This window comes from Nocardiopsis potens DSM 45234, from assembly GCF_000341105.1.
In the GTDB taxonomy this organism is placed as follows: domain Bacteria; phylum Actinomycetota; class Actinomycetes; order Streptosporangiales; family Streptosporangiaceae; genus Nocardiopsis_A; species Nocardiopsis_A potens.
Map to the genome: position 1 here is coordinate 110,443 of NZ_ANBB01000013.1, position 55,158 is coordinate 165,600.

General features: G+C 76.4%; 50 protein-coding genes and 1 pseudogene (1 of these 51 only partly in view). 26 read left to right on the forward strand and 25 right to left on the reverse strand.

What is annotated here, in order from left to right:
• A pseudogene (locus tag D459_RS0104965) lies at positions 1-511 on the reverse strand (RNA-guided endonuclease InsQ/TnpB family protein); its annotated part reaches 687 nt to the left of the window's first position; the annotation flags it as partial.
• A 172-nt stretch (positions 512-683) separates the two neighbouring features.
• On the opposite strand from D459_RS0104965, the gene D459_RS30770 reads away from it, so the two are divergent.
• A complete protein-coding gene (locus tag D459_RS30770) occupies positions 684-1,322 on the forward strand; it encodes a hypothetical protein (protein ID WP_017591897.1) in 639 nt (212 codons plus the stop codon).
• Here the strand turns inward: D459_RS30770 and D459_RS0104975 are convergent, their stop codons facing one another.
• Both D459_RS0104975 and D459_RS0104980 read right to left on the reverse strand, forming a co-directional pair.
• Positions 1,323-2,192, reverse strand: coding sequence for an ATP-grasp domain-containing protein (locus D459_RS0104975; protein ID WP_017591898.1), 870 nt, complete (start codon positions 2,190-2,192; stop codon positions 1,323-1,325).
• Positions 2,189-2,401: an SHOCT domain-containing protein gene (locus D459_RS0104980; protein WP_017591899.1), complete on the reverse strand. Its 213-nt coding sequence runs from the start codon at positions 2,399-2,401 to the stop codon at positions 2,189-2,191. The genes D459_RS0104975 and D459_RS0104980 overlap by 4 nt, the downstream gene beginning before the upstream one ends.
• Positions 2,402-2,579: 178 nt before the next feature.
• Between D459_RS0104980 and D459_RS0104985 the strand changes: the two genes are divergently transcribed.
• Positions 2,580-2,876: a hypothetical protein gene (locus D459_RS0104985; protein ID WP_017591900.1), complete on the forward strand. Its 297-nt coding sequence runs from the start codon at positions 2,580-2,582 to the stop codon at positions 2,874-2,876.
• Between the two features lie 9 nt (positions 2,877-2,885).
• Here D459_RS0104985 and D459_RS0104990 read toward each other — a convergent pair whose 3' ends face one another.
• Positions 2,886-4,103, reverse strand: coding sequence for an alpha/beta hydrolase (locus tag D459_RS0104990; protein ID WP_017591901.1), 1,218 nt, complete (start codon positions 4,101-4,103; stop codon positions 2,886-2,888).
• Between the two features lie 128 nt (positions 4,104-4,231).
• Between D459_RS0104990 and D459_RS0104995 the strand changes: the two genes are divergently transcribed.
• The gene (locus D459_RS0104995; RefSeq protein WP_017591902.1) at positions 4,232-4,699 is read left to right on the forward strand and encodes a hypothetical protein; all 468 of its coding nucleotides are present in this window, start codon (positions 4,232-4,234) and stop codon (positions 4,697-4,699) included.
• Positions 4,700-4,871: 172 nt separating this feature from the next.
• Here D459_RS0104995 and rpsR read toward each other — a convergent pair whose 3' ends face one another.
• The 3 genes from rpsR to D459_RS0105010 all read right to left on the reverse strand — a co-directional run bounded on the left by rpsR (position 4,872) and on the right by D459_RS0105010 (position 7,138).
• Entirely contained in the window at positions 4,872-5,123 is a 252-nt protein-coding gene (gene rpsR, locus D459_RS0105000; RefSeq protein WP_017591903.1) for a 30S ribosomal protein S18, read from the reverse strand.
• A gap of 52 nt (positions 5,124-5,175) precedes the next feature.
• Positions 5,176-6,354: a CobW family GTP-binding protein gene (locus D459_RS0105005; protein ID WP_017591904.1), complete on the reverse strand. Its 1,179-nt coding sequence runs from the start codon at positions 6,352-6,354 to the stop codon at positions 5,176-5,178.
• A 409-nt stretch (positions 6,355-6,763) separates the two neighbouring features.
• The gene (locus D459_RS0105010) at positions 6,764-7,138 is read right to left on the reverse strand and encodes a VOC family protein (protein WP_017591905.1); all 375 of its coding nucleotides are present in this window, start codon (positions 7,136-7,138) and stop codon (positions 6,764-6,766) included.
• A gap of 495 nt (positions 7,139-7,633) precedes the next feature.
• On the opposite strand from D459_RS0105010, the gene D459_RS33490 reads away from it, so the two are divergent.
• Both D459_RS33490 and D459_RS0105025 read left to right on the forward strand, forming a co-directional pair.
• Positions 7,634-9,967, forward strand: a complete 2,334-nt coding sequence (locus D459_RS33490) for a serine/threonine-protein kinase (RefSeq protein ID WP_051065315.1) — start codon at positions 7,634-7,636, stop codon at positions 9,965-9,967.
• A gap of 154 nt (positions 9,968-10,121) precedes the next feature.
• Positions 10,122-10,646: a DUF7144 family membrane protein gene (locus tag D459_RS0105025; protein WP_017591906.1), complete on the forward strand. Its 525-nt coding sequence runs from the start codon at positions 10,122-10,124 to the stop codon at positions 10,644-10,646.
• A 66-nt stretch (positions 10,647-10,712) separates the two neighbouring features.
• Here the strand turns inward: D459_RS0105025 and D459_RS30780 are convergent, their stop codons facing one another.
• Complete coding sequence (locus tag D459_RS30780) at positions 10,713-10,904, reverse strand: hypothetical protein (protein WP_040709248.1); 192 nt, start codon at positions 10,902-10,904, stop codon at positions 10,713-10,715.
• Positions 10,905-10,931: 27 nt separating this feature from the next.
• On the opposite strand from D459_RS30780, the gene D459_RS0105035 reads away from it, so the two are divergent.
• A complete protein-coding gene (locus D459_RS0105035) occupies positions 10,932-11,588 on the forward strand; it encodes a hypothetical protein (protein ID WP_017591908.1) in 657 nt (218 codons plus the stop codon).
• Positions 11,589-11,855: 267 nt separating this feature from the next.
• On the opposite strand, the gene D459_RS0105040 is transcribed toward D459_RS0105035, so the two are convergent.
• Together D459_RS0105040 and phsA are read right to left on the reverse strand one after the other, a co-directional pair.
• Complete coding sequence (locus tag D459_RS0105040; RefSeq protein WP_017591909.1) at positions 11,856-12,794, reverse strand: LysR family transcriptional regulator; 939 nt, start codon at positions 12,792-12,794, stop codon at positions 11,856-11,858.
• A 298-nt stretch (positions 12,795-13,092) separates the two neighbouring features.
• On the reverse strand, positions 13,093-14,940 hold the full coding sequence (phsA, locus tag D459_RS0105045; protein ID WP_017591910.1) for an O-aminophenol oxidase PhsA: 1,848 nt from the start codon (positions 14,938-14,940) through the stop codon (positions 13,093-13,095).
• Between the two features lie 503 nt (positions 14,941-15,443).
• Here phsA and D459_RS0105050 point away from each other — a divergent pair.
• The 3 genes from D459_RS0105050 (at position 15,444) to D459_RS0105060 (ending at position 19,385) form a co-directional block, all read left to right on the forward strand.
• A complete protein-coding gene (locus D459_RS0105050) occupies positions 15,444-16,280 on the forward strand; it encodes an ABC transporter ATP-binding protein (protein ID WP_017591911.1) in 837 nt (278 codons plus the stop codon).
• A 61-nt stretch (positions 16,281-16,341) separates the two neighbouring features.
• Complete coding sequence (locus D459_RS0105055) at positions 16,342-17,307, forward strand: ABC transporter substrate-binding protein (RefSeq protein ID WP_017591912.1); 966 nt, start codon at positions 16,342-16,344, stop codon at positions 17,305-17,307.
• Complete coding sequence (locus D459_RS0105060) at positions 17,304-19,385, forward strand: iron ABC transporter permease (protein ID WP_017591913.1); 2,082 nt, start codon at positions 17,304-17,306, stop codon at positions 19,383-19,385. The genes D459_RS0105055 and D459_RS0105060 overlap by 4 nt, the downstream gene beginning before the upstream one ends.
• A 292-nt stretch (positions 19,386-19,677) precedes the next feature.
• Here D459_RS0105060 and D459_RS0105065 read toward each other — a convergent pair whose 3' ends face one another.
• A complete protein-coding gene (locus D459_RS0105065) occupies positions 19,678-20,796 on the reverse strand; it encodes an FAD-dependent oxidoreductase (RefSeq protein WP_017591914.1) in 1,119 nt (372 codons plus the stop codon).
• 183 nt (positions 20,797-20,979) lie between these two features.
• On the opposite strand from D459_RS0105065, the gene D459_RS0105070 reads away from it, so the two are divergent.
• Together D459_RS0105070 and D459_RS0105075 are read left to right on the forward strand one after the other, a co-directional pair.
• Complete coding sequence (locus D459_RS0105070; RefSeq protein ID WP_026120067.1) at positions 20,980-21,459, forward strand: hypothetical protein; 480 nt, start codon at positions 20,980-20,982, stop codon at positions 21,457-21,459.
• Between the two features lie 40 nt (positions 21,460-21,499).
• Positions 21,500-22,723: a glycoside hydrolase family 25 domain-containing protein gene (locus D459_RS0105075; RefSeq protein ID WP_017591916.1), complete on the forward strand. Its 1,224-nt coding sequence runs from the start codon at positions 21,500-21,502 to the stop codon at positions 22,721-22,723.
• A gap of 85 nt (positions 22,724-22,808) precedes the next feature.
• On the opposite strand, the gene D459_RS0105080 is transcribed toward D459_RS0105075, so the two are convergent.
• Positions 22,809-23,504 (reverse strand): response regulator, encoded by a 696-nt coding sequence (locus D459_RS0105080; protein WP_017591917.1) that lies wholly within the window; start codon positions 23,502-23,504, stop codon positions 22,809-22,811.
• The gene (locus tag D459_RS30785; RefSeq protein WP_017591918.1) at positions 23,501-24,661 is read right to left on the reverse strand and encodes a sensor histidine kinase; all 1,161 of its coding nucleotides are present in this window, start codon (positions 24,659-24,661) and stop codon (positions 23,501-23,503) included. Before D459_RS30785 ends, D459_RS0105080 begins: the two co-directional genes overlap by 4 nt.
• A 160-nt stretch (positions 24,662-24,821) precedes the next feature.
• Between D459_RS30785 and D459_RS0105090 the strand changes: the two genes are divergently transcribed.
• The 3 genes from D459_RS0105090 to D459_RS0105100 all read left to right on the forward strand — a co-directional run bounded on the left by D459_RS0105090 (position 24,822) and on the right by D459_RS0105100 (position 27,787).
• Positions 24,822-25,763 carry an ABC transporter ATP-binding protein gene (locus D459_RS0105090; RefSeq protein ID WP_017591919.1) on the forward strand — a complete coding sequence of 314 codons (942 nt, stop codon included), beginning with the start codon at positions 24,822-24,824 and terminating at the stop codon, positions 25,761-25,763.
• Between the two features lie 3 nt (positions 25,764-25,766).
• A complete protein-coding gene (locus tag D459_RS0105095) occupies positions 25,767-26,543 on the forward strand; it encodes an ABC transporter permease (RefSeq protein ID WP_017591920.1) in 777 nt (258 codons plus the stop codon).
• Between the two features lie 224 nt (positions 26,544-26,767).
• Positions 26,768-27,787 (forward strand): glutathione S-transferase family protein, encoded by a 1,020-nt coding sequence (locus tag D459_RS0105100; protein WP_017591921.1) that lies wholly within the window; start codon positions 26,768-26,770, stop codon positions 27,785-27,787.
• A gap of 207 nt (positions 27,788-27,994) precedes the next feature.
• Here D459_RS0105100 and D459_RS0105105 read toward each other — a convergent pair whose 3' ends face one another.
• The 3 genes from D459_RS0105105 to D459_RS0105115 all read right to left on the reverse strand — a co-directional run bounded on the left by D459_RS0105105 (position 27,995) and on the right by D459_RS0105115 (position 32,222).
• Positions 27,995-28,438 carry an SRPBCC family protein gene (locus D459_RS0105105; RefSeq protein ID WP_017591922.1) on the reverse strand — a complete coding sequence of 148 codons (444 nt, stop codon included), beginning with the start codon at positions 28,436-28,438 and terminating at the stop codon, positions 27,995-27,997.
• Positions 28,439-30,205: 1,767 nt separating this feature from the next.
• Complete coding sequence (locus D459_RS0105110) at positions 30,206-31,105, reverse strand: alpha/beta fold hydrolase (protein WP_017591923.1); 900 nt, start codon at positions 31,103-31,105, stop codon at positions 30,206-30,208.
• A 28-nt stretch (positions 31,106-31,133) separates the two neighbouring features.
• Positions 31,134-32,222 (reverse strand): tartrate dehydrogenase, encoded by a 1,089-nt coding sequence (locus D459_RS0105115; protein ID WP_017591924.1) that lies wholly within the window; start codon positions 32,220-32,222, stop codon positions 31,134-31,136.
• Between the two features lie 117 nt (positions 32,223-32,339).
• Here D459_RS0105115 and D459_RS0105120 point away from each other — a divergent pair, with 117 nt between their 5' ends.
• Positions 32,340-33,263: a LysR family transcriptional regulator gene (locus D459_RS0105120; protein ID WP_017591925.1), complete on the forward strand. Its 924-nt coding sequence runs from the start codon at positions 32,340-32,342 to the stop codon at positions 33,261-33,263.
• Between the two features lie 107 nt (positions 33,264-33,370).
• A complete protein-coding gene (locus D459_RS37310; RefSeq protein ID WP_017591926.1) occupies positions 33,371-35,455 on the forward strand; it encodes a WD40 repeat domain-containing serine/threonine protein kinase in 2,085 nt (694 codons plus the stop codon).
• A gap of 195 nt (positions 35,456-35,650) precedes the next feature.
• Here the strand turns inward: D459_RS37310 and D459_RS37315 are convergent, their stop codons facing one another.
• Positions 35,651-37,165 carry a serine hydrolase domain-containing protein gene (locus D459_RS37315; protein WP_017591927.1) on the reverse strand — a complete coding sequence of 505 codons (1,515 nt, stop codon included), beginning with the start codon at positions 37,163-37,165 and terminating at the stop codon, positions 35,651-35,653.
• An 85-nt stretch (positions 37,166-37,250) separates the two neighbouring features.
• Between D459_RS37315 and D459_RS0105135 the strand changes: the two genes are divergently transcribed.
• Both D459_RS0105135 and D459_RS0105140 read left to right on the forward strand, forming a co-directional pair.
• Entirely contained in the window at positions 37,251-37,904 is a 654-nt protein-coding gene (locus D459_RS0105135; RefSeq protein WP_017591928.1) for a TetR/AcrR family transcriptional regulator, read from the forward strand.
• A gap of 226 nt (positions 37,905-38,130) precedes the next feature.
• Positions 38,131-38,685, forward strand: coding sequence for a hypothetical protein (locus tag D459_RS0105140; protein WP_017591929.1), 555 nt, complete (start codon positions 38,131-38,133; stop codon positions 38,683-38,685).
• Positions 38,686-38,893: 208 nt separating this feature from the next.
• Here D459_RS0105140 and D459_RS0105145 read toward each other — a convergent pair whose 3' ends face one another.
• Together D459_RS0105145 and cynR are read right to left on the reverse strand one after the other, a co-directional pair.
• Positions 38,894-40,111 carry an amidohydrolase family protein gene (locus D459_RS0105145; RefSeq protein ID WP_017591930.1) on the reverse strand — a complete coding sequence of 406 codons (1,218 nt, stop codon included), beginning with the start codon at positions 40,109-40,111 and terminating at the stop codon, positions 38,894-38,896.
• 473 nt (positions 40,112-40,584) lie between these two features.
• Positions 40,585-41,487 carry a transcriptional regulator CynR gene (cynR, locus tag D459_RS0105150; RefSeq protein WP_017591931.1) on the reverse strand — a complete coding sequence of 301 codons (903 nt, stop codon included), beginning with the start codon at positions 41,485-41,487 and terminating at the stop codon, positions 40,585-40,587.
• Positions 41,488-41,608: 121 nt separating this feature from the next.
• Here cynR and D459_RS0105155 point away from each other — a divergent pair, with 121 nt between their 5' ends.
• From D459_RS0105155 to D459_RS0105180, 6 genes are all read left to right on the forward strand, one after another.
• Positions 41,609-42,205, forward strand: a complete 597-nt coding sequence (locus D459_RS0105155) for a carbonic anhydrase (RefSeq protein WP_026120070.1) — start codon at positions 41,609-41,611, stop codon at positions 42,203-42,205.
• A gap of 109 nt (positions 42,206-42,314) precedes the next feature.
• Positions 42,315-42,785 (forward strand): cyanase, encoded by a 471-nt coding sequence (gene cynS / locus D459_RS0105160; protein WP_017591933.1) that lies wholly within the window; start codon positions 42,315-42,317, stop codon positions 42,783-42,785.
• Between the two features lie 107 nt (positions 42,786-42,892).
• Positions 42,893-43,396, forward strand: a complete 504-nt coding sequence (locus D459_RS0105165; RefSeq protein WP_017591934.1) for a nucleoside deaminase — start codon at positions 42,893-42,895, stop codon at positions 43,394-43,396.
• Positions 43,397-43,801: 405 nt separating this feature from the next.
• A complete protein-coding gene (locus tag D459_RS0105170) occupies positions 43,802-44,299 on the forward strand; it encodes a pyridoxamine 5'-phosphate oxidase family protein (protein ID WP_017591935.1) in 498 nt (165 codons plus the stop codon).
• A 49-nt stretch (positions 44,300-44,348) separates the two neighbouring features.
• The gene (locus D459_RS0105175) at positions 44,349-44,756 is read left to right on the forward strand and encodes a YciI family protein (protein ID WP_017591936.1); all 408 of its coding nucleotides are present in this window, start codon (positions 44,349-44,351) and stop codon (positions 44,754-44,756) included.
• A gap of 10 nt (positions 44,757-44,766) precedes the next feature.
• On the forward strand, positions 44,767-45,912 hold the full coding sequence (locus D459_RS0105180) for an RNA polymerase sigma factor (protein WP_017591937.1): 1,146 nt from the start codon (positions 44,767-44,769) through the stop codon (positions 45,910-45,912).
• A 108-nt stretch (positions 45,913-46,020) separates the two neighbouring features.
• On the opposite strand, the gene D459_RS0105185 is transcribed toward D459_RS0105180, so the two are convergent.
• The 3 genes from D459_RS0105185 to D459_RS0105200 all read right to left on the reverse strand — a co-directional run bounded on the left by D459_RS0105185 (position 46,021) and on the right by D459_RS0105200 (position 49,553).
• Positions 46,021-46,557 (reverse strand): dihydrofolate reductase family protein, encoded by a 537-nt coding sequence (locus tag D459_RS0105185; protein WP_017591938.1) that lies wholly within the window; start codon positions 46,555-46,557, stop codon positions 46,021-46,023.
• Between the two features lie 206 nt (positions 46,558-46,763).
• The gene (locus tag D459_RS0105190) at positions 46,764-47,345 is read right to left on the reverse strand and encodes a helix-turn-helix domain-containing protein (RefSeq protein WP_017591939.1); all 582 of its coding nucleotides are present in this window, start codon (positions 47,343-47,345) and stop codon (positions 46,764-46,766) included.
• Between the two features lie 498 nt (positions 47,346-47,843).
• Positions 47,844-49,553, reverse strand: coding sequence for a RelA/SpoT family protein (locus tag D459_RS0105200; protein ID WP_017591941.1), 1,710 nt, complete (start codon positions 49,551-49,553; stop codon positions 47,844-47,846).
• A gap of 145 nt (positions 49,554-49,698) precedes the next feature.
• Between D459_RS0105200 and D459_RS0105205 the strand changes: the two genes are divergently transcribed.
• Complete coding sequence (locus D459_RS0105205; protein WP_017591942.1) at positions 49,699-50,895, forward strand: low temperature requirement protein A; 1,197 nt, start codon at positions 49,699-49,701, stop codon at positions 50,893-50,895.
• Positions 50,896-51,183: 288 nt separating this feature from the next.
• On the opposite strand, the gene D459_RS0105210 is transcribed toward D459_RS0105205, so the two are convergent.
• The 3 genes from D459_RS0105210 to D459_RS0105220 all read right to left on the reverse strand — a co-directional run bounded on the left by D459_RS0105210 (position 51,184) and on the right by D459_RS0105220 (position 53,625).
• On the reverse strand, positions 51,184-52,020 hold the full coding sequence (locus D459_RS0105210) for an SAM-dependent methyltransferase (RefSeq protein WP_017591943.1): 837 nt from the start codon (positions 52,018-52,020) through the stop codon (positions 51,184-51,186).
• 109 nt (positions 52,021-52,129) lie between these two features.
• Entirely contained in the window at positions 52,130-53,053 is a 924-nt protein-coding gene (locus D459_RS0105215; RefSeq protein WP_017591944.1) for an RNA polymerase sigma-70 factor, read from the reverse strand.
• A 95-nt stretch (positions 53,054-53,148) separates the two neighbouring features.
• Positions 53,149-53,625 carry a carboxymuconolactone decarboxylase family protein gene (locus D459_RS0105220; protein WP_017591945.1) on the reverse strand — a complete coding sequence of 159 codons (477 nt, stop codon included), beginning with the start codon at positions 53,623-53,625 and terminating at the stop codon, positions 53,149-53,151.
• Between the two features lie 260 nt (positions 53,626-53,885).
• Here D459_RS0105220 and D459_RS0105225 point away from each other — a divergent pair, with 260 nt between their 5' ends.
• On the forward strand, positions 53,886-55,091 hold the full coding sequence (locus D459_RS0105225; protein WP_017591946.1) for a PLP-dependent cysteine synthase family protein: 1,206 nt from the start codon (positions 53,886-53,888) through the stop codon (positions 55,089-55,091).
• Positions 55,092-55,158 lie beyond the last annotated feature (67 nt).

Consider the following 55,158-nt stretch of genomic DNA (forward strand, 5'->3'; position numbering starts at 1 on the left):
CGGTCGGATCCTCGCACAGCATCGATACGTGCCAGCGTCCGGCCGCATCCTGCGACACGGTCACCGTGGACGGCGACACCCCCTCGGGAAGCGGGCGCGACCAGACGATGTCCAGCGGCTCCGCCATCTTCGCCAGAGTCAGCCTGCCGTCGCGGAACCGGAAAGCGCTGGTGGTGTACTCGGCCGACTTCCGGGACTTCTTCCGGCTCTTATACCGAGGGTATTCGGCACGCTTGGCGAAGAAGTTGGTGAACGCCGCCTGGAGGTGGCGGAGTGCCTGCTGGAGAGGCACGGAGGAGACGTCGTTGAGGTACGCGAACTCCTCGGTCTTCTTCCATGCCGTCAACATCGCCGACGTCTGGTTGTAGTTCACCCGCTCCTGGCGCGTCCACGCCTCCGTGCGTGCGGCGAGCGCCAGGTTGTAGACCTTGCGAACACAGCCGAACGTGCGCGACAGCTCGGCCGCCTGCGCATCGGTCGGATAGAAGCGGTACTTGAACGCCCGCTTCACATGGTTCGCGGTCACACTTACAAACTAGTGGGATCCCGGCTGAAGATCGAACCCTGCGGGGCAGAGCACGGTCTTTCGCCCTGGCAGCGAAACCCTCGCCCGTCGCCCTGCTCCGCAGGGGCTGGATTTCCTCCCCTACCTGAAGGCAGGGGTATCCACTCAGGAGGAACCGATGACCTGTGGCCCCCGGCCGCCGCGCGGTGCGTCCCGGCACACCGCGCGCTCGCGGATCGCCGACGCCGCCGCCCGGCTGGCGGTGCACCGCGGGTGCGCGGCCGCCCGGGCCGACGCGATCGCGGCCGAGGCCGGCGTGCGCACCGAGGAGGTCCGCCGCGCGTTCGCCACCCGGGCCGCCGCGCTCACCGCCGCGCTGGAGCGGGCGGGCGCCGGCGCCCCGGCGGGCGTCGGGGCGCCCTGGGTCCGCGCCGCCCTGGCCGCGGGCTCGGCCGCCGAGCAGCTGCGCATCCAGGTCGCCGGGACCGGCCGGATGCTCGCCCGGGCCGCCCCGCTGCTGGAGTCGGTCCGCCTGGCCGCCCCCGAGGACACCGACGCCGCCCGGGTGTGGCGCGCCGACCTGGAGCGGCGCCGCCGCGTCCACCTCGAGCTGCTCTCCGCCCTGGCCGCCAAGGCCCCGCTGCGCCCGGACATGACCGTGCAGCGCGCCGCCGACGTCGCCCTGGCCCTGCACGGCCCCGAGACCTACACGCTGCTCACCCGCGACCGCGGGTGGAGCGTCGAGCGGTGGAGGGCCTGGGCCGCTTCGGCGCTGCCCCGGCTCGTCTGCCGCCCTCCCGCCCCGGGCCGGGCCTGATCAGGCCGCGGCGGGGCGGACGAAGCGGCGGTCGCCCCCGCGCAGCTCCCGCCGCGGGCCGGCCGAGCGCAGCACCACGTCCAGCACCCGGTCCGGGTCGGCGGCGTAGCAGCCGCTGAACCAGGCCATGTTCGCCTCGACGACCGCCCACTGCTCGGCGGCATCGCCGTCCGGCCGCATCAGGCCGACGTCGAGGACGGTGGCGCTGGGCAGCGTCACGGCGTGCTCGGCCAGCAGCCGGCCCGCGAAGGCGAGCGCCCCGGACCCGAGCGGGTCGCGGTGCAGCGGCACGGCGTCCAGCCGGCCGAACGAGGCGTAGCGGCCGCCGGCCCGCACCTCCCCGTCGAGCAGGAAGAGGCGGAGCTCGGCGACCCAGACCACGGGGTCGGCGATGAGCACCGGCGACTCGGGCGGCAGGCCGCCGGGCAGGGCGCGCCCGTCCGGGTAGACCCGCGCCGGGAACTCCTTGCCGCCGGCGGGCTTGACGAACGCGGGGCGGGTCAGCGTACGCGCCTCGTCCAGCACCGACGCCCGGACCCGGCGGCCGGTGAAGGCACGGGGCAGCGCGGCCGGCCAGTCCCCCGGCGGGTCGAGCAGGGCGAGCTCCAGCGGGCCGGCGACCTGATCGGCGAAGAGCGGCCCGCCTTGGTAGTGGCAGCCGCCGGGCGGCGCCGCGCCGATGTCCTGCGGGAGGGCCGCCACCCGCATACCGCGCCGCCGCGCGGCGGCGGCGAGCAGCGCACCGGTTCCGGTGGGGCGCGGCCCCAGCGCGAGGACCTGCGGCCGGTGCGTTCCGCCCTCCGCGGTGCCCGCCGGCCGCCGGCGGCCGGCGGGGGCGTCCGCGCCGGACCGGGGATGCCCGGGCGTCACTCCTCCAGGTCGATCTTGCGCTGCAGGAACTCCTCGCGGCCGATCTCGCCCTCGGCGTAGCGGCGGCGCAGCTCCTCCATGGCCGGGTCCCGCCGCGGCTCCTCCGGGGGCGGCGCGGAGGGGGTGCGCTCGGCCGCGATGGCCACCGCCACGACCAGCACCACCGCGATGACGGCGACCGCGGCCACGAAGACGGCCATCATCGGCATCCCACTCACCTCCCCGGCGCGGGCGGCCGCTCCGTCCGCGCCGTCCGCCCTCCAGCCTATTCCCCCCGGCCGCCCCGGTGGAGGCCCCGATCCCGCCGCCCCGGGCCCGGATGCGCGCTCCGGTCCGGGTTCGCGGGGCGCCCCGGCCGCGGCCGGCGGGCGGGCCTACCATTGCGCCGTGGACACTTCCCTGCCGCTGCTCCGCGAGGTGCGGCCCGCGCTCGCCGCCGACCTGGAGGAGCTGCTCCGCGACGCGGGCGAGGAGCGGCTGGCGCGCTCCGTGCCCGGGCTGCGGGTGCACGGGCCCTGCCGGTGCGGCGAAGCCGGCTGCGCGAGCCTGTACACCGCCCCGCCGCCGGAGGGCGGCCACGGGCCCGGCCACCGGAACCTGTCCCTCCCGTGGGGGCCGGGGATGCTGGTGCTGGACGTGGCCGACGGGCGGATCGCCTTCCTGGAGGTGCTCCCGGACGACTGACCGCCGGGGTCAGCGGCGGCGGGGCAGCCGCTCGTCCACGGCCAGGGAGGCGGAGATGTAGGCCGCGATCGCCGCGGCGCTGTTCGGTCCGCGCAGGGCCTCCGCCCGGGCGGTGTAGCCGGGCAGGTCGCGGTGGCGCCCGTTGGCGACGGCGGCCGCGGCGAGCAGCCCGGCGAAGCGGAACCGGTCCAGGAAGCTGTGCCCGGAGTCGGCGAAGGGGACCAGTTCGGCGCCGGGGATGCGCGCGGCGGTGCGCTCGGCAACCGGGCGGACGGCGCGCAGGTCGCGGGCGCCGCTGAGCACCGCGGTGGGCCAGGTGAAGTCCGGCCGGGCGGCGTCCAGGTCGACCGTCTCCCCTTCGAAGGCGGGGAAGCGCTCCGCCATGTCGGCGAAGTCGACGGCCGGGTCGAGCGGGCCGCCGTCCGGCACCATCCGGTGCAGGTTCCGGAACAGGATCACCCCGGCCAGGTCGAACTCCAGGATGAACGGGGAGGTCTCCGCGGTCTCCCGGCCGGCGAGGCGCTCCACCCGGTTCCAGGTGCCGGTGCGCCCGCGGGCCGCGGCCTCCAGCAGCCGGTCGACCGCCCGCACCCCGCCGAACTCGTAGACCACCGGGACCACCCGGCCGGTCCGCTCGGCGGTGACCGCGCCGTCGGCCACCAGTTTGCGCAGCTTCCCGGCGACCTCGGCGGTCTCGTCGGCGGAGCCGTCCCACAGCAGCCGGCGGATGTGCTCGCGGGCCGCCTCGCCGTCCGCCGCGGAGTTGATCGCGCTGTCCAGCACCATGCCCGCCACCCGGTCGCCGTGCCGGGCGGCGAAGACCTGGGCCAGGTAGCCGCCGTAGGAGGAGCCCCAGACCACGGCCCGGTCCAGGCCGCAGTCGTCCAGCACCGCGGCGATGTCGTCGGCGGCGGCCTCCACGGTGATCGCGTCCACCGGCAGGTCGGTGCCGTCGCGGCGGCGCCGGGACAGGCCCACCCCGCGGTGCTCGACCATCACGGTGTCGAAGCCCCGCTTGCCGGCGTCCCGGCGCATCATCCGGTAGGGCATCACCGAGGCCAGCCCGGGCCCTCCGGGGACGACCAGCAGCGGGACGCCCCCTGGGGCGCCCTCCCGCACGTAGCCGAGGTCGAACACATCGTCGCCGTCGGGGTGCACCGGGCGGGGCACGGTTCGGACACCGGGCAGGCGGAGCAGGCTCTCGGCCTGCCTGAGGGGCTGCTTCATCGGCCCATCATGCCCGTTTCGCGGCGGTCCATGCGAAGGCGGGCGGATGCGCGCCGGGCCGAATCCGGCCCGCCCGCCGGCCCGGAAGCGGCGGGGCCTGTCCGAGGCGGCTGGGAGGATACGGCGCCATGACCGACCTCTACGCGATACGGGTGCTGGCGGTCGATCCGCCGCACCGCCGCATACGGCTGCGGGTGACCGCCGTCGACCCGGACGTCCGGCACTCCCCGCTGCCCGACGGCGCGGACTTCTTCCGCAGCGACCTGGAGGAGGACGAGGCCGTACTGGACCTCCTCGCCGAGGAGGAGGGCCGCCTGCACGAGGACTTCGTCGTGGGCGTGGAGCGGATCGCGACGCGCAACCACCCCTTCACCGCGGAGGCCGAAGAGCGGCTGCGCGCGGCCGGCACGGGATTCCCCTGGGAGGACGAGGGTCCGTTGGGCGAGATGTCCCCGGAGGCCGCCGCGAACCTGGTCCGCTGCGAGGAGGTGCGCATGGGGGCCGATTACGACGTGCTGGTCGCCGACCCCCGGCTGATCGGGCACCTGAAGGCCGGCCAGTGGTGGCGCACCGCCGCCTTCCCCGGCGCGGACTGACGGCGCGGACCGAGGGGCGGCCTGCGGGCGGCACGGGGCCGCGCCCCGGCGCTTCCTCGGCGGTGGCCGCCCCTGCCGGGTGCGCGGAGCCGCGCGGCCGGCCCCTGGGCCGGGGCCGCCCCACCGGCCCGGGCCGGGGAAGGGCGGCGGGACGGCGCGGCCCCGGCCCGGGTCAGCCGGTGCGGCGGGACGCGGTGCGCTCCTGGGCCGGGTAGGGCAGCAGCGCCATCTCCCGGGCGTTCTTGATCGCGGCGGCGATGAGCCGCTGCTGCCGGGCGGTCACCCCGGTGACCCGGCGGCTGCGGATCTTTCCCCGGTCGGAGATGAACTTGCGGAGCAGGTCGGTGTCCTTGTAGTCGATGTAGTCGACGCCCTTCAGCGGGTCGGACTTGGGGCGGCGGGGGACTCGGCGGTTCGCGGGCACGGCGGTTCCTTCTCTCTCGCTTCCGGTGCGGCGGCCTGGGTTCGGGGCGGGCTCAGCGGGCGGCGGCGATGATGTCGTCGAACGGGTCGTCGGAGCCGCCGCGGGTGTAGCCGGCGGCCATCTCCTCGTCAGTGAGCAGGCAGGAGTCGAGCAGCGCGGTGAGCCGCTCGGCGTCCAGGCCCGGGCCGGTGAAGCTGATGCACTGGCAGCGGTCGCCGTGCTCGGGCCGCCAATCCAGGGAGGCGGCGGCCTTGCGGTGCTCGGAGACCAGCTCCCAGGCGGCGTCGGGGAGCGCGGCGAGCCAGGGGCCGTTGGGCTCGATGGCGACCGCGCCGCCCGCGCCGTCCCAGGCGAGCATGGTGTCGGGGTGGCTGGCCAGCCAGAACCGGCCCCGGCTCCGCACCGAGCAGGAGATCACGTCGTCCAGGGCGCCGTGCAGCCGGCCGGGGTGGAGCGGGCGGGAGCGGCGCCAGGTGACGGTGCGGACCCCGCCGGCCTCGTGGAAGTCCGGGGGCTGGGCGGTGGCCGGGTCGGTGCGCGCGGCGGCCGCCTCCGGGTCGAACCCGGCGTCGGCCATGACCCGCAGCGCGTCGCCCTCGGGGGGCGCGACGACCGCCGCCGGGTTGAGCTGGACCAGCATGGCCGCGCAGCGGTCGCGCTCCTGAGTGGTGCACCCCTCCGCGTCCAGCACCACCGACCCGGGGTACTCCACCTGCTCCACCAGGACCTCGGCGACGCCCCGGGCGTCCTCCTCGGCGACGTCGAGCCCCCGGTCGGCCAGCGCGTCGGCGGTGGCGAGGTCGCCCAGCAGGCGGTCGGCGGCGACCGCGCCGATGACGCCGGAGAGCCGGAGCAGGTCGGTCACCGGCCGGTCGCCGACCGTGCTCATGGTCAGCGCCTCCGCGATGGCGCGGGGCGGCACCGAGTCCCAGCCCTCGACCACGTAGAGCGGGTGCTCGCCGCGCTCGGCCAGCCGGCACAGCAGCGGGATCAGGTCCAGCCGCATGGTGCAGGAGACGCAGGAGTGCACCAGTTCGACCCGGGTCCGCTCGACGACCCCCCAGCGGTCGCGCACCACCCGGTGCACCTCGCCCTCGGCGATGCGGCTCATGTCGTGGTGGACGGCGATCGCGCCGGGCTCGGCCATCAGCAGCCGGTCGACCGCGCGGGTGCGCGCGCCGCCGTGCAGGCCGGTCACCAGGGCGACGCGCGCGGGCAGGGCGTAGTCCATGTCGGGGAACCTCGTCTCTCCTCACCCGAACTTTGAAAATGATTATCATTACTGTACAACGGCCGGCGGGATGCTCCGGACCGGCGCGGCCGGGAGGGCGAGAAGCAGGGAGGGGACACGTCGGCACCGCCCGGCCCTGGATGCGGACCATGCGAAAGAGCCGGTCGGCACCGCGCGGCGGCCCGGTGCGGAGCGGGGGCGAGGACCTCCGGGGCCCTCCCCGGAGCGGCGGACGCCGCCCCGGCCGGCGGGCCGACGGGGCACCGGCCCCGGTGCGGGCGGAGCGGCGCAGGCCCGGCGGCCCCGCCGGGGGCCGCGCTCCCCCATCAGGGGCGGAGCGGGGCGAGAAGGGCACGGCGGCCGGCGGGAGGCGGGGCGCCGCCTCCCCGTCCGCCCGCCCGTCCTCCGGTCAGGCGCCGCCGGCCGCCGGCTCGGCCAGTACGAAGGCGTTGCCGTCCGGGTCGCTGAAGCCCGCCTCGCGCCCCCAGGGGTGCTCGTCGGGGCCCTCCACCTCGACCCCCGCGGCGGCCAGCCGGGCGCAGTCGCCGTCCAGGTCGTCGCTCTCCAGGGTGATGCCCCGGGTTCCGCACTGCGTGAAGCCCTGCTCCAGCACGGTCAGCACGAACCCGGTGCCCGCCCCGGGCGGGGCCACCTGGAGCCATCGGACGTGCCCCAGGGTGCGGTCGGCCAGCACGGTGAACCCGAGGACGCCGACGTAGAAGTCCCTGGCCCGGTCCTGGTCGACGACGGGAAGGGCGATCAGCCTGGCGTGCGTGATGGCCATACCACCATGATCGGGACGGAACGGTCGGCGCGCCAGGGGGACACGCGGAAAGCCCCCTCCCGCCGCCGCGCAGACCGCCGCACCGCCCCGGAGGCCGTTGACTTTCCGAGGCGCACCGCTGATGCTCCGTAGGAGAGAGGGAGGTGACACCCCGATGAGTGGATGCTCCTGCGGGCACGGCTCCTCGTGCTCCTGCTCGGCCGGCTGCTCCTGCGGCTGCAACGGCTAGCGTCCCCCGTCCCCGATGAGCCGGCCCCGGCTCCCGGCGAGCGGCGCCTCCCCCCGGAGCGCCGCTCCGCCCGGCACCCGCCCGCCGCCCCGCAGCGGACGCCCGGCACCGCCCCCGCGCCCCCGCTCCTGACCGGCCGCCCCTCCGCAGCGGCCGGAAGAGGCCCGGCTCCTCCCCCGTATTGACACCGCGCACGCGCGTCCGGTGGGATCGGTTCCGCCCCGAGCCGGCGACCGGAATGAGCCCCCGTGCCCCCCTCACCCCCCATGTCGGACCTCAGGCCCGAAGACCCGCGGCGGATCGGCCCCTTCCGGATCCGGGGCAGGCTCGGAGCCGGCGGGATGGGCGTGGTCTACGGCGCCACCGGCCCCGGCGGGGACCGGGCCGCGGTCAAGGTGATCCGCACCGACCTGAGCGACGAGGCCTGGTTCCGGGAGCGGTTCACCCGGGAGATCCGGCTGATGGAGCGGGTGCGGGCGCGGTGCGCCGCGCCGCTGGTCGCCGCCGGCCCCGAGGACGTCCCCCCGTGGTACGCCACCGCGTACGTGCCCGGCCCGACGCTGAGCCGGCGGATCACCGGCCAGGGGCCGATGCCGCCCGCCCGGGCGCGGGCGCTGGCGGTGGCGATGGCCGAGGCGATCGAGGGCGTGCACGCCGCCGGGATCGTCCACCGCGACCTCAAACCGGCCAACGTGATCCTGGCCCCCGACGGCCCCAAGGTGATCGACTTCGGCATCGCCCGGGCCGTCGACGAGACCCGGCTGACCATGACCGGCGAGCTGTTCGGCTCGCCGGGGTGGATGAGCCCCGAGCGGTACCGGGGGCACGCCGGCCCCGAGGACGACGTGTTCGCCTGGGGCGCCCTGGTCGCCTACGCGGCCACCGGCGAGCCCCCGTTCGGCCGCGGCGGCGCCGAGACCATGATGTACCGGGTCCTGAACGAGGAGCCCCGGCTGGACGCGCTCCCCCCGGAACTGGCCGGGCCGGTGGCGCTGGCGCTCTCCAAGGACCCGGCCGAGCGCCCCTCCCCCGGGGAGCTGATCCGGATGGCCGCCGCCGCAGGGGCCGACGGGATCGGCGGGGACGACGGCGACACCATCGTGGCCGCGGTGCTCGCCCGGGACTGGCCCGCCCCGGACGGCGTCCCGGTGGTGCGCTCGGCCGCACCGGAACCGGCCGGACGGGCCGAGGCCCCGGTACCGGGCGGGGGCGGCCCCCGCCCGCCGGCCCCGCCGCCCGGACCGCCGTCCGATCCCGTCCCGCCGCCGCGGGCGGGGCGGCGCGGCCGCCGGGGCGCGTCGGCCGCGATCGCCGGCGCCGCCGCGATCGTGCTGGCCGCCTCTGTCGGAGCCTGGGTCGCGCTCCGCTCCCCCGGGGGCGGCCCCGGCGGCCCGCAGGGCGGGGAAGGACCCGGCTCCCTGACGGTGTGGCTGCTTGAGCAGCCCTCCCCGGAGTCCGCCGAGGCCGCCGCCCCGCTGTTCGAGGGGGCCGAGCGCCGCTACCGGCAGGACCACCCGGACACCGCGGTCGAGGTGGAGTACATCCCCCGCGACCGGCTCTCCGCGCGGCTCTCCGCGGCGGCGGCCGCCGGGGAGGGCCCGGACGTGGTGGAGGTGTCCATCTCGGAGACGGCGTCCTGGGCCGAGCAGGGCGCCCTGCTCGGCCTGGACGCCTACACCGCCGGCTGGGAGGAGGGCGGGCGGCTGCACCAGGGGGCGGTGGAGGCCACGCGGTACCGAGGGGAGCAGTACGGGATACCGTGGCGGCTCACCGCGGCCTCCCTGGTCTACCGCTCCGACTGGCTCGACGCGATCGGCGCGGAGCCGCCGCGGACCTGGGACGACCTGCTGGAGGTCGCCTCCGCGATCGAGGAGGAGTACGACGCCCCCGGGTTCGCCGCACCGACCGACTCCTTCTTCGCCCTCTCCGGGTTCGTCCGGGCCGCCGGCGGCGAGATCGCGGCCCAGGAGGACGGCCGCTGGCAGGGGCGGCTGTCCTCGGCGGAGAGCAGGCGGGCCATCGAGTTCTACACCGGCCTGCCCGACCAGGACGGGGTCTCCTCGAGCCGGTACACCGGCCTGTTCGAGATGGAGACGATGGACGAACTGGGGACCGACGAGCTCGGCATGGTCGTCAGCGGCCCGTGGGCCCGCACCGCCCTGCGGCAGGGGGCCACCGTCGAGGCGATGGAGAACCTGGGCGCGGCGCCGCTCCCGGGCCCGGACGGCCCGGCCGCCTCGCCCGCCTCCGGTACGGCGCTGGCGGTGCCCGCGGGCACCCCGCACCCCGAGTACGCATTCGACCTGGTCGCCCTGCTGGCCGGCGAGGAGCTCGGCCCGCGCTGCGCCGACGCCTCCGAGGCCTTCCCCGCCTACCCCGACCTGCTGGAGGACTCCGCCGGCCTGGACGACCCGCTGCGCGCCGCCACCGCCGAGCGGCTGCCGGACGCCTTCTTCCCGCCGGCCGCCCCCGGCTGGCCCGCCGTCCACGAGGACGGGGTGATCCACGAGGCGCTCACCGCCGTCACCGAGGGCGACGACCCCGCGAAGGCGCTGGGGAAGGCCGACGCCGACCTCACCGGGCTGCTCAACCCGTCCTGACCGGGACGGCCGCCGCGGCGGGCGGCCGGCGGACTTTACCCGAACGTGGCGGCGAGCCAATCGAGTCCTTCCTCCGGTCACCGGCATGGTGGGGTCTGAGGCCGATGCCGACGCGCCCCGGGCCGCAGCGGCCGGGGCACCGAAGGGGGCACCGATGGTGAACGGGCGGCCGAGCGGATGGCGGGTCTTCGCCGCATGCCTGCTGGTCTTCGCCGGTGCGGCCAACCTCGTCCAGGGGGCGGTGGCCGGGTTCGTCCCGGAGTACTACCTGGCCGCGGAGGGGCAGCCGCTGGTGAGCGGGTACGCCGCGTGGGGGGTGCTGCTGGCGGCGTGGGGCGTCCTCCTGATCGCGGCCGGTGCCGCCGCCGCGTACGGCGGGATGCGGGCCAGGGTGCTCGGCACCGCGGCCGCCGGGCTGAACGCCGTCGCCCAGCTGCTCTTCCTCGACGCCTACCCGGTCTGGTCGGTGCTGGTGATCCTCGCCGACGGGGTGGCGGTCTACGGGCTGACCGCCGGCTGGTCCGGCGGCGCCGCACCGGCCGGCCCGGTCCCCGAGGCCCGCCAGGAGGCCTACCTGGCCGGGCGCCGCGACGCCGACCGCGTCCCGGCCCCCGGCGGCGAGCCGGGGGAGCCGCAGCGGCCGGTGCACTCCGGCAGGCACGCACGCTCCCTGGACTGACCCCCGGGGCGGGCCGCCCCGCGCGGGGAGCGCCTCCGGAAGCACCTCCGGGGCACCGGCGCGGGGTCAGCCGGCGGCGGTCTCCGCGGCGGGGCGGTCGGGGGCGCCCTCGACGGCCTCGGCGAACCGGGAGCGGAGGCGGCCGCGGACCTCGTCGGGGGTGTAGGCGCGCCTGCGGCGCTCGGCCCGGGCGATGATCACTCCGGTGGCGGCGACGCCCGCGAGGCCCGCCAGTCCCATTGCCTTCCACCAACGCATGGCCCCTAGGCTACAGCCGTGACCGATATGCGCATCAGCCTGGACGAGGCCGTCGAACTCACCCGGACCGGCGATGTGTGGCTGTTCCGCGGCAGCTCGGTGCCGGACCGGGCGATCCAGTGGACGACCAACAGCCCCGTCAACCACGTCGGCATGTCCGTCGTCCTGGACGACCTGCCGCCGCTGATGTGGCACGCCGAGCTCGGCAAGTCGCTGCCGGACATGTGGGCCGGCGGCCACCACCGCGGGGTCCAGCTGCACGACCTCCGCGACGCGGTGGTCGTCTGGGCCACCAAGTACGGGCAGCGCGCCTGGCTCCGCCAGCTCGACCACCCGGTCGGCCGGGAGGCCGAGGACGCCGTGCTGCGCACCGTCGCCCGGCTGGACGGGACCCCCTTCCCCTCCACCGCCCGGCTCGCCGGGCGGTGGCTGCGCGGCCGGATCCCCCCGCTGCTGAGGCGGCGCGGCCGCAGCGAGGCGGCCCTGGAGACCGCCTACTGCGCGGAGGTCGTCGCGCTCACCTACGAGGCGATGGGGCTGCTGCCGGGCGGGCGGCGGCCCGACTGGTACGACCCCGGCCGGTTCTGGAGCGGCGACGGCCTGGACCTGAAGGGCGGCGCCCGGCTGGGCGGGGAGATCCCGGTGGACGTCCCGCCCGGCGCCCGCCCCTCCTCGGCCCCCTGACCCGGCGCCCGGCGGGCGCAAAGCGCCCGCCCGCCCTTCCGCGCCGGAAGCCGCCCGCAGGTCAGAGGCCCACTCCCGGCACCCCCGGAACGATGCCCTCCCGCCCACCGCGCTGCCCGGGGACCGCCCGGGGCCCGGCCCGGAGGCCCCGTTCGGTGATCTCGAAGACCTGCCCGTCCTCGGGGAAGACGACGTTGGGGCGCGCGGAGTGCGTGACGTCGTCGCCGAGATGGGTGGGAATGAGCCGCAGGTCCGGCCGCCCGGACGCTACCCGGGGGCCGGTCCCGGGCCGCCCGGCGGGTCCTCCTCCGCCGGTCCGCCGACCGCATCCCGGCAGCAACGGACGAAGTCCTGCACGACCGGGTCGGTGTCGGCCGCCGGGGGCCAGACCACGGCGACGCTGCTGGGGGCGACCCCGGTGACGGGGCGGTAGACGACGCCGGGGCGCGCGTAGAAGCGCGCCGCGGACTCGGGGGCCAGGGCGATGCCGTAGCCGTTGGCGATCGCCTGCAGCCAGGCGTCGGGCTGGTCGGTGACGGCGCCGATGCGCGGCGGCCGGCCGCCGCGCTCGTCGGCGGCCAGCCAGTAGTCGCGCCACCGCCCGGTCTCGGCCGGCGCGGCGACGAACGGCTCGTCCCGCAGCTCCCGGAAGTCGATCCGGTCGCGCCCGGCGAGCGGGTGCGCGGCGGGCAGCGCCACCTGCCGCTCCTCGGTGAGCAGGACCTCCGCCCGCAGCGCCCCGGCGCCGGGGAAGGGCAGCCGCAGCAGGGCGGCCTCCACCTCGCCGTCGGCGAGCCCGGCTGTCGGGTCGGACCAGGCCGCCTGGCGCATCTCCACCCTCCACCCCGGCCGGCGGCGGCCGAAGCCGGCGATGATGTCCTGGGTGGCCTCGTTGGCGGCGCTGGCCAGGAAGCCGACCCGCAGCACCCGGGCGGCCCGGCTGGCCGCGCTCTTGGTCTCCCGCAGCGCCCGGTCGCAGGCGGCCAGCAGCTCCGGGGCCTGCTCGGCCAGGGCCCGCCCGGCCTCGGTGAGCGCCATCCCGCTCCGCGACCGGGTGAACAGCTCCACCCCCAGCCCGGTCTCCAGGCGCCGGATCTGCTTGGTCAGCGCGGGCTGGGAGACGAACAGGCGCCGGGCCGCGCGGGTGAGGCCGCCCTCCTCGGCGACCGCCGCGAAGTAGCGCACCAGCCGCGTGTCCACGTCCATACCAACAGGTTATAGAGGCTTGTATCGGGTGCCGGGCAGGGTCGGGGCATCGATCGCTCCGGAGCGGCCCCGGCCGCCCCTGGAAGGGAGTCCCCGTGTTCACCGCCTGTGTCGCGGCGGCGGTCGCGACCGCCGCGGGCACGCTCGCGCTGCGGCTCGCCGTCGCGTAGCGCCGGGGCCTGGTAGGGCGGGCGCCCGCAGTCCCGTCCGGGTGTTCCGGAAGGGCCGCGGCGGCGGGGCCCGGGGAGGTGCGGAGAGGGGCGCCGCCCGGCGCACGGCGCCCCTCCCCCGTCGCGGGTCAGCGGTGGTGGCCGCCGCCGTGGCCGAACGGGGCGAGTTCGGGCGGGCGGACGACGAACGGCAGCATCATCCCCATGTCCTCATGCTCGAGCAGGTGGCAGTGGTACATGAAGCGCCCGGTCGCGCCCTCGAAGCGGCCGATGACCTCGGCCATCTGCGCCGCCGGGACCCGGATGGTGTCCTTCCAGCCGTGCTCCACGGCCTCGATCGGCAGCTCCCCGGTCGCGGCGACCGGGGTCCGGGTGCCGCCCAGCTCCGGGTCGAAGCCGCTGACGTCGTAGGTCTGCCGGCCCACCGCCTGGAAGGTGATGAGGTGGATGTGCATCGGGTGCATCGGCTGCGGGTCGGCGAGGTTGAGGAAGCTCCACCGCTCCCAGTCGCCGAGGTTCACGGTGAAGCCGAGGGCGTCGTCGAAGGCCCTGGAGATGCGGCGGTAGGTCGCGGGCTCCGCCTCCCCGGCCCGGCGGACCTGGATCACGCCGTCGCTCGGGACCTGCACCTCCGCCGGGTCGACCCGCTCCATCTCCCAGATCTCGGGGTGGCCGCGCCCGCCCCGGGTGCCGGGCGGGGTGAGCACGACCAGCCGGTGGCCGTGCTCGGGCATGCGGCCGGGCGTGATCCTGGTGAAGGAGGAGAGCAGCTCCGGCAGCACGAACTCGTCGCGGACCCTGCGCCGCGCCACGCGGAACCGCATCACCTCGGGGAACGGCACGTTCCGGTCGGGGTCGGGCTCGCCGGGGGCGGTGCCGGGGGTGGTGTTGACCAGGCGGAGGGTGCGGCCGCGCAGCCGGGAGAAGTCCACCAGCAGGTCCACCCGCTCGGCGGGGGCCACCTCCAGCGGCGCGTCGACGTCCACGGGGGAGGCCATCAGCCCGCCCTCGGTGCCGATCTGCTTGACCGCGCCGGTCACCGGCCGGCCGGTCTCCTCGTCGATCAGCGCGAACCGGAAGGTGCGCCCGTTGGAGGCGTTGAGCAGCCGGAACCTGTACCAGCGCGCCTCGACGTCGAGGTAGGGCCAGATGACGCCGTTGACCAGGGTGTAGGGGCCGAGGAAGGGGAGGGTGAGGTTCCCGCCCTCCTCGTCCCGGCCGACGATGGCGGTCTTGTGCAGCAGGCGGCCGGTGAGCCGGCCGTCGGCGTCGGTGTCGAGGTTGCGGTCGGCGATGATGAGCGGGACCTCGTAGTCGCCGGAGGGCAGCCGCAGCGCGTCCTCCTCGTCGTCGCGGAGCAGGTACATGCCGAGCAGCCCGGAGTAGACGTTCCACCGGGTGATGTCCATGGCGTGGTCGTGGTACCAGAGCGTCATCGCCCGCTGCTCGTTCGGGTACTCGGCGAGCATGGAACCGCCCGGCAGGACCGCGTTCTGCGCCCAGCCGTCGTCGCCCGCCCCGGTCACCGCGCCGTGCAGGTGGGTGACGGTCCACGGCGGCAGCGCGTCGACGCCCTCCACGGTCTCGGCCCGCTCGCCGCGGCCGGGGGCGTTGGTGGGCGGCGGGGCGCCGTCCTCGCCCGGCTCCTCGGCGGCGGTCACCGGGTAGGGGCCGGTGATCCTGTTGGTCCAGGCGACCCGCAGGCGCCGCCCCCGCCGCGCCTCGATGGTCGGTCCGGGGAAATGGCCTGCGTAGGCCCACACCCGGGTGGGCGGGAGCTGGGAGTGCAGCCGCACCCAGGCGGTGCGCAGGTCGACGGTGATGCCGTCGCGCTCCTCCCGGGGTCCGGGCACCAGCCGCGGCGGGATGCGCAGCTCGTCCAGGAACGGCCGCAGCTCCCCCGCCGGCCGCCCGGTGCCGGCCTGCTCGTCGGGCAGGCCGATCGCCTCCGTGGTCTCCTCCAGCAACTCCGACACTGTGAACCCCCGTTCGCCGCGCTCGCGCCCCGCCGGTGAATTCCGGCGGAATCCGGTGTCCGCGAGCGCTCCCTCGCGCCTTCGAGTATCGGAAGCCGACCCTTGAAAGGAAAAAGGCGTTTTCAAGATCGCTTTCGGGCGGAGATGAGGTCCATGTCACCCGAACCGAACGGGAGCACCGTGTTGACCTGCACGGACAATGCAGGGAACGTTTCCTTGGACCGCTTTTCCGTCCCTTTTTTCGACCGAGTTCGCCCGGTGGCCGAACCCGGACGGGATCGCGTCCGGATTCGGCCACTCAGACCTTCGGCGGCGAATTCGGCCGCGCTTTCCCCTTCACGGGGATTCCCCCGTCGTCCGAAAGTGCCGCCCAGGGGGAGGCGGAGGGAGGAGCCACTGGAGCCGCCCGGGTGAGTAGTGAAGCCTTGCCTAAGTTAGGCTTGGCCTCCGCCGATGGCGCCGGCGGTGCCCCCACCGCCTCCCCCGAGACCGAAAGGCCAGGAATGACCGTCCCGATGCGCGCCGAGGGCGTGCGGCTCGCCCACGGCGGCGCACCGATCTGCCGGGATGTCTCCCTCGACCTCCCGCACGCCGAGGTCACCGCCCTCGTCGGGCCGAACGGCTCGGGCAAGTCGACGCTGCTGCGCACCCTGGCCCGGCTGCACCGCCCCGAGGAGGGGCGGGTGCTGCTGGACGGCCGCGAGGTGGCCTCCTACCCGCCGCGCGAGCTGGCGCGGCGGCTCGCCTTCCTCACCCAGACGCCGACCGTCCCGGCCGGCATCACCGTCGCCGAGCTGGTGGCCTACGGCCGCCACCCGCACCAGGGGCTGCTGTCCCGGTCCGCGGGCGGCGACGACCGGGACACCGTCGAGTGGGCGCTGCAGGCCACCGGCATGCTGCCGCTGCGCGACCGCCCGCTGGACCGGCTCTCCGGCGGCGAGCGCCAGCGCGCCTGGATCGCCATGGCCCTGGCCCAGCGCGCCGGGGTGCTGCTCCTCGACGAGCCCACCACCTACCTGGACATCCGCTACCAGGTGGAGGTGCTGCGGCTGGTGCGCTCGCTGGCCGACGAGCACGGCATCACCGTCGCCGTGGTCCTGCACGACCTCAACCAGGCGGCCGCGTTCGCCGACACCATGGCGGTGCTGGCCGGCGGGCGGATCGTCGCCCACGGCCGCCCCGCCGAGGTGATGACCGAGGAGGTGGTCCGCACCGCCTTCGGCATCGACACCACCGTCATCACCGACCCGCACACCGGCCTGCCGACCTGCCTGCCCTACCGGCGGGGCGGCGCCCCCGGCCCGGCCGCGGCGGCCGCCTCCACCACCTCCCCCGCCTGACCACCCCCTCCTCTCCCCCCTCCGTCCCCATCGACCGAGCAGATCAAGGAACACCTCCCCCATGAACAGACCCCTCGCCTCCGCCGCCGTGCTCGCCCTCGGCCTCGCCGCCGCCGGCTGCGGCGCCGCCGGCGAACAGGCCGGGACCTCCGGCGGCGCCGGCGGCGGCGCGATCACCCTGGAGCACACCCTCGGCGAGCTGGAGCTGCACGCCCCGGCCGAGAAGGTCGTCGCGCTGGAGTGGACCTACGCCGAGGACCTGCTGGCCCTGGGCGTCTCCCCGGCGGGCGTCGCCGACACCGAGGGCTACAACGGCTGGGTCACCGCCGGCCCCCGCTTCGAGGAGGGCGTGGAGGACGTCGGCCTGCGCGACGCCCCCAGCCTGGAGTCGATCCGCGCGCTCGACCCGGACCTGATCATCACCTCGGAGCTGCGCTCCGGCGAGAACCTCGAACAGCTCCAGGAGATCGCCCCCACCCTGGTGTTCGACCCCTACGCCGAGGAGGGCGAGTACGCCGAGATGCGCACCACCTTCTCCACCATCGCCACCGCGGTGGGCGAGGAGGAGACCGGGGAGCAGGTCCTCGCCGACCTCGACGCCGAGCTGGCCGGCATGAAGGAGGAGCTGGCCGAGGCGGGCGCCGACGGCACGGAGGTGACGGTGGCGCGCGGCTACACCGGCGACGGGGCCGCCGTGGTCGAGGTGCTCACCGACAGCACCATCCCCGGCGCGCTGCTGGGCGAGCTCGGGCTCGCCAACGCCTGGCAGGCCGAGGCCGACGCCTACGGCATGAGCAAGGTCGACGTCGAGGGCCTGGAGCCGGTCCAGGGCTCCCACCTGGTCTACGTGGCCGCCGAGGACGACGACGTGTTCACCGGCGACTTCGCCGACAACGCCCTGTGGAAGAGGCTGGAGTTCGTCGAGGAGGACCGGGTGCACGCGCTCGACCCGGGCACCTGGTACTTCGGCGGCCCCTACTCGGCGCGGCAGGTCGCCGACGAGATCACCGGCGCGCTCACCGGATGAGCACCCGCGCCCCGGCTCCGGGGGCGCTCGGCGGGACCGCCGGGCGCCCCTCCGGAGCCCCGAAGCCCCCTGCGCGGCGGCTCTCCCCCGCCGCCTCGGCCGCCGCGGTCCTCCTCGGCGGCCTGCTGGCGCTGGCCGCCGTCGCCCTGCTGCACCTGGGGTACGGCCGCACCGGCGTCGGCCTGTCCGACCTGCCGGCCCTGATCGGCGGGGACGAGCACGCCCGCGCGGTGCTGCTGGGCGCGCGGCTGCCGCGCACCCTCGCCGGGCTGGTGGCCGGCGCCGCGCTGGCGGTCTCCGGTGCGCTGCTGCAGTCCTGCGTGCGCAACCCGCTCGCCTCCCCGGACACCCTCGGTGTGACCGCCGGCGGCTATCTGGCGGTGGTGCTGGCCGGCGTCACCGGGGCCTCCTTCGGGGACCTGCCCAGGGGCGCGCTCGCGTTCCTGGGCGGGCTGGCCGCCGCCGCGCTGGTGCACGCCGTGGCCGGCGGCCGCAGCGCCTCCTCGCACCTGGTGCTGGCCGGGGTGGCGGTGTCGCTGGCGCTGTCCAGCGTGTCGGCGGTGCTGGTGCTGCTCTTCCAGGAGGAGACCGGCGCGGTGTTCTTCTGGGGACACGGTTCGCTGGCCGTGGCCGACAGCGGACGGTCGCTGGCGCTGCTGCCGCTGCTGGCCGCGGGCCTGGTCGGCGGCCTGCTGCTCGCCCGCGGCCTGGACATCCTGGCCACCGGCGACGACACCGCCCGCGGGCTGGGCGTCCGGGTGGGGCGGCTGCGGCTGTCGGCGGTGCTGCTCTCGGTGCTGCTCGCCGCCGCCGCGGTCGCGATCACCGGCCCGATCGGGTTCATCGGGCTGGCCGCGCCGCACATCGTGCGGCTGTGCGGGGTGCGCGGGCACCGGGTGCTGCTGCCCGCCGCCGCGCTGTGGGGCGGCGCCCTGCTGCTCGGCGCCGACCTGCTGGCCCGGGTCACCTCGCCCACCGGCAACGAGGTGCCGGCCGGTGTGGTCGCGGCGCTGTTCGGCGCCCCGCTGTTCCTGCTGCTGGCCCGCAGGCTGCCGGCGGAGCCGCCCGCGCCGCCGGCGGCGCCGGGGGCGCGCGGCGGCCGCCGGTTCCCGCTGCCGCTGGTGCTGGGCGCGGGGTCGCTGGGGCTGGCCGCCCTGGTCGCGGCCGGGCTGCTGGCCGGCGACGTGGCGGTGCCGCCGGGGGAGCTGCTCTCGCTGGCCACCGGGGGCGGCTCCGACCTGGCCCGCAACGTGGTCGCCGAGTACCGGCTGCCCCGGCTGCTGGTGGCGGCGCTGGCCGGCGCGCTGCTGGCGGTGGCGGGCGGGATCGTGCAGACGGTGTCCCGCAACCCGCTGGCCGACCTGACCGTCATGGGGGTGAGCGGCGGTGCGGGCCTGGGCGCGGCCGTGGTGCTGGTGGCGCTGCCGGCGCTGCCCTACGCGCTGCTGCCGGCGGCGGCCTTCGCCGGCGGGGCGGCGGCGTTCCTGCTCGCCTACGGGCTGTCCCGGCACCGCGGCTCGGTGGCGCCGGAGCGGCTGGTGCTGGTGGGCGTCGGCGTCTTCGCGCTGACCACGGCGGCCACCAACTACCTGGTCACCGGGGCGCGGTTCCGCACCGCCCAGGCGCTGACCTGGCTGTCGGGCAGCACCTACGCGCGCGACCACACCGACCTGGCGGTGCTGGCCGCCGCCGCGGCGGCGGGGGCGGTCCTGCTGGTCCTGGCGCTGCGCCGGATCGACCTGCTCGCGCTGGGCGAGGACACGCCGCGCACGCTCGGCCTGCCGCTGGAGCGCACCCGGCTCGCCGTGCTGATCCTGGCGGTGGCGCTGGCCGCGTGCGCGGTCGCGGTGGTCGGCACGGTGGCCTTCATCGGCCTGGTCGCCCCGCACGCCGCCCGGTTGGCGGCGGGGCCGCGGGCGCACCGGATGCTGCCGGTGGCCGCCCTGTTCGGCGCGGCGCTGCTGGTGGCCGCCGACACCCTGGGCCGGGTGCTCATCGCCCCGGCCGAGATCCCCTCGGGGCTGCTCGCCGCGCTGATCGGCACGCCCTACTTCGTGTGGCGGCTGCGCCGCGGCTGAGGCCCCGCACCGCGGCCGGGCCGCCCGGCGCCCCGGGCCGGCTCCGGCCCGATCTCCGCTTCCCCGGCCGGGCCGGAAAGGCCCGCCCCGGCCGGGGGTACGGCGCCCGCACGTCCGGCACGGGGCCGGTCGGCGCCCCCGTCGATCCGGGCCGGCGGCGAGGCGGGGGAGGCGTCCTGCGGAGACGGGTTTCCGGCTGCAAGGGCGGCGGGCGGTGCTCCGCCCGCCGCCGGCCCGAGCCGGAAGTGCCGGAGGCCGCACGGGCACGGGCATAGGACGCCCCGGCGGGGCGTCAGCCCCTCGGGGCGTTCAGGGCGAACCGGGGGCTCAGCGGGGGGCCGCCGCCGGCCAGGTCGGCGGCGCTCTCCCCGACCAGCGGGGCGAACTTGGCGCCGTGCCCGGAGCAGGGCGAGCAGACCACCACCGGGCCGGAGCGGTCCAGCACGAACTCCTCGTCCGCGGTGGAGGTGTACAGGCAGGTCGCCTCGTTGAACGGCTCCGGGTCCAGCCCCGGCAGCCAGCGGCGGACGTAGTCGGCGACCCGCTCCCGGGCGCGCGGGTCGACCGCCCCGCTGCGGGTGTCCGGGGTGACCGGGGCGCCCAGCGGGTCGCGGTACTCGGCGATCTTGCGGCCGTCGCCGGGCCCGCCGTCGCGCCCGCCGGGCAGGCTGTAGACCACCGGGTCGGCGGTGTGGTGCACGGCGGTCGGGGCGTCGGCGGCCAGCCCGCGCCGCGGGAAGTGGAAGACCTGCTGCTGGGTGACGGCCAGTTCGGGCAGCGGCACCAGCCCGCCGAGCAGCCCTGCGGCCCAGGCGCCGGCCGCGACCACGGCGCGCCGGGCCCGCACCGTCCCGGCCGCGGTCTCCAGCCGGACCCGGTCGCCGTCGACCGCGATCCGCCGGACGGGGGTCTCGGGGTGCACCGAGCAGCCGCCGGCGCGGGCCAGGGCGGTGAAGGCGGCGACCGCGCCGTCTGCGTCGACGGTCCCGGCCTCGGGGTGGAACAGCACCCGGCCCTCGAAGCGCATGCCGGGCCAGCGCCGCTCGGCCTCGGCCGGGTCGAGCAGCTCGTGCGGGAGGCCCTGGGCCTCCAGTACCGCGGCGATCTCCCCGACCCCGGAGCGCCCGTGGTCCAGGCCGCCGGTCATCCGCAGCAGCGCCCGCCCCGACCGCTCCTCGGCCTCCCGCCACAGCTCCATGGCCCGCCCGGTGAGCCGCACGTGCAACGGGTCGGCGTAGGCGCGGCGGACGATCCGCGCGCTCCCGTGCGAGCTTCCGGCGCGGTGGCCGATCGGGTACTGCTCGAACAGCGCCGCCGAGCGGCCCCGGCGGGCCAGCGCCCAGGCGGCGGCCGAGCCCATCAGCCCGGCGCCGACCACGGCCGTCTCCACCTCGCGGGGAACAGCGTCCATCGCGGCCTCCGTCCGCTCCGAATCCGGCCGGGCCCGGGGCGGCGCCCGCCGTGCCGGACACGGTAGCGCCCGCCCGCGCACCGGCGGTGAGCGGCACGGCTTTACCCGGGCGCGGGCCCGCGCCGATGATCGGAGGGCGCGGCCCGGCCGGGCCGCGGACCCCCCGACGCGAGGAGGCCCCCCTTGGCTGTTCAGGTGTGCTCGCTGATCTGCGGCGACCCCCAGCCGATCCCCGGCGGGGGCGGCTATTCGCTGCTGCGGTTCCCCTATGCCGGCGAGTCCCACGACCCGTGGCGGATGCACCACCCCGAGCAGCCCGACGGCGGGCGCTCGGACTACCCCGACGACCGGTCCTCGCTGATCTGGCCGGCCGCGGCCGGGTGGGGCACCCTGCACGCGATGATCCAGTGGGAGGCCGGCCCCTACCGCGAGCTGCGGGACCGGTTCGTGCGCGATCCGCTCGGGCTGTCCGGCGGCGCCGACTCCACCGCCACCGACCACCGCCCGCCCTCCCCCGGGATGCAGTGCTTCACCAAGGTGCACGGGATCTTCGTCCGCCCGGACACCCCGCTGGCGGTGATGGTGGGACACACCGGGGCCGACACCGCGACCGTGGTGCACGCCCAGTTCAAACTGGTCATCGAGGCGGTGGACCGGCCGTGAGGACGGCGCCGGCCGGCGCGGCGCGCGGGAGGGGCGGCGGATGACCGGGCTGACCAGGGCGGTCGACACCGACTTCGGCGGCGGCGGGCCGCCCCGGGAGCGGGCCTGGTTCGACCGCCTCCGCGACCTGGGGTACGGCGGGTTCATCACCACCGCGCACACCTTCTGGGACGGGGTCCCCGAGCGCAACGGCCACGCCGCGGCGGCGCTGGAGCGGGCCCTGGCCGCGGGGCTGTGGGTCGGCTGCTACTCCCGGCCGGTGCACCTGTGGGAGGAGGGGGTGCGCGCGCTGCCCGCCGAGCTCCGCGCCGAGCTGAGGTTCTTCGTGCTGGACGTGGAGCCCGAACCGGGCGGACCTTACCCGCTGCGGCGGGAGTACGTGGACGGGGTCCGCTCCTACGGGCTGCGGCCCGCCGTCTACACCGGGCGCGGCATGTGGGGGGACGTGATGGGCCCCGGCGCGGCGGGCTTCGGCGACGTCGCGCTGCACGAGTTCGCCGGGGACACCGCGGGCTGGCCGTCCTCGATCGGTGAGGCGCCGCGGTCCTCCTTCGGCGGCTGGAACCGGCCGGCCCTGCCCGCGACGGTTCGGGCCGGGTGGCAGGTGCGGATGCAGGACCCGCCGTCGGTGGACGGCACCCCGGTGGACGACAGCGTGTTCACCGAGGAGTTCGTGCACGGGGCCGAGGACGCGTTCGTCTCCGCGTCGCAGGCCGGCGGGTACACCCGCACCGTCACCGTGCCCACGCCGGACGGGGCGGCGCCGGGGCACCGGCTGCTGCTGCACGCCTGCGCCAACGACCGCGACCGGCCGGCCGCGCCGGAGGGGTGGTCGCCGCTCCGGCGCGAGCAGGTCGGCGACGGGGTGGCGGTGTGGCTGTTCGAGCGCGCGGCCGCCGGCGCCCCCGCCGCCCACCGGATCGCCTTCGACGGGAGGCACTGGCACTTCGCCGCGGTCACCGCCTGGCGCGGCACCGGCCCGGTGGCCGCGCACACCGCCGCCTCCCACTGGGACACCGCCCTGGTCGCCGCCCCGCCCCCGCCGGGCGCGGCCGCCGGGGTGCGCGTGGTCGCCGGTTTCAACTGGGAGGAGACGCCCAAGTCGCTGCCGGGGGTGCGGACCGTGGTGCACCAGCCGCGCGGCCTGGCGGTCGGCTACCGGATGCCCTCTCCCGCCGGGGAGGCGCCCCCGGTCCGGGTCGCCGCCGGCACCCCCGGGCACATGGCCGCCCTGGAGGCGGTCCTGCCGTACCGGCCCGGCTGACCGCGGCCGCGATGCCCCGCCCCAGGGCGATGATCTCGGCGCCGTCGCCGTCTCGACCGGCTTCGAGACTGCGGCGGCGCCGAGGTCATCGGGGAGAGGCGGGTGGCGGTCCGGCGCACCGGCCGGAGGGCGCGGACAGCAGGCCCAGGTGGAGCGCGCGCAGCACGGCGCGGGTGCGGTCCTTGACGCCGAACTTGGCCAGCACCGTGGAGACGTGGTTCTTCACGGTGCCCTCGGCGAGGAAGAGGGCGTCGGCGATCTCCCGGTTGGTGAAGCCGCCGGCCAGCAGCCGCAGGATCTCGGTCTCCCGCGGTGTCAGCGGCTCGGGGACGGGCAGGTGGGCGAACCCGTCGGGTTCCGGTTTCGCGCCGACGGTGCGCAGCAGCCGGTCGGTGAGCGCGGGCCGGACCAGCGTGCCCCCCTCGGCCAGCGTCCGGACCGCCCCGACCAGCTCCTCCAGGGTGACGTCCTTGAGCAGGTAGCCGCGGGCTCCGGCGCGCAGCGCGCGCAGCACCAGTTCGTCGTCGTCGAAGGTGGTGAGGACGAGCACCGGTACGGTGCCGCCGGCCTCGCGCAGCGCCTCCAGGGTGGCGATGCCGTCCCGGCCGGGCATCCGCAGGTCGAGCAGGAGGACGTCGGGCCGCTCCCGCTCGACGGCGGCCAGCGCCTCGTCGCCGTCCGCGGCGCGCCCCACCACCTCGATCTCCCCGCTGAGCGCGAGCAGGTTCTCGATGCCCTGGCGGACCAGGGTCTGGTCGTCGGCCACGCAGACCCGGATCACGTCGGCACCGCCTCCCGGGCGGGCAGTTCGGCGCGGACCGAGAAGCCGTCCGAGCCGTCGAGTTCGACGGTCCCGCCGAGCGCCGCCACCCGCTCCCGCAGTCCGCGCAGCCCGTTGCCGGGGACGACGCGGGCGGCGCCGACCCCGTCGTCCCGCGCCTCCAGGCGCACGCCGGCGCCGTCGGCGGTGAGCCGCACCCGCAGTTCGCCGGCGCCGGAGTGGCGGATGGCGTTGGTGGCGATCTCCTGCACCGCGCGCACCAGGGCGGCGGCGCGTTCGTCGTCGACGTCGATGCCCGGGTCGGCCTCCAGGACCGTGCGCGGGCGGGGGATCCCCTCCAGCACGGCGGCCAGCGCGGCGTGCAGGTCGAAGGAGCGGTGCCGCTCGCTCCCCACCACCGAGCGCACGTCGGCGAGGAGCTCCTTGGCCAGCCCCCGCGCCCGGGCCACGTGCTCCCGGGCGGGGCCCTCCGCGCGGTGCACGGCGATCTCCAGCTCCAGCGCCAGGGCGGTGAGCTGGTGGCCGAGGACGTCGTGCAGCTCGCGGGAGATGCGCAGCCGCTCGCGGGCCTGGCTGGATTCGGCCAGCAGCGCCGAGGCGCCGCGCAGCTCCACGTGGGCGGCCGAGAGGGCCTTCAGCGCCTCGGCGGCCCGCCGGTGGCTCCACACCATCGCCCCGGTGCCCGCCTGCAGCAGCCCGTAGAGGACCACCGAGACGAGCGCCTCGGAGGGGCGGGCCGCCTGCTCCACCAGCGGCCCCAGTCCCAGGGCCGCGGCGGCCAGCACCGCGGAGTTCCAGGCGATGGCGGCGGCGGTCCCGCGCAGCCCGCCGTGCATCGCGCAGAGCGCGGCGCCGACCACCAGGAGGATGAGGCCCATCCCGCCGCGGTTGGGCGAGAGCAGCACCACGGCCGAGGCGGTGAGCACCGGCGGGGCGAGCAGGAGCAGCCGGGCCCGGGCCGAGGAGGGGGTGGGGCGCACGGCCGCGGCCACCAGCGCGGCCAGGCAGGCGACGAAGACCGCGAGCCACCCGGCGAAGTAGGGCCAGGGGGCGGCGGCCAGCACGCCGGAGCCTTCCACCGCTCCGATGAGCAGGCACACGGCCAGCATGCCGATGCCCGCCCACATCTCCGTTCGGCCGCCGCCTCCGCCGTCCATGGCTCCGACCCTACCGAGCGGGCCCGCGCCGCCGGCAGGTGCCGGAAGTCACGGGCGGAACCGGTGACGAGCGGCAGATACGCCGGAGGGGTGCGCCTTCCTAGCGTGGTCGGCACCGGGGCGGGAACCGCGCCCCGGTGTTCGGAGAGGAGGCGCGGACATGGCCGCCATCGAGATCGAGGGGCTGCGCAAGAGCTACCGCGGGCGGGCCGTCGTCGACGGGGTCGACCTGGCCGTCGAGCAGGGCGAGGTCTTCGGGGTGCTGGGGCGCAACGGCGCCGGGAAGACGACGACGGTGGAGTGCGCCGTCGGGCTGCGCAGGCCGGACGGCGGGCGGGTGCGCGTCTTCGGCGCCGACCCGCGCCGGGAGCGCGACCGGGTGCGCCAGGCGGTCGGCGTCCAGCTGCAGCAGACCCACCTGCACCCCGCCCTCACCGTGATCGAGCTGGTGCGGATGTACCGGTCCTTCTACCCCGGCGGCCTGGACCCGGACGAGCTGGTCGAGCGCCTCGGCCTGGGCGGGGTGCGCGGCACCCGGTACGAGGGGCTCTCCGGCGGCGAGGGCCAGCGGCTGTCGATCGCGCTGGCGCTGGTGGGGCGGCCGCGGCTGGCCGTGCTGGACGAGCTGACCACCGGGCTGGACTCCTCGGCCCGCCGCGGCATGTGGGGGCTCATCGAGGGGATGCGCGACGAGGGCGTCACCGTGCTGCTGGTCACGCACTTCATGGAGGAGGCCGAGCGGCTGTGCGACCGGATCGCGGTCTTCGACGCGGGCCGGGTGCTGGCGCTGGACACCCCGGCCGGCCTGATCGGCCGGGCCGGCGGCGGCGCGGAGGTGTCCTTCCGCGCCCACGCCCCGCTGGAGCGCTCGCTGCTCACCGCGCTGCCCGGGGTGGAGGAGGTGGTCGTGCGCGGCGGGGAGGTGGCCGTCTCCGGCGGCGGCGACCTGGTCGGGGAGGTCACCGCCGCGCTGCTGCGGCACGGGGTGCCCGCCACCGACTTCCGCACCCGCACCGCCACGCTCGACGACGCCTTCCTCGCCCTCACCGGCCACGAACCGGAGGAGCCGGCGGCGGACGGCTCCGCGATGAAAGGACGATGACCGATGACCGGAACCGCTCTTCCCGCCGCCCGCCGCCCCGGCCCGGCCGCCTGGGGGCAGCTGCTGCTGGCCGAGGCCCGGATGGTCGTGCGCGACACCTCCGGGCTCGTCGTGCCGATCGGCTTCCCCGTCCTGCTGCTGGTGATGAACGGGGTGTCGCAGGGCGGCGACCAGGTGCTGCCGGGCGGCACCACCGTGATGAACGGGATCATCATGCCGCTGACCACCACCATGGTGGTGGCCCTGGTGGGCGTGGTGAACATGCCGTCCTTCCTGTGCACCTACCGCAAGTACGGGATCCTGCGCCGGCTCTCCGTCACGCCCGCCCGGCCGGCGATGATCCTCGCCGCGCAGATGGCGGTGAGCCTGGTCCAGGTGCTGATCGGCGTCGGGCTGATGGCGGCGATCGGCGCACTGGCCTTCGGTGTGGCGGCGCCGCCGGCCCTGGGCTGGGCGCTGCTGGCCGGCGCGCTGCTGGTCGCCGCGATGTACGGGGTGGGCACGCTGATCGCCGCCGTCGCGCCGAGCGTCGGCGCCGGCCTGGCCATCGGGCTCGCCGCGTTCTTCGTGATGCTCGCCCTGGGCGGCGGGCTCGGCCCGATCGCGAACCTGCCCGAGGCCCTGCAGGCCGTCGGCGAGCGGCTGCCCTATGGGGCCGGCAACGCCGCACTGGCCGCCGCCTGGTCGGGCGAGCGCCCGGAGGCCCTGCACCTGGCGGTGCTCGCCGTGTGGGGCGCGGTGACGGGCGGCCTGGCGGCGCGGTTCTTCCGCTGGACCTGACCCGGGGGCTCCCGGGCCCGCGGGCGCCGACCGGCCGCACCGCCTCCCCTGTGCCCCGGCCCCGGGGCCTGCCCGGAGGCCTGCGCGGGGGCCTCCCCGGTCGGCGCCGGACCTCCGGCGGGGGCGGCGGGCCCTCCGCCCGATCCTCTGCCCGGCGCCCCGGACCGCCGGCGGGCGCGGGTTAGCATGCGGTTCAGAACGTCCCCGGCGGAAGGAGGCCCCTCATGCGGGCCAACGAGGTTCCCACCGAGGAGATCCGGCGGGACCCGGCGGCGTTCGCCGACCGGGTGACCGCCGACGGCCGCCTGGACCGGCGGGCCGAGGCCGGCCGGTACCGGCTGGTCGTCAGCCGCGCCTGCCCGTGGGCGCACCGGGTGGTCATCACCCGCAGGCTGATGGGGCTGGAGCGGGCCGTCTCGCTGGCGGTGGCCGACCCGCGCCAGGAGATCATCGGCGGCGAGCCGCACTGGGTGTTCACCGAGGAGACCGGGAGCCCCGGCGGCCTCGACCCGGTGCTGGGCGTGCACGCCCTGCGCGAGGCCTACCTGGCGCGCGACCCCGGATACACCGGCGGGGTGAGCGTGCCCGGCCTGGTCGACGTGGACAGCGGCCACCTGGTCAGCAACGACTACGACCGGCTCGCCCTGGACATGGCGACCGAGTGGGGCGGCCTGGTCCGCGAGGGCGCCCCGGACCTGTACCCGGAGCCGCTGCGCGAGGAGATCGACGCGGTGGGCGCCGAGGTCTACCGGGACCTGAACAACGGCGTCTACCGCGCCGGGTTCGCCCCCGACCAGGAGCGCTACGACGCCGCGGTCACCGCCGTTTTCGACCGGCTGGACGCGCTGGAGGAGCGCCTGGCCGGCCGGCGCTACCTGGTCGGCGACACCGTCACCATGGCCGACGTCCGGCTCTTCCCCACCCTGGTCCGGTTCGACGCGGTCTACCACGGCCACTTCAAGTGCAACGTGCGCAAGCTGTCGGAGTACCCGGCGCTGTGGGCCTACGCCCGCGACCTGTTCCAGACGCCGGGGTTCGGCGACACCGTGGAGTTCGACCACATCCGGGTGCACTACTACTGGGTGCACACCGGGATCAACCCGACCCGGGTGGTGGCCCGCGGCCCCGACCCGCGCGGCTGGCTCGCCCCGCACCGCCGCGCCGACCTGGGCGGGAGCCCGTTCGGCACCGGCACCGCCCCGGGCCCGGTCCCCGAGGGGGAGCGCGTCCCCGCACCGGCCTGACCCCCGGAGCGCGGCTTCCCCCGCGGTGGTCTCGGCGCCGCGGCCCCGTCGGCGCGCCCGGACGGGGCCGCAGTGCCGAGACCACCGCCCTGGAGCAGGGGCTCCCGATGCCGCCCGCGGGGCGGGCCGGGGCCGGGGCGCGGGAAGACCGGGCCGGGTGGCGGGGTCCTCCCGCCGGTCAGGGCCTGGTTCCGGCGGCCTCCGCGGTCATCGCGCCCGGTCCTTCAGCAGCGAGCGGACCAGGCGGCCGAAGAGGAACCGCCCGGCCTGCGCGGTGGGGGCGTCCAGCAGCCGGGGGAACCGGGCGATGCGGGCGTCCTCCTCCCAGAGGACCAGGGAGCCGCCGGGGGCGGCGCGGACCTCGATCTCGGCCCAGCCGGTGATCACGGATCCGCGCTTCTCCAGCCGGCAGCGGCCGGGGCGGCCGCCGGCGGGCGGCTCCCAGCGGACCACCTCCATCGGGTCGTCGAAGCCGAGGGGGCCCAGGCCGGTACGGGCGCGCAGCAGCGTGCCCGGGCGCGTCGGCCCCGCCGGTTCGGCCTCGACCCGGGTGAGCGGGACGTGGACGCCGTGCCGCCGCCAGTCGGTCACCCGGCGCCAGGCCTCCGCGGCGGACAGCGGGGACCGGTGCACGACCCGGAAGAGTGCCATGGCCGCATGCTAGACCGCGCCGCCCCGGACCGGCCCGCGTCCCTCCGCGTTGATCTTGACGTCGTTGCCGCCTCAGAGCCGGGTGGTCTCCAGTGTCCGTTACAACACCGCACACCAGAGGGCAGGAGGGGCCGGCCGGTCGGCCTGGCGTGGCGCCCCGCGGAGCGAAGGTTCAGACAGGCGGCAACGGCGCAGGCAGGAGCGGGGTCGAGCATCCAAGCCGGACGCGGCGCCTCGCGGAGCGAAGGTTCAAGCCGGCGGCGACGGCAGGAAGGGGGCACCGGCCGGCCGGTCTGGCGCGGCGCCCCGCGGAGTGAAGGCTCAGACCAGCGGCGACGGCACCGGCAGGAGCAGGGCGGAGGCGGTCACCCGAGCGCGGCGCCTCACAGGGCAGGGGTTCAAGCAGGCAGCGACGGCGGCGGTGGGAACCGGCCGGTCGGTCGGGTGCGGCAGAGCAGGGAGGGGCGGCCGGGGCGGGCCGGGGGGCGGGTTCGTCGTGCCCGCGTCGCCCGGGCGCCGGGACCGGCTACCCGTGAAACCGCTGCCCCTCTCTGGCCTGGCCGAATACGCAGGGTGATGGCGGGGAGGGGTGCCCTGCGCACCGCGAGAGCACCCCGGTGATTCCCGGGCGCGCATCCCGGCCCGGAACAGGCCCCTAGAGGCCCGAATCACCCTGATCGGGCCGGTGATCGGGGGTTCGAGCCACCCGCAAGGCCGCAAAGCAGGGGGCCGGAACCTGGGCAGAGGCGGCGTGGAGGGGAGATGTCGCTTTTGCCTTGCCGGGAGGGCCCGTCTTGGCCACTCTGGGTAATCGATGAGGGGGTGGTGAGGGCCTTGGGGCTTACTACTCGCTGGTAGATGTAATCGGGGTGCTGCGGAGGTGCGCAGGGCGTCCCCGCTCCCGCCTGTTCCTCGCCGCAAACCAGGCATATAGGGATAAGGACCCCTGGCGGGCCCGGGCAGGCGGGCCGGCCCGCGCCGCCGGGGCGCCGCCTCCCCTCGCCGGGAGCACGCGCCGCCCCCGGCCGGTGAACGCGGCGCCCGCCCCCTCCCGCCCTCGCCGCCCGCTTGAACCCTGGCCCCGCGAGGCGCCGCGCCCGGGTGAGGCCTGTGCCCCGGTCCTACCCTCGCCGTCGCCGCCCGCCTGAACCTTCGCTCCGCGGGGCGCCGCACCGGACCGACCAGCCGGTCCCCCTTCCCGCCTTCGCTGCCCGCTTGGACCTTCACTCCGTGGGGTGCCGCGCCCGGGTGAGGCGCCCGCCCCGCCCCTGCCGCTGCCGCCCGTCTTGACCTTCGCTCCGCGGGGCGCCGCGCCCAACCGACCAGCCGGTCCCCCTTCCCGCCTTCGCTGCCCGCTTGGACCTTCACCCCGTGGGGTGCCGCGCCCGGGTGAGGCGCCCGCCCCGCTCCTGCCGCTGCCGCCCGTCTTGACCTTCGCTCCGCGGGGCGCCGCGCCCAACCGACCAGCCGGTCCCCTTCCTGCCGTCGCTGCCCGTCTTAGCCTTCGCCCCGTGAGGCGCCGGGCCCGGGGACACCTCCGCCCCGCCCCTGCCGCTGCCGTCGCCGCCCGCCTGAACCTGCACTCCGCGAGACGCCGCACCCGACCGACCAGCCGGTCCCCACCGCCGCCCTCGCCGTCAGCCTGACCCCCGACCCCGTGGGGCGCCGGGCCCGGCCAGGGCGCCTCCCGTCCCTCGGCTCTTCCCGAGTTCCCCGCTGCAACGGCCGCTTGGCGGCAGGCCGGTCGAGACGGCGGCGGCGTCGAGATCAACGCGGGAGCAGGAAGGCTCCGAGACGGTCGGCCACCTCGGCGGGGCGCTCCTCTTGGAGGAGGTGGCCGCAGGGCAGGGCCTCCCCCTCCACCGGCCCGTCGGCCACCTCGCGCCAGGTCGCGGTGACGTCGTAGAGCTCGCCGACGGTGCCGAGCGCGCCCCACAGCGCCAGCAGCGGCCGCTCCAGGAACCGGCCGGCGGCGGTGTCGGCCCGGTCGTGCTCCAGGTCGATGCCGGCCGCGGCCCGGTAGTCCTCGCAGATCGCGTGGACCGTGGCCGGGTCCCGGTAGCAGCGCAGGTACTCCTGGACCAGGTCCTCCCGGGGCACCCCCTCGGTGCGGCTCTGGCCGCGCAGGTGCGCGCGGAGGTAGGCCTCGGTGGCGCCGGCGATCATCGTCTCCGGCAGCGGGGCGGGCTGGATCAGGAAGAACCACCAGAAGTACCGGGTCGCGAACGCGCGGTCGGTCCGGTCGTACATGGTGGCGGTGGGGGCGATGTCGAGCACCGCCAGCCGGTCGACCGCCTCGGGATGGTCCAGGGCCATGCGGTGCGCGACCCGGCCTCCGCGGTCGTGGCCGACCACCGCGAACCGCTCGTGGCCGAGTTCGCGCATCACCCGCACCTGGTCGCGGGCCATCGCCCGCTTGGAGTAGCGGGCGTGGCCGGGGCCGCCGCCGGGTTTGCCGGAGTCGCCGTAGCCGCGCAGGTCCGCCGCGACGACGGTGTGCCGCTCGGCGAGCACCGGCGCGACCTCCCGCCAGGTGGCGTGGGTCTGGGGGTGCCCGTGCAGGAGCAGCACGGGCGGCCCGTCGCCGCCGGTGGCGACGCGGACGGCGACCCCGTCCTCGCCGGCCGCGTCAACGGCCTCGAAGCCGGGGATCAGGGTGTCGGGCATCGCGGTCCTCCCGTGCCGCCGGCGCTGGTCAGGGGCGCGCCGCGGCGGTGATCGCCTCGGACACCGCCCGGCCGAGCGAGGCGGTTCCGCCCTTGCCGCCCAGGTCGGGGGTGAGTTCGGCGCGCTCGCCGGCCAGCACCTCCTCGATGGCGCGCAGCACGGCGTCCGCGGCCTCCGGCTCGCCCAGGTGGTCCAGCATCATCGAGGCGCTCCAGATCTGGCCGATGGGGTTGGCGATCCCCCGGCCGGCGATGTCCGGCGCCGAGCCGTGCACCGGCTCGAACAGGCTGGGGTGGCGGCGCTCGGGGTTGACGTTGGCGCTGGGCGCGATGCCGATCGTGCCGGCGCAGGCCGGGCCGAGGTCGGAGAGGATGTCGCCGAACAGGTTGCTGGCCACGACCACGTCGAACCGGTCCGGGTTGAGCACGAAGTGCGCGGTGAGGATGTCGATGTGGTACTGGTCGACGGCCACGTCGGGGTAGTCGGCGGCCATCCGGGCCACCCGCTCGTCCCAGTAGGGCATGGTCTGGGAGATGCCGTTGCTCTTGGTGGCCGAGGTGAGCCGCTTGCGGTCGCGGGTCCGGGCCAGCTCGAAGGCGTAGCGCAGGATCCGGTCGACGCCGGTGCGGGTCATCACCGTCTCCTGGACGACCGCTTCGCGGTCGGTGCCCTCGAAGATGCGGCCGCCGATGGAGCTGTACTCGCCCTCGGTGTTCTCCCGGACCACGTAGAAGTCGATGTCGCCGGGGCCGCGCCCGGCGAGCGGGCTGGTCACGCCGGGCATGAGGCGGACCGGTCGGACGTTGGCGTACTGGTCGAAGCGGCGGCGGAACTGCAGCAGGCTGCCCCAGAGCGACACGTGGTCGGGGACGGTCTCCGGCCAGCCGACGGCGCCGAGGAAGATCGCGTCGTGGCCGGACAGCTCCTCGAACCAGTCCTCGGGCAGCATCCGGCCGTGCTCGGTCCAGTAGTCGGCCGAGGCGAAGCCGTACTCGACCAGGTCGAGCCGGAAGCCGAAGGCGTCGGCGGCGGTGCGCAGCGCGCGGACGCCCTCCGGGACGACCTCCTTGCCGATTCCGTCCCCCGGGATCACGGCGATCCTGTACGAGCGGGTCATTCGGGCTCTCCTCCCCGGTGCCGGTGCGCTTCCGTCGGACGAAACTACAGCGCAACAAAGCATGGAAGAATGCCCCCGGGTGCAACGCACCCTTGCACCCGACGCAAGGAAGGACCGATGCGGCCCCTCTCCGACCTGGACGACCTGGACTTCTTCGCCGCCGTCGCGCGGGCGCCGAGCCTGACCGCCGCGGCGCGCGAGTGGGGGGTGTCCCTGGCCGCGGTGAGCCGGCGGCTCACCCGGTTGGAGGACCGCCTCGCCACCCAGCTGGTGCGGCGCAGCACCCGGCGGCTGGCGCTGACCGAGGCCGGGGAGCTGTACGCGGCCGGCGCGCGGGGGCTGCTGCAGGACCGGGCCGACCTGGAGGAGCGGGTCAGCCGCTCCTCCGACCGGCTGCAGGGCCCGGTGGCGGTGTACTGCACGCTCGGCCTGGGCCGGCACCACATCGGGCCGCTGCTGCGGGAGTTCGCCGACGCCAACCCGCAGGTGAGCGTGGAGCTGACGCTCTCCGAGCACGCCTTCAACATCGCCGGGTCCGGTTACGACGCGGCGGTGCGCGTCGGCCCGCCGCCGGACGCCCGGCTGCGGCTGCGGCGGCTGCTGCCCAACCGGCGGATCGTCTGCGCCGCCCCGTCCTACCTGGCCGCCCGCGGGGCCCCGCGGACCATCGCCGACCTGGCCGGGCACAACTGCCTGGTGCTCAAGGAGAACGACGCCGACTTCGGGATCTGGCGGTTCGGCACCGGCCCGGACGACGAGACGGCGGTGCGGGTCGGCGGCGACATGGCCGGCAACGACGGCGAGGTGATCGCCGAGTGGTGCCTGGCCGGGCGCGGCCTGATGATGCGCTCGGCCTGGCACGCGCTGCCGCTGGTCCGCCAGGGCCGCCTGGTCCAGGTGCTGGAGGACGTGCCGACGCCCCAGGCCGACATCCTCGCGGTCACCGACCCCACCGCCCACCTCCCGCACCGCACCCGCGCCCTGCTGGACCACCTGGCCGAAGGGCTGTCCGCCCGGATCCCCGCCCCCGGCGGCGGGTAGGCGCCCGGCCGGCCGGGCGGTGCGGCCGCCTGTTCCGCGCCGGTGTCCGCTGCCATAATCGGCGGGTCGCCCACCCGACCCCCCGTTCCCGGGTAGAAGGGCAAGACGTGCAACCGCTGCTGCCCAGCGACCCCCCGCGCATCGGCGGGTACCGGCCGGTCTCTCGCCTGGGCGAGGGCGGCATGGGCCGGGTCTACCTCGCCGAGTCCCGGTCCGGGCTCCTGGTCGCGGTCAAGGTGATCCGCCCCGAGTTCGCCGACGAGGAGGGGTTCCGCGCCCGCTTCGCCCGCGAGGCCGACGCCGCGCGCCGGGTCGGCGGACCCCGCGCCGCCCGGGTCGTGGACGCCGACCCCGCGGCCGAGACCCCGTGGATCGCCACCGCCCACGTCCCCGGCCCCACCCTCGCCCGGGCGGTCCGGGACCGCGGCCCCATCGCCCCGCCCGCCCTGCACGCGCTGGCCCTCGGGCTGGCCGAAGGGCTCAAGGCGGTGCACGCCGGCGGCCTGGTCCACCGCGACCTCAAACCGGACAACATCATCCTGGCCGAGGACGGGCCCTGCATCATCGACTTCGGCATCGCCCGGCCGCTGGACGCCGACAGCCTCACCACCCGCGGGGCGGTCTTCGGCACCCTGCCCTACATGTCGCCGGAGCAGACCGACGGCTCCCGGGTGGGCCCGGCCTCCGACGTGTTCTCGCTGAGCACGGTGCTGTCCTACGCCGCCTCCGGCACCGGCCCGTTCACCGGCGCCACCATGGCCGAGACGCTGCGCCGCCTCATCGGCCCGCCGCCCGACCCGGGCGGCACCGACCCCGTCGTCCGCGCGCTGATCTCCGAGGGGTGGAACCACGACCCCGGGCGGCGCCCCGTCCCGGACGAGATCATCGCCCGCCTCGCCGGGCTCGACCTCCGGGGCGCGTGGCCGCCGCCGCACGTCCGGGACGCGCCCCCGCCCGGACCGCCCGGCGGTCCCCCGGCCGCCGGCGGGGGCCCCGCCACCGAGCCCGACGCCACCCTGGCGCGCACCCGGGCCGGCGGACCGGGGCCCGGTCCGGCGGCCCCGGTCCGCCCCCGGCCCGAGGGGCGGCCCGGGAAGTCCCGGAAGAGGGCGGTGGGGGCCGCCGCCGGCGCCGTCGTCCTGGCCGCCGCCGGCGCCCTCGCCGCCGTGCTGTGGCCCCCGCCCGCCCCCGACGCCGTGCTCACCGGGCACCGGGACACGGTGATCGCGCTGGCGTTCAGCCCCGACGGGGAGACGCTCGCCACCGGGAGCCTCGACTCCACCGCCCGGCTGTGGGACACCGGCACCGGCGCGGCGCTCGGCACCCTCGCCGGGCACGGGGACTGGGTGGACGGCCTGCGCTTCAGCCCGGACGGCGCCCTGCTCGCCACCGTGGGCGAGGACTTCGACACCCGCCTGTGGGAGACCGGCACCGGGGAGGAGGTCGCCGTGCTCTCCGGCGCGGGCGACGTGAACGAGGACCTGGTGTTCAGCGCCGACGGGACCAGGGTCGCCGCCAACTCCAACGACCCCGCCTCGGTGCAGGTGTGGGACACCGCCACCGGGGAGCGGACCGCCGCCCTGCCGAGGCAGGAGGAGAACGTGTTCACCCTGGCGTTCAGCCCGGACGGCGCCCTGCTCGCCACCGGCGGCCACGACGACGCGGTGCGGCTGTGGGACGCCCGGACCGGGGAGGACAAGGGCGTCCTCGCCGTGTACGAGGAGGCCGTGACCCAGGTGGTGTTCGGCCCCGGCGGCACGCTCGCCACCGGGAGCCGGGACGGCGTGGTGCGGCTCTGGGACGTCGCCGCCGAAGAGGAGGTCGCCGCCCTGCCCGGGCATCCGGACGAGGGGGACCGGATCGAGTTCAGCCCGGACGGGGAGACGCTCGCCACCGGCGGCGCCGACGGCTCCGTGCGGCTGTGGGACGCCGGGACCGGGGCGGAGAAGGCCGTCCTCGGCGAGTACGAGGACGGGGTCGGCCAGATGGTGTTCAGCGCCGACGGCGGGACGCTCGCCACCACCGGCGGCGACGGCGCCGAGGGCACCGCGCGGTCGTGGGACGTCGCCACCGGGGAGGAGACCGCCTCCCTCCGGGTCGGCGAGGTGCGGAGCATCGCGGTGAGCCGGGACGGAGGCATGCTCGCCGCCTCCGACTACGACGGCGCCGCGTACCTGTGGGAGATCCCCTGAGCCGGCCGCCGCTCCCCGCTCTCCAGGCCCCGCCGGCACCGTGACCGGGGCCGGCGCCCCGGGCGGCCCCGGCCGCGGAGAGCAGAACCCCCGCGCCGGCCCCTGCTCTCCAAGCCCAGATCCGCGCCGGAACCGGGGCGGAGCACCCGGGCGGCTCGGCGGTGGAGGGCGCCGCGTCGGCCGTCCCCCACCCGGTCACCGGGCCCCGGCCCGTCCCGTGCCGGGGCCGGGGCGGAGTGCCCGGAGGAGGCCGACGGCGATGAGTGCGGCCCCGGCCGCCGCGGCGGCGCACAGGGCGAGGGCGGTGTCGGGGAGCCAGGCCACCAGCGGGCCCGGGCCCATCTTGGCCGCGGCTGCGGCCAGGGCGGCGCAGGGGACGGCGCCGGCCAGGCAGTGCAGGGCGGCCGCGGCGGCGCGGCGCGCCCGGGAGGCGGCCGGGGCCGGGCGGCGCAGCAGCAGGGCCGAGCGCCCCGCCGCCAGCGCCAGGGCGGCGGCCAGCGCGGTGCAGCCCCACACCGCCGCGTGGTAGCCGGCCGCCGAGGGGGCGTCGGCGGGCGCCGGTCCGCCGGCCAGGATCCTGGCGGCGCCGAAGCCGGCCTCCATCACCGCGCCGTCCTGGATGAGCCCGTGCAGGTTCTGCTGGAGGACCAGGGCGGTGTCCTGCTCGGGCAGCAGGAACAGCATGGCCGAGTACCCGGGTGAGGCCCCGGTGTGCCAGACCGCGCCGTCCAGCGGCGCGTCCAGGCCGCCGACCCGCCAGCCCAGCCCGTAGCCGGTGCCCTCGCCGGAGGGGTCGAGTTCGCCCTCGGTGCGCATCAGCCGCACGGACTCCGGGGTGAGGACGGCCTCGCCCTCGGCGGTCCTGCCGGAGCGGAGCTGGAAGGCGGCGAAGGCGGCCAGGTCGTCCAGGTCCCCGCCGAGGTAGCCGTAGGCCGCGCCGTCGCCGTCCATTCCGTCGGCGATCGGGGCGGGTACGCCCCACATCGGCTGGTGGCCCGGGGCCAGGCCGCGTTCGGCGGCCGAGGCCCGGTCGGCGATTGCTCCGGTCATGCCCGCCGGCTCCAGGACGGACTCCTTGAGGTGGTCGGCGAAGGGGCGGCCGGTGACCGACTCGACCACCGCGGCCAGGACCAGGTAGTTGGCGCTGGTGTAGGCGTAGGCGGTGCCGGGCGGGCCGAGCGGGCGCACGTCGTCCAGTGCGCCGATCCGCTCGGCCGGGCCGGGGCAGTCCGGGTCGAGGCAGTCGGCGACCGCGAAGGTGGCCGAGGCGGGGAGGCCGGCGGTCTGGGCGAGCAGGTGGCCGACGGTGACCCGGGAGGCGTGCCCGGGGCCGCCGAACCGGAAGTCCGGCAGGTGGTCGGTGACCGGGTCGTCCAGGCCGAGCCGCCCTTCCTGGGCGAGGACCAGCACGCTGCTCGCGGCGGCCGGTTTGGCCACCGACCCCCACAGGAACGGGGTGTCGGCGGTGACGGGGCCGCCCCGGCCGTCGGTGCCCCAGGCCCGCCGGTGGACCGGGCCGTCCGGGCCGACGACGGCGTAGGCGAGGCCGGGGGTGCCGGTGGCCTGCATCCGGTCGCGGACGTAGGCGTCGAGTTCGGCGTAGCGGCCGTTCCCGGTGGAGGCCTCGGCGGGCGGCGCGGGCGGGCCGGAGAGCAGGAAGAGCGGCAGGGCCGCGGCGACGGCGGCGAGGCGCCGCAGGCGGGTGCGCATGGGGGTCTCCTCGGGTGGTGGCGGAGGGCGGCACGGATAACCGTATGCCCATACGGTTTTTACCGTATGCTGATACGGTCATCAAGTGCCGAGAATCGCCGATCACGAAGAGCGGCGGCGCCAGATCGCCGCCGCCGTCTGCGGGCTCATCTCCGAACACGGCCTCGACGCCGTCACCGTCGCCCGCACGGCCGCCGCCGCGGGCATGTCGGTGGGGCTGGTGCAGCACTACTTCCGCACCAAGGACGACATGCTGCTGCACGCGTTCAAGGAGGTCAGCGCCCGGATCCGGAGCCGCGCCGAGGAGCGGATCCGGGCCGGGACCGAGCACCGGCGGCCCATCGCGCGGGTCATGGCCGAGGTGATGGCCGAGTTCGTCCCGCTGGACGAGACCCGGCGGACCGAGTTCCGCGTCTTCCGGGCGTTCGCCGGCCGCGCCCTGGACGCCCCCGCCCTCGCCCTGGTCGACGCGGAGACCGCCGGCCGGATGCGCGAGGACTTCGCCCGGGCCGTGCACAACGGCAAGGAGTGCGGCGAGGTCGACCCGGACCTGGACCCCCGGCCCGCCGCGGTCCGCCTCACCGCCGTCACCGAGGGGCTGGCGATGCAGGTCTACCGGGACTCCACCGGTCCCGGCGCGGCCGGCGCGGCCGAGCTGTCCGCCGCGGTCATCGAGGCCGAACTCGCCGCGGTCTTCACCGGCGAATGCCACCAGTACACCGGCCCGCCCCGGCCCTGACCTCCGCGGACGGGGCTGCGGCCGAACCGCCCCGGCGCGCCGCCCGGAAGGACCGGGGCGCCCCGCGGCCTCCGGCGACGGAAGCGGCCGGGAGAGCGCGGAGGGCGCCGCCGCGGAGCACGGCGGAGGGCAGCGCGGACCGCGCGGCCGGCGCTCCGGGTACCCGATGTCGGCCCCTTGGGATAGGGATGGCCCCTGCCCCCGTCGATGGAGACCGAGGAGACCGATGAACGGCGCCTACTCCCCCGTTCCCGAGCTGAACGCGCTCAAGGAGTTCCAGGACGGCCTCGAAGGCGGATTCTTCTCGCCCGGCTTCGAGCTGTTCGAGTACGGCAGGGACGTGGACTGGTTCTGCGGCGGTGCGCCCGACGCCTACCTGGACCGGCTCGTCCCCTTCGCCTACGCGACGTCCTCCGGCTCCTACTACGCCCTGTGGCGCCGGGACGACCGCACCGACCTCGCCGCCCTGCCCGTCGTCTTCTTCGGAGACGAGGGCGACCTGCAGATCGAGGCCTGCGACCTGCGCGAGCTCTTCCGGCTGCTCAGCGTGGAGTCGGACGACCCCGAGGAGCGCACCCGCCTCGCCCCCGCCCGCCAGGAGTACCTCGCCTGGCTGGACCGGACCTTCGGGCTCGCGCCGTTCGACAGCGCGGACGACGCCGACGGGGCGGCCCTGGCCGAGCACACCCGCCGGTTCGCCGAGTGGGTCGCCGAGTTCGCCTCCGAGGACCTCCTCGACCAGGTGCTCGGCGCGCTCGGCCTGGAGCGGCCCGCCCTCTGACCCCGGCCCGGTCCCGGAGGGCCCGGCCACCGGAGCCGGGCTCCCGCACCGGCGGCCCCGATGCCGGTCCGCGCGGAAGGCCGGTGCGGGTCGGCCCCGGTACCGACCGGCGCGGAACAGAACCCCGGCGGTCCCGGCGGCGGGACGCCCCCGCCGCCGGGGCCGAACGGGCCGGGCTCCCGCACCGGCGGTACCGGCCGGTGGGGGCCTACCGGGCGGGGACGAGGCGGCCGGCCTCGGCGACCACGCGGCCGGAGTGCAGGACCAGCCGGCGACCGGGGTGGCCGGCGACCGCCTCGGGGACGCCGGACGCCTCGACCGCCACCAGGTCGGCGCGGGCGCCGACGCGGACCCCGTAGTCCTCCAGGCCCAGCGCCGCGGCGGCCTCGGTGGTGGACAGCGCGGCCGCGACGTGCAGCTCCTCGTCGGTCATCAGGCCCTGGCGCAGCCCGATGATCGTCGCCCGCTCCAGCATGTCGCCGGTGCCGTAGGGCCACCAGGCGTCCCGGATGTTGTCGGAGCCGGCGAAGACCCGCACGCCGGCCTCGCGCAGGCGCAGCACCGGCGGCATCGGGCCGGCCGGGCCGTTGGTGAGGACCGACACCCCGGCGCCGGCCAGGGCCGCGGCGGTGCGGTCCAGCGACGCCGCGTCCAGGTCGCCGAGGCAGTAGGCGTGGCTGACCGCCACCCGCCCCTGCAGGCCCAGCGCACGGGTCCGGGCGGCGATGTCGCGCAGCTGCCCGGCGCCAGCCTCGCCGGGGTCGTGCAGGTGCACGTCGACGCCGGCGCCGTGCCGCTCGGCGAGTCCGAAGACGGTGTCCAGCTGCCCGCCGGCGTCGCCGTCGAAGCCGAGCGGGTCGAGGCCGCCGACCAGGTCGGCCCCCTCGCGCAGCGCCTCGTCCAGCAGCCGGTCGACGCCGGGCGCCGTGGTGACGCCGCTCTGCGGGAACGCGACGATCTCCATCGAGACCAGGTCGCGGACCTGCTCGCGCAGCTCCACCAGGGCGTGCAGGTTGTCCAGGCCGGACTGCGGGTCGACGTCGGCGTGGGTGCGGATGTGGCCGGTGCCCTGGGCCGCCATCCGGTGCACCAGGGCCCGCGCCCGCTCGGCCACCGGCACATCGAGGCCGCGGCGGATCTCCAGCTCGGCCTCGACCCGCTCGCGGATGGTCCCGCCGGGCACGTGCGGCCGCCACGGGGCGCCGAGGAAGGTCTTGTCCAGGTGGGCGTGGCCGTCGACGAACGCCGGGAGCAGCAGCGCCCCGCCCAGGTCGATCCGCTCGCCGCCGTCCGCGGGCGTTCCGGCCCCGGTGCCCGCCTCCAGGATCGCGCCGATCCGCCCGCCGTCGATGTGGACGTCGGCGCGCCTGCCGTCGGGCAGGACGGCGTCGGCCAGTACGGCGGGATGCGCGGAGGTGCTTTTCACAGGGCTTTCCCAACGTGCGAGAAGAGGAGGGGACGGGTCCGCTGCGGCCGCCCGGCCGGAGCGGCCCGGCGTGCGGGAAGGGCACCGGGGCGCCGATGCGGCCCGTGTCGGCCGGGGCCGGTCCGAGCGGCCGGACCGACTCTGCCGCATTTTCCGCGCCGGGTCCAAGAGGCGGTGCCGATGGACGCGATCGGCGCCGCCTATACGGGCGTCCGCTGCCTTCCACCGCCCGGCCTCGCCTTTCCCCGGGTCCGGCGGCGCGCTCCCGCCGCGGTCCGGTCTCCCGGCGGGCGCGGAGGCCCGGGGCGTCCCGATCCGGCCCGGCGGTGCTCTGCCCCGGGCCGAGCCGCACCGCTTCCTCCGCACCGCCGAATTCCCGGCGGGGGCGCCGCGCCGGCGGCGGGCCCGCCCGCGGTGCCGCCCGGCGCATCCGGGAGGCGGCCGGAGACCCCGGGGCGGCCAGTCCGGGGCGGTCAGCCCGGGGCGGGGGCGTCCGCGCCGGAGGAGCGGGCGAGGGCGGCGAAGGCGCGCGCCGCCGCGCCGGTGTAGGCGCCGTCCCTGCGGAGCAGGGTGACGGTGCGCGCGGGCAGCGGCGGGTCCAGCGGGATGGGCTGCAGGTGCGGGTGGTCGCGGGCGATCGCGTCGGGCAGCACGGTGGCCAGGGGGCCGCGCCGGACGATCTCGGTCAGCGCGGTGATCGAGTCGGCCTCCACCGCGATGCCGGGCCGGATCCGGTGCTCGGAGAAGTAGGCGTCGATGTGTCCCCGGGTGGCGAAGTCGCCGCTGAGCAGCGCCAGGCGGAGGCCGCCCCCCGCCCCCACCGGCAGCGGGCGGTCGCGGCCGGCGTGCGCGTGTCCGGGGCCGACCACCAGGCTGAGCGTCTCGGTGAACAGCGGGGACGCCTCGAGGCCGGGCGCGTGCGCGCCGCTGAACGCGATGCCGAGGTCGAGCCGGTCGTCCAGCAGGGCCGACTCGATCCGGTCCTGGCTGCCCTCCTTGATGTCGAAGGTGACGCCGGGGTGCCGGGCGTGGAACCCGGCCACCAGGGGGCCGATGAAGTAGACGGTGAACGTCGGCGTCATGCCCAGGCGCAGGTGCCCCCGGGAGAGGTCCTGGACGTCGAGGACCGCGCGCTCGGCCGCCGCGAGGTCGCGCAGGGCCCGGCGGGCGTAGTGCGCGTAGGCCTCGCCGGCGTCGGTGAGCCGGACCGTGCGCCCGGTGCGGTCCAGCAGCTGCACGCCCAGTGCCTTCTCCAACTGCCTGACCTGCTGGGACAGGGTCGGTTGGGAGATGTGCAGGTCTTCTGCGGCGCGGGTGAAGTTGGCGTGCTCGGCGACGGCGAGCAGGTAGCGCAGATGGCGGAGCTCCGGTCCCATGCCCCGACCATAGACCGCATCGATCGCTTTGATCAATATCAAGTCTTGGACACTATAGAAGCTGGTCGTGCATGGTGGTTCACGCCGCTCAGAACCGACTCCCCGACCGAAGGGAAGAACCGTGCACCATCTCGCCGAAGGGGTGAGCCGCTTCCGCCGCGACGTGTTCCCGGAGCGGGCCGGGCTGTTCTCGCGCCTGGCCTCCGAGCACCGGCCCGGAACGCTCTCCATCGGCTGCTCCGACGCCCGCGTCGTCCCCGAGCTGATCACCCAGCAGGAACCGGGCGAGCTGTTCGTGGTCCGCACCGCCGGCAACCTCGTCCCCGCGCACACCCCGGGCGCGGACGGCATCGCGGCGAGCATCGAGTACGCCGTCTCCGTGCTGGGCGTCGCCGACATCGTGGTCTGCGGGCACTCCGCCTGCGGCGCGATGGCCGCGCTGGCCGAGGGGCGGGACCTGTCCGGCGCCCCCGCCGTCGCCGACTGGCTGCGGCACGCCGACGCCTCCCTGGCCCGCACCGCGCCCGACCGCCGCGGCGACGTGGCGGCCCTGGTCCGGGAGAACGTCGCGGTGCAGCTGGACCGCCTGGCCACCCACCCCAGCGTGGCCGGGGCCCTGGCCCGGGGGACGGTGCGGCTGCACGGCTGGGTCTTCGACATCGGCACCGGCTCCGTGCAGGAGGTCGGCGCCGCCGCCCGCCCGGTCCCGGCCGCCTGACTCCGCCTGACCCCGCGGCCCGGCCCCGCACGACCGCCGCCCCGCGCCCGCGCGGCGGCGGAGACCGAGAAGCAGCGCAGAGAAGAAGCAGAGAAGAAGGAGAAGCACCATGCCGCACGCCCAGTTCGAACCGACCGCCCGCGAGGCCCTCGCCGCCGACGCGGTCGAGGCCAAGATCCGCAAGGACCTCACCTGGGAGCGGATCGCCGAGGCCGCCGGCCTGTCCACCGCCTTCACCACCGCGGCCGTGCTCGGCCAGCACGCCCTGCCCGAGCAGGCCGCCCGCGGCGTCGCCGAGCTGCTGGGACTCGGCGAGGACGCGGTGATGCTGCTGCAGACCATCCCGACCCGCGGCTCCATCCCGGGCGGGGTGCCCACCGACCCGACGATCTACCGGTTCTACGAGATGCTCCAGGTCTACGGCACCACCCTCAAGGCGCTGGTGCACGAGCAGTTCGGCGACGGCATCATCAGCGCCATCGACTTCCGGCTCGACGTCGAGAAGGTGGCCGACCCCGAGGGCGGCGAGCGCGCGGTGATCACCCTGGACGGCAAGTACCTGCCCACCAAGCCGTTCTGAGCCCGCCCCGGCCCGCCCGCTCCCGGCGGGCCGAAGCCGCCCCGGGCGGGCGGGGCCCGCTCCCCCGCCCGCCCCCTTTCCGTCTTCGCCATATCCGGAGGAACCCCGTGGACTTCGCCCGACGCACCATCGAACTCGCCCGGCGCAACGTCGAGGAGGGCGGCCGCCCGTTCGCGACCGTCATCGTCAAGGACGGCGAGGTCGTCGCAGAAAGCCCCAACCTCGTCGCGCAGACCGGCGACCCCACCGCGCACGCCGAGGTCATCGCGGTCCGCGAGGCCTGCACCCGGCTGGGCACCGAGCACCTCACCGGCGCCACCGTCTACGTGCTGGCCCACCCCTGCCCGATGTGCCTGGGCGCGCTCTACTACTGCTCGCCCGACGAGGTCGTCTTCCTCACCACCCGGGACGCCTACGAGCCGCACTACGTCGACGACCGGAAGTACTTCGAGCTGAGCACCTTCTACGCCGAGTTCGCCAAGGACCCCGCCGACCGCCGGCTGCCCATGCGCCACCGGCCGGAGGAGGACGCGGTGGAGGTCTACCGGCTCTGGCAGCGCCGCAACGGCGGCGAGCGCCGCGTCGCCGGCGCCCCGACCGCCGAGGGCTGAGTCCCGGCGGACCCCGCGGGGGCGGTGCCGGGCCGGCGAACAGGGCCCGGCGCCGCCCCTCGCCCGTTCCCGGGGGCGGCCGGTCCGCCACCGGAATCCGGAGGGCCCGCGGGCCGTAACCTCCCCGGCGGCCGGGTACTGGTGAAGGGGACGCCGTACCGGTCGCGGGCCGGAACACCCCGGCGGGGCCCGTCGGCGGCGTCCGACGGCAGCGGCACCGCGCGCCGCCGGGCGCCCCGCGCGGCTTCTCCGGGACCGGCCGCCGGGCCGGCCCGGCGGCCGGTCCCGGAGAAGAATCCGGGAATCCGCGGCCGCCGGTGTCGAGAACACCGGGCCGGCTCCGTCCCAGGGGCAGAGGCGGCCGCGGACGGGCCGCCCGAGGACACCGCCGAAGGAGCGATCACCATGCAGCCGACCGAGATCACCGAGGTCCTGAACCGACCGCACAGCCGGGAGCTGCTGGCCCGCGACGTGACCCGCCTGGCCTACGTCGCCGCGGACGGCACTCCGCGCTGCATCCCGATCGCGTTCACCTGGAACGGCTCCGAGATCGTCCTGTGCACCACGGAGAACGCCCCGAAAACGGCCTCGCTGCGCCGGAACCCGGAGGTCGCCCTGACCATCGACACCGAGGTCCACCCGCCCAAGATCCTGCTCATCCGCGGACGCGCCGAGCTGGACGTCGTCGACGGCATCCCGGACGAGTACCTGCAGATGAACGGCAGCTACGAGATGACGCCCGAGCAGCGGGCGGAGTGGGAGGCCGAGGTCCGCTCGCTCTACGACACCATGGTGCGGATCGTCATCACCCCGACCTGGGCCAAGCTCATCGACTTCGAGACGACCCTGCCCACCGCGGTCGAGGAGCTGATCCGCCGGCGGGACGAGCGCACCCGCGCCTGAGACCGGCGCGACCGGAACAGCCCGCCGAGAAGAGTCCGAGGAGAGGACCATGGCCAAATACCTGCTGCTCAAGCACTACCGGGGCGCGCCCGCGTCCGTCAACGACGCGCCGATGGACCGGTGGACCCCGGAGGAGGTCTCGGCCCACATGCAGTACATGCGGGACTTCGCCGCGCGGCTCGAGGCCGCCGGCGAGTTCGTCGACAGCCAGGCGCTCTCCCCGGAGGGCGTGTTCGTCCGCTCCGGCGGCGAGGGACGCCCGCCGGTCACCGACGGCCCGTTCGCCGAGACCAAGGACCTGATCGCCGGCTGGATGGTGATCGACGTCGAGACCTACGAGCGCGCGCTGGAACTGGCCGCCGAGCTGTCCGCGGCGCCCGGGGCGGGCGGGAGGCCGGTCCAGGAGTGGCTCGAGGTGCGGCCGTTCCTCGCCCCGGCGTCCGCGGCGGCCGAGTGAGCGGGGCGCCGTGAACGAGGCGCTGCTGCGGGAGCTGGTGCCCGCGGTGATCGGCGTGCTGGTGCGGCGCGGGGCCGACTTCGCCTCGGCCGAGGACGCCGTGCAGGAGGCCCTGGCCGGCGCGGTGCGGACCTGGCCGGAGGATCCGCCGCGCGACGCGAAGGCCTGGCTGGTCGCGGCCGCCTGGCGCAGGTTCCTCGACGCCGCCCGGGCCGAGGCGGCGCGGCGCGGGCGGGAGGCCGCCGCGGCGGCCGAGCCGCCGGCCGGCCCGGTGCCGGGCGCGGACGACTCGCTGTGGCTCTACTTCCTGTGCGCGCACCCGTCGCTCTCCCCCGCCTCGGCCGCCGCGCTGACGCTGCGCGCGGTCGGCGGCCTGACCACGCGGCAGATCGCGGCGGCCTACCTCGTGCCCGAGGCGACCATGGCGCAGCGGATCAGCCGGGCCAAGCGGCGCATCGCGGGGCTGCCGCTGGACCGGCCCGGCGATCCGGCGACGGTGCTGCGCGTCCTCTACCTCGTCTTCAACGAGGGCTACGGCGGGGACGTGGACCTGGCGGCCGAGGCGATCCGGCTGACCCGCCGGCTGGCCGGCGCCACCGGCGACCCCGAGGCGGCGGGCCTGCTCGCGCTCATGCTGCTGCACCACGCCCGCCGCGCGTCCCGCACCGGCCCGGGCGGCCGGCTGGTGCCGCTCGGCGAGCAGGACCGGTCCCGCTGGGACACCGGCCTCATCACCGAGGGGGTGGCGGTGCTGCAGGCGGCGCTGGCCCGGGACCGGCTGGGCGAGTACCAGGCGCAGGCGGCGATCGCCGCGCTGCACGCGGACGCCCCCAGCGCCGAGGAGACCGACTGGGTGCAGATCACGGAGTGGTACGACGAACTGCTGCGCCTCACCGGCAGCCCGGTGGTGCGGCTCAACCGCGCGGTCGCGGTCGGCGAGGCCGACGGGCCGCAGGCCGGCCTGGCGGCGCTGGAGGGGGTGGATCCCGCCCTGCCCCGCTACGCCGCGGCCCGCGCCCACCTCCTGGAGCGCGCCGGCGACCTGGAGCGGGCCGCCGAGCTGTACGCCGAGGCGTCCCGCGCGGCCGCCAGCGTGCCGGAGCGCGACCACCTCGTCCGCGAGGCGGCGCGGGTGCGGCGGTCGCCGCGCCGGTGAGCGCCGGGCTCCCCGCCTCGCTCCCGGCGGCCCGCCGGCGGAGGCCGCGCCGCGGACACGGCCCCGGCCGCCGGAGGACCCGGGCCGCCGGGCCGGGGCGCCCCTCCGTCAGCGGCCGACGGTGTAGACGGACTGGGTGCAGCCGGCGCCGAGCACCCTCGTGGAGACGTGGGTGAGCTCGACGTCGGCCTCCAGCGGCCCGAAGAGCGGGATGCCGGTGCCGATGAGGACGGGGACCCGGGTGATCGTGACGTCCTCGACCAGGCCGGCCCTCAGGAACGCCTGGACCACCTGCCCGCCGTCGGCGTAGACGCGCTCGGTGCCGCGCGCGGCGAGGTCGGCCACCAGGCCGTCGAGGTCGCGGTGGACGCCGACCCGCTCGTCGGCGTCCTCGGCCATGCGGGTGCTCAGCACCGCGACCCGCTTGCCCGCATAGGGCCAGGCCTCCGGGCCGAACCCGACGAGGGTCTCGTAGGTGGCGCGGCCCATGACCACGGTGTCGACGCGGGCCATGAACTCCTCGTAGCCGGCCTCCCCGGCGTCGTGGGCGGTGAGCCAGTCGAGGTCGCCGCCGGGGCGGGCGATGAACCCGTCGAGGCTGGTGGCGATGTAGACGGATGCGGTGAAGGGGCGCTCGGACGCCATGGGTCTCCCTACCTCGTTCTCAAGAGTCCGCTCCCGGCCGCCCGCAGGGCCGGAAGGACCTGGGGGCGGCCGGGTGCGGCGGTCACGGGCCCGCCGCCCGGGCGGCCGGGAAGGATCGGCCGGCCGGCGCTCCGGGGCCCCGGCCGCTGGCCGGGACGGGCGGGCGGGTCCTTCCGGTGCCGGCGGGCGGCGGGGTGTCGTACAGGTCAGGTGCGGTGGGGCCGCAGGACGCGGTCGAGTTCGGCGCGGAGCGGGGCGCCGTCCCCGCCGCCCTCCACCGCCCACAGCAGCAGGGCCCCGTTGTAGGCGACCTGCACGGTGCGGGCCAGGTCCTCCGCGTCGGTCCCGGGGGCGAGCTCGCCGGCCGCTGCGGCCTCGCCGAGCAGCGCGGCGAGCTCCGCGCGCATCCGCGCCGCCTGGGCGGCGGCGCAGGCGCGGAACTCCGGGTCGGTGAGGTCCAGCTGGAGGAAGCCGAGGTTGCCCGCCATCTCCTCGGGGGTCCGCACCCCTGAGGCCAGGGCGGCCGTCGCGGCGTGCAGCGCGGCCAGCGGCGAGCCGTGCCCGGCGCGGGTGCGCTCGAACGCCGCGGCGGTCTCCGCCTCGCCCCGCCGGGCCAGGGAGAGCAGCAGCCCCCGCTTGGAGCCGAACCTCTGGATGAGCGTCGCGGGGGCCAGGCGGGCCTCCTCGGCCACCGCGGCGAGCGTCAGGCCGGCCGGGCCGCGCCGCCCGACGACCCGGGCGGCGGCGCCCAGGATCGCCTCGTCGCTGGTGGTGCGGGGTCTGGCCACGTGCTCCTCCTACGCCTCCGGGAAGGTCCGGTCGGCAGCCTAGCGGCCTCTCCCCCGTTTGTAAATCAACGTTCATTTACTAACGGGCGCCGGCCGCCTCCCCGCTTCCCGGGATCCGGGCGGAACCGGGCCGCACCGGAGGACTCCACCGGCCGCCCGGCGCGGTCACCGGCGGCCGGCCGTGTGCGCCGGGCCACCCCCGCCGTGTACGGAATCGGTCACTGACCGGCCCTCCCGGGCCCCAGCATGGCGGCACGATCCCGCACCGACCACAGGAGCACCCATGGCACGCGACTCCTCCGGGAAGTTCTCCTCCTGGCCGACCGACTTCGCGCTGATCGTCATCGGCCTGCTGCTGATCGTGGCCTGCGAGCACATCGGCTGAGCGGAACCGGGCGGCCCTCCTCCGCCTCTGCCCGATGATCTCGACGCTGCGGGGGTGCCAGAGCACTCTGCCCCCGCAGCGTCGAGATCATCGCCCTGGGGCGGGTTCCCGGTCTAGGCCCGCTGGCCGCGGAGCCGGTCGGCGACCCAGTCGGGGCCGATCTCGCCGTCGCCGCGGCCCAGGGCCACGTACAGGTCCTCCAGGTCGATGTGGCCCGCCGCGCGGGCGACACCGGTCATCTCCCCGGACGCCTCGGCGTCGATCAGCGGGCCGAGCCCGATGATCCCGGCCAGCAGCGAGCGGCCGGCCTCCTCGTCCTCCTCGCGCCGGCGCTCCCGGTGCCAGGTGGTGATGCCCATCCGCGCCTCGCCGGTCTTGGCCGACTCCAGCCACGCCTCGTCCGGGCCGGCGAAGGCCTTGGTGATGACCTGCACGGTGTCGCCGTCGCGCAGCGCGTGCGAGGGCGGGACGAACCGCCCGGCGATCATCGCCGCGGAGAACCGGTTGCCCACGTCGGGCCCCAGGGCGTAGGCCGCGTCCACCGGGGTGGAGTGCTCGGGCAGGGTGAGCACCCGGCCGTCGGTGGTCACCACGGTGATGCTGCCGACCAGGTCGGTGCGCATGCCGCGGAGCAGCTCCTGGGCATCGGCCCGGTCCTGCCAGCCGAGCAGCCGGGTCAGCCAGTCGGGGTCGGTGGTGCGCTCCCGGGTCAGCCGGCCGTCCCGCCCGGTCCCCTGCCGGATCTCGGCCACGATGCCCAGGTCCGACACCAGCTGGGAGTGGGTGTCGCAGATGATGACCTGCATCGGCCCGGACCCGGTGTGCACGCTGGTGTGCAGCGCCTTGTACAGGTTGAACTTGGGCACCGCGATGAAGTCGCGGAACCTGCTGCGCTGGGGCTGCCAGCGCCGGTGCACCGCCCCCAGCGCGAGGTAGGCGTCGGACTCCTGGCGGACCACCACCAGGAAGCGCACGGTGTCCAGCGGGGCGATCCGCTCGCCGAACCCGGAGGTGTGCACCGAGTACAGGTGGCGGTCGCGCACCTCCACGTCGGCGCGGACCCGGAACTCCGACAGCGCGTCGCGCAGGTTGCGCCGGACCGTGTGCACCCCGCCCAGTTCCTCGCCCTCGTAGCGGACCTTCTCCACCCGGGCCCTGGCCGCCTCGTGCGCCTCCGGCTCCAGGTAGGCGAAGCACAGGTCCTCCAGCTCCCGCTTGATCCGGTAGACGCCCAGCCGCTCGGCCAGCGGGATGAGCAGGTGCCGGGTCTCCTCGGAGATGCGGATCCGCTTGTGCGGGGGCTGGAACTGCAGGGTGCGCAGGTTGTGCAGTCGGTCGGCGAGCTTGATCAGCAGCACCCGCAGGTCCTCGCGGGCGCCCAGGACCATCTTGCGGATGGTCTCGCCCTTGGCGGCCTCGCCGTACTCGACCTTGTCCACCTTGGTCACCCCGTCGACCATCACCGCCACCTCGGGGCCGAACTCCGCGCCCAGGTGCGGGAGGCTGAACGGGGTGTCCTCCACGGTGTCGTGCAGCAGCGCGGCGACCAGGGTGGCGGTGTCCAGGCCCATCTCGGCCAGGATCATCGCCACCGCCAGCGGGTGGGTGATGTAGGGCTCGCCGCTCTTGCGCCGCTGCTCGCGGTGGAGGTACTCCGCCACCGAGTAGGCGCGTCCGAGCAGCGCCGCATCGGCCCGGGGGTACCAGCGCAGGTGCTCGGCCACCAGCCGTCGGGCTTCGGGGTCGGCGGGGCCCCGGGCCGCGAAGGCGGCGTTGAGCCCGCGCCACCACTCCGACGACGCGGTCAGATCGGTGCTCGCCATGGGCCGATGCTACTCCCGGCCCCCGACCCGGGTGGGACCGATCCCGAAGGACGGGCCCCGGCCGCCCCGGACGAAGGGCCGCCCGTTCTCCACGACACGCCCCCTGACCGGTGCTTTCGCGCCCGCGGAGCACCATCATGGGCGCATGGCCGCCGACTCCACCGCACCCCCTTGGCGGGGCATCGCCCGCCACCCGGACCGCCGCTCCGAGGTCGGGCCGGTCGAGCTCTTCTTCGACCTGGTCTACGTCTTCGCCGTCATCCAGCTCTCGCACCTGCTCATCGACCACCTCAGCTGGCAGGGCTTCGCGCAGACCGCGATCGTCTTCGCCGCCGTGTGGTGGGGGTGGAACTACACCGCCTGGGCGATGAACTGGCTGAACCCGTCCAACACCCTGGTCCAGCTGCTCAACGCGGTGCTGATGCTGGCCTCGCTGGGCATGGCGGTGGCCATCCCCTACGCCTTCGGCGACTCCGGGCTGCTCTTCGCCGGGTGCTTCGTGTTCATGGGGGTGGTGCGGCCGCTCTTCATGATCGCCGCCTTCCGGGGCCGGACGACGGCCGCGAACTACACCGCGCTGCTGGCCTGGTCGGCGCTGGCCGGGGTGCTCTGGATCGCCGGCGCGCTGCTGCCGCCGGAGGTGCGCCCGTGGGTGTGGCTGGCGGCGGTGGCCGTCGACTACGCGGCGCCGCTGCTGAACTTCCGGATCCCGGGGCTGGTCAGTGCGCCGATGGAGCACTGGGACACCGACCCCGGGCACCTCGCCGAGCGGAACCGGCTGGTCTTCATCATCGCCCTGGGCGAGTCGATCCTGCTGATGGGCGGCGCCCTGGCCGAGGAGGGGGCGGCCGACGCCGGGGTGCTGCTCGCCCTGGTGCTGGGGTTCGCGGCGCTGACCGTGCTGTGGTGGAACTACTTCGCGCTGGCCGGCCACGACGTCACCGGGGGCGAGGGCGGGACGGGGGCGCTGCGGTTCGCGTTCGCCTACGCACACGCCCTGATGGTCTTCGGCGCGATCCTGGTCGCGGTCTCCATGGAGCTGCGCCTCACCCACGACCACCTCACCCCGGCGGTCGTGCTGGTGACGGTCGGCGGCCCGCTCGTCTACCTGGCGGGCAACCTGCTGTTCCTGCGCTCCCGGTTCGGCCGGATCGCCCGCTCCCGGCTGGTCGCCGCCGCGCTGCTCGCCGCGATCGGCGCGGCGGCGCTGCTCTGGCCCGGCCCGCTGCCGGTGGCCGCCGCCACCCTGCCGGTGCTGCTGGTGATGGCGTCGCTGGCGGTCCTCACCGCACGCTCCCGGGCGGCCGGCGGCGGCCCGGCGGGCGCCCCGGCCCGCGGCTGAGCGGACCCGCCCGCCGGGGCGGGGCCGTCCCGGCCCCCGTTTCGGCCCCGCCCGGGTTCAGCCCTGCCCAGACGGCCCCTCCCAGCGGGCCACACCGCCCGAAAAGACCTGCTCACAGTGCGGCCGGCCCCACTTCAGCCCTGCCCGGACGGCCCCTCCCAACGGGCCACACCGCCCGAAAAGACCTGCTCACAGTGCGGCCGGCCCCACTTCAGCCCTGCCCGGACGGCCCCTCCCAACGGGCCACACCGCCCGAAAAGACCTGCTCACAGTGCGGCCGGCCCCACTTCAGCCCTGCCCGGACGGCCCCTCCCAACGGGCCACACCGCCCAGCCCGGAGACCTGCTCGGAGGTGTAGTGCGGCTGGTCGGCGCGCGGGCGCCAGTCGGCCAGGTGCACCACCCCGGGCGGCACCGGTGCGACGTCGGCGAAGAGCGCCTTGATCTCCTCCTGGGTGCGGACCCGCAGGTTCCCGCTGGTGGAGCGGTAGGCCTTGCCGGCGAAGTCGGCCCGCTCCGGGTGGGTGTCCGACTCGGCGTGGGTGATCGCCAGGTGCGAGCCGGGAGCCAGGAAGCCCAAGTGGCGGCGGATCAGCGCGCGCGGCTCCTTGTCGTCGGTGACGAAGTGCAGGACGGCGAGCATCAGCAGCCCCACCGGCCGGTCCAGGTCGATCCGGGAGACCAGCTCCGGGTGGGTGTAGATCGACTCGGGGTCCAGCATGTCGGCCTGGACCACGCCGGTCAGCTCGGGGTCGTCGGCCAGCAGCGCCTCGGCGTGCACCCGCACCGCGGGGTCGTGGTCGACGTAGACGACCCGGGCGCGCGGGTGGCGGCGGCGCGCCACCTCGTGCACCGGGTCCTGGGTGGGCAGGCCCGACCCGATGTCCACGAACTGGTCGATGCCCTGCTCGCAGAGGTGTTCCACGGCCCGGACCAGGAACATCCGGTTGGCCACGGCGCTCTGCCGGGTCTCCGGCAGGGCCTGCATGATCCGGTCGCCCATCTCCCGGTCGACCGCGTAGTTGTTCTTGCCGCCCAGGTAGTAGTCGTAGAGCCGGGCGGGGCTGGGCACGGTGGTGTCGATGCCGTCGGGGATGCCCGGCTGCGGCGGGGGCGTCTGGGTCATGGGGGCCCGTTTCCGTGTGGGGGGTGGGGCCGGGGCGGTGTGCCCCGGATCACCGCCACTGTAGGGGGAGCCGGGCGCCGGGCGCACCGGCCGCGCGGCCCCCGGGGGGTCACCGCACCCGCCGGCGCGCCCGCTTGGCCTCCCGCTCCAGGGCCCAGGCGTCGGCGATCGGGCCGAGGTGGCCGAGCTTGTCGGGGTTGTTCACCCCGCGGACGGTCTGGATCCTTCCGTCGAGCACGTCGAGGACCACGACGTGCAGCACCTTGCCGTCCCGGTCCCGGAAGAGCGCGCCGGGCTGGCCGTTGATCTCGCGCTCCTCGATGGCGATGCCCATCCCGAGCACCCGGGGGAAGAACCCGCCCAGCACCCGGGCCACCTTCTCCGCGCCCACGACGGTCCTGGGCAGCTGCGGGGCCTTGCCGCCGCTGTCCCCGACCAGCTGCACGTCGGCGGCGAGCAGGTCCTGCAGCCCGTCCACGTCGCCGTCGTGCAGGGCGCCGAAGAACCGGGCCGCCAGCCTGCGCTGCTCGCGGCGGTCCGCCTCGAACCGGGGCCGCCCGGCCTCCATGTGCCGCCGCGCCCGCACCAGCAGCTGCCGGCAGCCCGCCTCCGAGCGGCCCACCGCGGCGGCGACCTCCCCGTAGCCGAAGCCGAACACCTCCCGCAGCAGGAAGACCGCCCGCTCCAGCGGGCTGAGCCGCTCCAGCAGCAGCAGCGCCGCCATCGACACCGAGTCGGCCAGCTCGGCCGAGCGCGCCGGGTCCTGGTAGGGGTCGCTCAGCAGCGGCTCGGGGAACCAGGGGCCGACGTACTCCTCCCGCCGCACCCGCGCGGAGCGCAGCACGTCGATCGAGATCCGGGTCACCGCGGTCGACAGGAAGGCCTTGACCGAGTCGGGGGCGGTCTCCGACCGGTCGAAGCGCAGCCAGGTCTCCTGGACGGCGTCCTCGGCCTCGGCGACGCTGCCCAGGATCCGGTAGGCGATGGAGAACAGCAGCGGCCGCAGCTCCTCGAACTCCTCGACCTTGTCCACTCCGCTCCCCTTTCCCGGGATGTGCTCCAGGCCGTTCCTACCCGGGGCGGGCCCGGGGCCGCCCGCGCGGGCCCCGGGCCTGCCCGCAGCACCGCTCAGTGCTGGAACTGCCCGACCTCGTAGGAGCCGGCCGGCTGCCGGGTGATGACGTTCATCCGGTTCACCGTGTTCATGAAGGACACCAGGGCCACCAGGGCGACGAGCTCCTCCTCGGCGTAGTGCTTGGCCGCGCGCTCCCAGACCTCGTCGTCCACTCCGCCGGCCGCGTCCGCGATCCGGGTGCCCTCCTCGGCCAGTTCCAGCGCGGCCCGCTCGGCGTCGGTGAAGACGGTGGCCTCCCGCCAGGTGGCGACCAGGTTCAGCCGGACGGCGCTCTCGCCGGCGGCGGCGGCCTCCTTGGTGTGCATGTCGACGCAGACGGCGCAGGCGTTGATCTGGCTGACCCGCAGCGCCACCAGCTCCCGCACCGTGGCGGACAGCGGCGATTCCTTGACCGCCTTGCCCGCGGCCATGATGTGCTTGGCGATCCGGCCCGCGGTCGGGGTGGTGAAGTAGTCGAGTCGCGCTTCCATGGTCGCTCCTTGCTCCTCGTCGGTTGCTCTCACCACTTGTGACGAGGCGGCCCGGCCCCCTGTGACACGGGCGGGTGTGACCCGCGTCTCCCCGCACGTCCGGCGGGCGGCAGCCCCTCCCGAACAGGGCATAGGAAAAGACCGAAACCCCCCGCGCCGCAGCGGAGCAAAACCGCGAACCAGGACGTACCCGCACGCCCCGGCGGGGTTTTCCGCGCGGGCCGGTCTCCGGTGAGCGGCGCCGGGGTAGCCACGGCCGTATGACCGCGACACAGAGCGAACACGGCACGGCCGCCGCCACCACCCGGATCGTCGACCACTACGACGGACGCAAGCGGGCCTGGGTGAAGGAGGCGGTCCGGCTGCTGCACGCCGACGCCACCCGGTCGGCCGACACCCACGTCTTCCAGTTCCCGCTCCCCCGCGACTGGGGCATCGACCTCTACGTCAAGGACGAGTCGGTGCACCCCTCCGGCAGCCTGAAGCACCGGATGGCGCGCGCCCTGTTCCTGCACGCGCTGTGCACCGGGTGGATCGAGCCGGACACCCACGTCTTCGAGGCCTCCAGCGGCTCCACGGCGGTCTCCGAGGCCTACTTCGCTCAGCTCCTCGGCCTGAAGTTCACCGCCGTGGTGCCGGCCAGCACCAGCCGGGAGAAGGTCGAGCTGATCAAGGCGCACGGCGGCGAGGTGGTGAACCCCGGCCCCGACGGCGACATCGAGAAGAAGGCCGCCGAGCTGGCGGAGGCCGCCAAGGGCCACTTCATGGACCAGTTCACCTACGCCGAGCGCGCCTACGACTACCGGGACGACCACAACGTGGCGGCGACGGTCTTCCGCCAGCTCGCCGAGGAGCGCCACCCCGACCCCAAGTGGATCGTGGTGGGCGCGGGCACCGGAGGCACCGGCGCGACCATCGGCCGGCACATCCGGTTCAGCCGCCGCGACACCCGGGTGTGCGTGGTCGACCCGGAGAACTCGGCGTTCTTCCCCAACTGGACGGCCAACGAGGGCCGGCCCAAGAGCCGCTGGCCCAAGGACCCCTCGACCTGGATCAAGGGGAAGCCGTCGCACATCGAGGGGATCGGCCGCCCCTCGGTCGAGCCCTCGTTCCTGCCCGCGGTCGTGGACCGGATGATCGCGGTGCCCGACGCCGCCTCGATCGCGGCCATGCGCCTGCTCCTGTCCCGCCTCCGCCACCGCGCCGGCCCCTCCACCGGCACCAACCTGTGGGGCGCGCTGCGCATCGTCGCCGAGATGCTCTCCGACGGGGAGCAGGGCAGCGTGGTCATGCTCATGTGCGACCAGGGCGAGCGCTACATGCACAACTACTACGACGACGCCTGGGTGGAGAAGGAGCTCAAGCTGAACCTGGCGCCCTACACCAAGGCCCTGGAGGACTTCCTGTCCACCGGCCGCTGGAACGAACCGGAGCCGGCCCCGGTCCCGGCGGCCCGCCAGGCCTGAGCGCCGCCGCCCGCCCCGGCCTCGCAGCCGGGGCGGGCGGCGTGGGCCGCACGGCCGGCTCTGCGAG

What these genes read in the sequence shown, in the direction of transcription:
- D459_RS30770 (WP_017591897.1), top strand. Translation starts at nt 684, where the DNA reads ATGACCTGTGGCCCCCGGCCGCCGCGCGGTGCGTCCCGGCACACCGCG.
- D459_RS0104980 (WP_017591899.1), bottom strand. Translation starts at nt 2,401, where the DNA reads ATGCCGATGATGGCCGTCTTCGTGGCCGCGGTCGCCGTCATCGCGGTG.
- D459_RS0104990 (WP_017591901.1), bottom strand. Translation starts at nt 4,103, where the DNA reads ATGAAGCAGCCCCTCAGGCAGGCCGAGAGCCTGCTCCGCCTGCCCGGT.
- D459_RS0104995 (WP_017591902.1), top strand. Translation starts at nt 4,232, where the DNA reads ATGACCGACCTCTACGCGATACGGGTGCTGGCGGTCGATCCGCCGCAC.
- D459_RS0105005 (WP_017591904.1), bottom strand. Translation starts at nt 6,354, where the DNA reads ATGGACTACGCCCTGCCCGCGCGCGTCGCCCTGGTGACCGGCCTGCAC.
- D459_RS0105010 (WP_017591905.1), bottom strand. Translation starts at nt 7,138, where the DNA reads ATGGCCATCACGCACGCCAGGCTGATCGCCCTTCCCGTCGTCGACCAG.
- D459_RS33490 (WP_051065315.1), top strand. Translation starts at nt 7,634, where the DNA reads ATGTCGGACCTCAGGCCCGAAGACCCGCGGCGGATCGGCCCCTTCCGG.
- D459_RS0105025 (WP_017591906.1), top strand. Translation starts at nt 10,122, where the DNA reads ATGGTGAACGGGCGGCCGAGCGGATGGCGGGTCTTCGCCGCATGCCTG.
- D459_RS30780 (WP_040709248.1), bottom strand. Translation starts at nt 10,904, where the DNA reads ATGCGTTGGTGGAAGGCAATGGGACTGGCGGGCCTCGCGGGCGTCGCC.
- D459_RS0105035 (WP_017591908.1), top strand. Translation starts at nt 10,932, where the DNA reads ATGCGCATCAGCCTGGACGAGGCCGTCGAACTCACCCGGACCGGCGAT.
- D459_RS0105040 (WP_017591909.1), bottom strand. Translation starts at nt 12,794, where the DNA reads ATGGACGTGGACACGCGGCTGGTGCGCTACTTCGCGGCGGTCGCCGAG.
- D459_RS0105050 (WP_017591911.1), top strand. Translation starts at nt 15,444, where the DNA reads ATGACCGTCCCGATGCGCGCCGAGGGCGTGCGGCTCGCCCACGGCGGC.
- D459_RS0105055 (WP_017591912.1), top strand. Translation starts at nt 16,342, where the DNA reads ATGAACAGACCCCTCGCCTCCGCCGCCGTGCTCGCCCTCGGCCTCGCC.
- D459_RS0105060 (WP_017591913.1), top strand. Translation starts at nt 17,304, where the DNA reads ATGAGCACCCGCGCCCCGGCTCCGGGGGCGCTCGGCGGGACCGCCGGG.
- D459_RS0105065 (WP_017591914.1), bottom strand. Translation starts at nt 20,796, where the DNA reads ATGGACGCTGTTCCCCGCGAGGTGGAGACGGCCGTGGTCGGCGCCGGG.
- D459_RS0105075 (WP_017591916.1), top strand. Translation starts at nt 21,500, where the DNA reads ATGACCGGGCTGACCAGGGCGGTCGACACCGACTTCGGCGGCGGCGGG.
- D459_RS30785 (WP_017591918.1), bottom strand. Translation starts at nt 24,661, where the DNA reads ATGGACGGCGGAGGCGGCGGCCGAACGGAGATGTGGGCGGGCATCGGC.
- D459_RS0105090 (WP_017591919.1), top strand. Translation starts at nt 24,822, where the DNA reads ATGGCCGCCATCGAGATCGAGGGGCTGCGCAAGAGCTACCGCGGGCGG.
- D459_RS0105095 (WP_017591920.1), top strand. Translation starts at nt 25,767, where the DNA reads ATGACCGGAACCGCTCTTCCCGCCGCCCGCCGCCCCGGCCCGGCCGCC.
- D459_RS0105100 (WP_017591921.1), top strand. Translation starts at nt 26,768, where the DNA reads ATGCGGGCCAACGAGGTTCCCACCGAGGAGATCCGGCGGGACCCGGCG.
- D459_RS0105105 (WP_017591922.1), bottom strand. Translation starts at nt 28,438, where the DNA reads ATGGCACTCTTCCGGGTCGTGCACCGGTCCCCGCTGTCCGCCGCGGAG.
- D459_RS0105110 (WP_017591923.1), bottom strand. Translation starts at nt 31,105, where the DNA reads ATGCCCGACACCCTGATCCCCGGCTTCGAGGCCGTTGACGCGGCCGGC.
- D459_RS0105115 (WP_017591924.1), bottom strand. Translation starts at nt 32,222, where the DNA reads ATGACCCGCTCGTACAGGATCGCCGTGATCCCGGGGGACGGAATCGGC.
- D459_RS0105120 (WP_017591925.1), top strand. Translation starts at nt 32,340, where the DNA reads ATGCGGCCCCTCTCCGACCTGGACGACCTGGACTTCTTCGCCGCCGTC.
- D459_RS37315 (WP_017591927.1), bottom strand. Translation starts at nt 37,165, where the DNA reads ATGCGCACCCGCCTGCGGCGCCTCGCCGCCGTCGCCGCGGCCCTGCCG.
- D459_RS0105140 (WP_017591929.1), top strand. Translation starts at nt 38,131, where the DNA reads ATGAACGGCGCCTACTCCCCCGTTCCCGAGCTGAACGCGCTCAAGGAG.
- cynR (WP_017591931.1), bottom strand. Translation starts at nt 41,487, where the DNA reads ATGGGACCGGAGCTCCGCCATCTGCGCTACCTGCTCGCCGTCGCCGAG.
- cynS (WP_017591933.1), top strand. Translation starts at nt 42,315, where the DNA reads ATGCCGCACGCCCAGTTCGAACCGACCGCCCGCGAGGCCCTCGCCGCC.
- D459_RS0105170 (WP_017591935.1), top strand. Translation starts at nt 43,802, where the DNA reads ATGCAGCCGACCGAGATCACCGAGGTCCTGAACCGACCGCACAGCCGG.
- D459_RS0105175 (WP_017591936.1), top strand. Translation starts at nt 44,349, where the DNA reads ATGGCCAAATACCTGCTGCTCAAGCACTACCGGGGCGCGCCCGCGTCC.
- D459_RS0105185 (WP_017591938.1), bottom strand. Translation starts at nt 46,557, where the DNA reads ATGGCGTCCGAGCGCCCCTTCACCGCATCCGTCTACATCGCCACCAGC.
- D459_RS0105200 (WP_017591941.1), bottom strand. Translation starts at nt 49,553, where the DNA reads ATGGCGAGCACCGATCTGACCGCGTCGTCGGAGTGGTGGCGCGGGCTC.
- D459_RS0105205 (WP_017591942.1), top strand. Translation starts at nt 49,699, where the DNA reads ATGGCCGCCGACTCCACCGCACCCCCTTGGCGGGGCATCGCCCGCCAC.
- D459_RS0105210 (WP_017591943.1), bottom strand. Translation starts at nt 52,020, where the DNA reads ATGACCCAGACGCCCCCGCCGCAGCCGGGCATCCCCGACGGCATCGAC.
- D459_RS0105220 (WP_017591945.1), bottom strand. Translation starts at nt 53,625, where the DNA reads ATGGAAGCGCGACTCGACTACTTCACCACCCCGACCGCGGGCCGGATC.
- D459_RS0105225 (WP_017591946.1), top strand. Translation starts at nt 53,886, where the DNA reads ATGACCGCGACACAGAGCGAACACGGCACGGCCGCCGCCACCACCCGG.